Source organism: Polaromonas sp., assembly GCF_030682935.1.
Taxonomy (GTDB): Bacteria; Pseudomonadota; Gammaproteobacteria; order Burkholderiales; family Burkholderiaceae_C; genus Polaromonas.
In genome coordinates this window covers 1-55,052 of sequence record NZ_JAUXNA010000324.1, presented here as the reverse complement: position 1 = coordinate 55,052, position 55,052 = coordinate 1, and the positions used below count along the sequence as shown (strand labels likewise).

Annotated in this window: 55 protein-coding genes and 1 pseudogene (1 of these 56 running past the window's edge); 31 read left to right on the top strand and 25 right to left on the bottom strand. The window is 64.4% G+C overall.

The window, feature by feature from the left end:
* The 4 genes in view from Q8K05_RS15180 to Q8K05_RS15165 are tightly spaced (at most 43 nt apart) and all read right to left on the bottom strand, a layout consistent with a single transcriptional unit that may run on beyond the window.
* A protein-coding gene (locus Q8K05_RS15180; protein WP_305247464.1) for a fumarylacetoacetate hydrolase family protein crosses the window boundary here: on the bottom strand, nt 1-872 show its 5' portion. The gene continues 304 nt to the left of window position 1, outside the view; 872 of the gene's 1,176 nt are visible here — the first part of the coding sequence; the start codon lies at nt 870-872; its stop codon lies off the left edge, out of view.
* Nucleotides 856-978 carry a hypothetical protein gene (locus tag Q8K05_RS15175; protein WP_305247463.1) on the bottom strand — a complete coding sequence of 41 codons (123 nt, stop codon included), beginning with the start codon at nt 976-978 and terminating at the stop codon, nt 856-858. The genes Q8K05_RS15180 and Q8K05_RS15175 overlap by 17 nt, the downstream gene beginning before the upstream one ends.
* A 43-nt stretch (nt 979-1,021) precedes the next feature.
* Nucleotides 1,022-1,864, bottom strand: a complete 843-nt coding sequence (locus Q8K05_RS15170; RefSeq protein ID WP_305247462.1) for an amidohydrolase — start codon at nt 1,862-1,864, stop codon at nt 1,022-1,024.
* Nucleotides 1,861-2,865, bottom strand: a complete 1,005-nt coding sequence (locus tag Q8K05_RS15165; protein WP_305247461.1) for an aldo/keto reductase — start codon at nt 2,863-2,865, stop codon at nt 1,861-1,863. Before Q8K05_RS15165 ends, Q8K05_RS15170 begins: the two co-directional genes overlap by 4 nt.
* Before the next feature lie 139 nt (nt 2,866-3,004).
* Here Q8K05_RS15165 and Q8K05_RS15160 point away from each other — a divergent pair, with 139 nt between their 5' ends.
* From Q8K05_RS15160 to Q8K05_RS15130, 7 genes are all read left to right on the top strand, one after another.
* The gene (locus Q8K05_RS15160; protein ID WP_305247460.1) at nt 3,005-3,451 is read left to right on the top strand and encodes an RbsD/FucU family protein; all 447 of its coding nucleotides are present in this window, start codon (nt 3,005-3,007) and stop codon (nt 3,449-3,451) included.
* Between the two features lie 25 nt (nt 3,452-3,476).
* Nucleotides 3,477-4,184 (top strand): GntR family transcriptional regulator, encoded by a 708-nt coding sequence (locus Q8K05_RS15155; RefSeq protein WP_305247459.1) that lies wholly within the window; start codon nt 3,477-3,479, stop codon nt 4,182-4,184.
* The gene (locus Q8K05_RS15150) at nt 4,181-5,122 is read left to right on the top strand and encodes a dihydrodipicolinate synthase family protein (RefSeq protein WP_305247458.1); all 942 of its coding nucleotides are present in this window, start codon (nt 4,181-4,183) and stop codon (nt 5,120-5,122) included. Before Q8K05_RS15155 ends, Q8K05_RS15150 begins: the two co-directional genes overlap by 4 nt.
* A 68-nt stretch (nt 5,123-5,190) precedes the next feature.
* Nucleotides 5,191-6,198, top strand: coding sequence for a sialic acid TRAP transporter substrate-binding protein SiaP (locus Q8K05_RS15145; RefSeq protein ID WP_305247457.1), 1,008 nt, complete (start codon nt 5,191-5,193; stop codon nt 6,196-6,198).
* Between the two features lie 28 nt (nt 6,199-6,226).
* The gene (locus Q8K05_RS15140; RefSeq protein ID WP_305247456.1) at nt 6,227-6,706 is read left to right on the top strand and encodes a TRAP transporter small permease; all 480 of its coding nucleotides are present in this window, start codon (nt 6,227-6,229) and stop codon (nt 6,704-6,706) included.
* Nucleotides 6,703-8,001 carry a TRAP transporter large permease gene (locus Q8K05_RS15135; protein WP_305247455.1) on the top strand — a complete coding sequence of 433 codons (1,299 nt, stop codon included), beginning with the start codon at nt 6,703-6,705 and terminating at the stop codon, nt 7,999-8,001. The genes Q8K05_RS15140 and Q8K05_RS15135 overlap by 4 nt, the downstream gene beginning before the upstream one ends.
* Nucleotides 8,002-8,943: a ribokinase gene (locus Q8K05_RS15130; RefSeq protein ID WP_305247454.1), complete on the top strand. Its 942-nt coding sequence runs from the start codon at nt 8,002-8,004 to the stop codon at nt 8,941-8,943.
* A gap of 82 nt (nt 8,944-9,025) precedes the next feature.
* On the opposite strand, the gene Q8K05_RS15125 is transcribed toward Q8K05_RS15130, so the two are convergent.
* The 4 genes from Q8K05_RS15125 to Q8K05_RS15110 are packed head-to-tail and all read right to left on the bottom strand — an operon-like array spanning nt 9,026 to nt 12,411.
* Nucleotides 9,026-10,045, bottom strand: a complete 1,020-nt coding sequence (locus tag Q8K05_RS15125) for a TRAP transporter substrate-binding protein (protein ID WP_305247453.1) — start codon at nt 10,043-10,045, stop codon at nt 9,026-9,028.
* Between the two features lie 51 nt (nt 10,046-10,096).
* Nucleotides 10,097-11,389, bottom strand: a complete 1,293-nt coding sequence (locus Q8K05_RS15120; RefSeq protein ID WP_305247452.1) for a TRAP transporter large permease — start codon at nt 11,387-11,389, stop codon at nt 10,097-10,099.
* Between the two features lie 3 nt (nt 11,390-11,392).
* The gene (locus Q8K05_RS15115; protein WP_305247451.1) at nt 11,393-11,905 is read right to left on the bottom strand and encodes a TRAP transporter small permease; all 513 of its coding nucleotides are present in this window, start codon (nt 11,903-11,905) and stop codon (nt 11,393-11,395) included.
* Nucleotides 11,902-12,411, bottom strand: coding sequence for a gluconokinase (locus Q8K05_RS15110; protein WP_305247450.1), 510 nt, complete (start codon nt 12,409-12,411; stop codon nt 11,902-11,904). The genes Q8K05_RS15115 and Q8K05_RS15110 overlap by 4 nt, the downstream gene beginning before the upstream one ends.
* Before the next feature lie 177 nt (nt 12,412-12,588).
* Between Q8K05_RS15110 and Q8K05_RS15105 the strand changes: the two genes are divergently transcribed.
* From Q8K05_RS15105 to Q8K05_RS15070, 8 genes are all read left to right on the top strand, one after another.
* The gene (locus Q8K05_RS15105; protein WP_305247449.1) at nt 12,589-13,614 is read left to right on the top strand and encodes a LacI family DNA-binding transcriptional regulator; all 1,026 of its coding nucleotides are present in this window, start codon (nt 12,589-12,591) and stop codon (nt 13,612-13,614) included.
* Between the two features lie 167 nt (nt 13,615-13,781).
* Nucleotides 13,782-14,258: a 4Fe-4S dicluster domain-containing protein gene (locus Q8K05_RS15100; RefSeq protein WP_305247448.1), complete on the top strand. Its 477-nt coding sequence runs from the start codon at nt 13,782-13,784 to the stop codon at nt 14,256-14,258.
* Nucleotides 14,259-14,270: 12 nt separating this feature from the next.
* Entirely contained in the window at nt 14,271-16,118 is a 1,848-nt protein-coding gene (locus Q8K05_RS15095; protein ID WP_305247447.1) for an aldehyde ferredoxin oxidoreductase family protein, read from the top strand.
* A gap of 77 nt (nt 16,119-16,195) precedes the next feature.
* Entirely contained in the window at nt 16,196-17,485 is a 1,290-nt protein-coding gene (locus Q8K05_RS15090; RefSeq protein ID WP_305247446.1) for an NAD(P)/FAD-dependent oxidoreductase, read from the top strand.
* The gene (locus Q8K05_RS15085) at nt 17,482-17,736 is read left to right on the top strand and encodes a MoaD/ThiS family protein (RefSeq protein WP_305247445.1); all 255 of its coding nucleotides are present in this window, start codon (nt 17,482-17,484) and stop codon (nt 17,734-17,736) included. Before Q8K05_RS15090 ends, Q8K05_RS15085 begins: the two co-directional genes overlap by 4 nt.
* A 3-nt stretch (nt 17,737-17,739) precedes the next feature.
* Entirely contained in the window at nt 17,740-18,039 is a 300-nt protein-coding gene (locus Q8K05_RS15080; protein WP_305247444.1) for a hypothetical protein, read from the top strand.
* A gap of 101 nt (nt 18,040-18,140) precedes the next feature.
* Nucleotides 18,141-19,436 carry an acetyl-CoA hydrolase/transferase family protein gene (locus Q8K05_RS15075; RefSeq protein ID WP_305247443.1) on the top strand — a complete coding sequence of 432 codons (1,296 nt, stop codon included), beginning with the start codon at nt 18,141-18,143 and terminating at the stop codon, nt 19,434-19,436.
* A 97-nt stretch (nt 19,437-19,533) separates the two neighbouring features.
* Nucleotides 19,534-20,712 carry an ATP-binding protein gene (locus Q8K05_RS15070; RefSeq protein ID WP_305247442.1) on the top strand — a complete coding sequence of 393 codons (1,179 nt, stop codon included), beginning with the start codon at nt 19,534-19,536 and terminating at the stop codon, nt 20,710-20,712.
* 268 nt (nt 20,713-20,980) lie between these two features.
* Here Q8K05_RS15070 and bktB read toward each other — a convergent pair whose 3' ends face one another.
* The 4 genes from bktB to Q8K05_RS15050 form a co-directional block, all read right to left on the bottom strand.
* Nucleotides 20,981-22,165 carry a beta-ketothiolase BktB gene (gene bktB / locus Q8K05_RS15065; protein ID WP_305247441.1) on the bottom strand — a complete coding sequence of 395 codons (1,185 nt, stop codon included), beginning with the start codon at nt 22,163-22,165 and terminating at the stop codon, nt 20,981-20,983.
* 179 nt (nt 22,166-22,344) lie between these two features.
* Nucleotides 22,345-25,035 (bottom strand): bifunctional acetate--CoA ligase family protein/GNAT family N-acetyltransferase, encoded by a 2,691-nt coding sequence (locus Q8K05_RS15060; RefSeq protein ID WP_305247440.1) that lies wholly within the window; start codon nt 25,033-25,035, stop codon nt 22,345-22,347.
* Between the two features lie 271 nt (nt 25,036-25,306).
* On the bottom strand, nt 25,307-25,885 hold the full coding sequence (locus Q8K05_RS15055; RefSeq protein WP_305247439.1) for an NADPH-dependent FMN reductase: 579 nt from the start codon (nt 25,883-25,885) through the stop codon (nt 25,307-25,309).
* 34 nt (nt 25,886-25,919) lie between these two features.
* Nucleotides 25,920-26,546 carry a LysE family translocator gene (locus Q8K05_RS15050; RefSeq protein WP_305247438.1) on the bottom strand — a complete coding sequence of 209 codons (627 nt, stop codon included), beginning with the start codon at nt 26,544-26,546 and terminating at the stop codon, nt 25,920-25,922.
* A 292-nt stretch (nt 26,547-26,838) separates the two neighbouring features.
* Here Q8K05_RS15050 and mnmG point away from each other — a divergent pair, with 292 nt between their 5' ends.
* The 6 genes from mnmG (at nt 26,839) to Q8K05_RS15020 (ending at nt 32,681) form a co-directional block, all read left to right on the top strand.
* The gene (gene mnmG / locus Q8K05_RS15045; protein WP_305247437.1) at nt 26,839-28,833 is read left to right on the top strand and encodes a tRNA uridine-5-carboxymethylaminomethyl(34) synthesis enzyme MnmG; all 1,995 of its coding nucleotides are present in this window, start codon (nt 26,839-26,841) and stop codon (nt 28,831-28,833) included.
* Nucleotides 28,833-29,495, top strand: coding sequence for a 16S rRNA (guanine(527)-N(7))-methyltransferase RsmG (gene rsmG, locus Q8K05_RS15040; protein ID WP_305247436.1), 663 nt, complete (start codon nt 28,833-28,835; stop codon nt 29,493-29,495). The genes mnmG and rsmG overlap by 1 nt, the downstream gene beginning before the upstream one ends.
* Before the next feature lie 120 nt (nt 29,496-29,615).
* Complete coding sequence (locus tag Q8K05_RS15035) at nt 29,616-30,251, top strand: LysE family transporter (RefSeq protein ID WP_305247435.1); 636 nt, start codon at nt 29,616-29,618, stop codon at nt 30,249-30,251.
* 56 nt (nt 30,252-30,307) lie between these two features.
* Nucleotides 30,308-31,078 (top strand): ParA family protein, encoded by a 771-nt coding sequence (locus Q8K05_RS15030; RefSeq protein ID WP_305247434.1) that lies wholly within the window; start codon nt 30,308-30,310, stop codon nt 31,076-31,078.
* Nucleotides 31,079-31,166: 88 nt separating this feature from the next.
* Nucleotides 31,167-31,706 carry an alpha/beta hydrolase gene (locus tag Q8K05_RS15025; protein WP_305247433.1) on the top strand — a complete coding sequence of 180 codons (540 nt, stop codon included), beginning with the start codon at nt 31,167-31,169 and terminating at the stop codon, nt 31,704-31,706.
* 39 nt (nt 31,707-31,745) lie between these two features.
* Entirely contained in the window at nt 31,746-32,681 is a 936-nt protein-coding gene (locus tag Q8K05_RS15020; RefSeq protein ID WP_305247432.1) for a ParB/RepB/Spo0J family partition protein, read from the top strand.
* A 103-nt stretch (nt 32,682-32,784) separates the two neighbouring features.
* On the opposite strand, the gene Q8K05_RS15015 is transcribed toward Q8K05_RS15020, so the two are convergent.
* From Q8K05_RS15015 to Q8K05_RS18905, 4 genes are all read right to left on the bottom strand, one after another.
* Nucleotides 32,785-33,768, bottom strand: coding sequence for a Bug family tripartite tricarboxylate transporter substrate binding protein (locus Q8K05_RS15015; RefSeq protein WP_370868871.1), 984 nt, complete (start codon nt 33,766-33,768; stop codon nt 32,785-32,787).
* Between the two features lie 50 nt (nt 33,769-33,818).
* On the bottom strand, nt 33,819-34,691 hold the full coding sequence (locus Q8K05_RS15010) for a fumarylacetoacetate hydrolase family protein (protein ID WP_305247431.1): 873 nt from the start codon (nt 34,689-34,691) through the stop codon (nt 33,819-33,821).
* A 344-nt stretch (nt 34,692-35,035) separates the two neighbouring features.
* Nucleotides 35,036-36,586, bottom strand: a complete 1,551-nt coding sequence (locus Q8K05_RS15005; RefSeq protein ID WP_305247430.1) for an acetyl-CoA hydrolase/transferase family protein — start codon at nt 36,584-36,586, stop codon at nt 35,036-35,038.
* A 175-nt stretch (nt 36,587-36,761) separates the two neighbouring features.
* Complete coding sequence (locus Q8K05_RS18905) at nt 36,762-37,022, bottom strand: hypothetical protein (protein ID WP_370868870.1); 261 nt, start codon at nt 37,020-37,022, stop codon at nt 36,762-36,764.
* A gap of 3 nt (nt 37,023-37,025) precedes the next feature.
* On the opposite strand from Q8K05_RS18905, the gene Q8K05_RS14995 reads away from it, so the two are divergent.
* The 5 genes and pseudogenes from Q8K05_RS14995 to Q8K05_RS14975 all read left to right on the top strand — a co-directional run bounded on the left by Q8K05_RS14995 (nt 37,026) and on the right by Q8K05_RS14975 (nt 41,952).
* Nucleotides 37,026-38,270, top strand: a complete 1,245-nt coding sequence (locus Q8K05_RS14995; protein WP_305247429.1) for an efflux RND transporter periplasmic adaptor subunit — start codon at nt 37,026-37,028, stop codon at nt 38,268-38,270.
* Between the two features lie 19 nt (nt 38,271-38,289).
* The gene (locus Q8K05_RS14990; protein ID WP_305247428.1) at nt 38,290-39,555 is read left to right on the top strand and encodes an ABC transporter permease; all 1,266 of its coding nucleotides are present in this window, start codon (nt 38,290-38,292) and stop codon (nt 39,553-39,555) included.
* A 531-nt stretch (nt 39,556-40,086) separates the two neighbouring features.
* Complete coding sequence (locus Q8K05_RS14985; RefSeq protein ID WP_305247427.1) at nt 40,087-40,428, top strand: RNA-binding protein; 342 nt, start codon at nt 40,087-40,089, stop codon at nt 40,426-40,428.
* A gap of 359 nt (nt 40,429-40,787) precedes the next feature.
* Nucleotides 40,788-41,129 (top strand): annotated as a pseudogene (locus Q8K05_RS14980) (transposase); the annotation flags it as partial.
* A 127-nt stretch (nt 41,130-41,256) separates the two neighbouring features.
* Nucleotides 41,257-41,952, top strand: a complete 696-nt coding sequence (locus Q8K05_RS14975) for an ABC transporter ATP-binding protein (RefSeq protein ID WP_305247426.1) — start codon at nt 41,257-41,259, stop codon at nt 41,950-41,952.
* A gap of 8 nt (nt 41,953-41,960) precedes the next feature.
* On the opposite strand, the gene Q8K05_RS14970 is transcribed toward Q8K05_RS14975, so the two are convergent.
* Nucleotides 41,961-42,356: a hypothetical protein gene (locus tag Q8K05_RS14970; RefSeq protein ID WP_305247425.1), complete on the bottom strand. Its 396-nt coding sequence runs from the start codon at nt 42,354-42,356 to the stop codon at nt 41,961-41,963.
* A gap of 96 nt (nt 42,357-42,452) precedes the next feature.
* Between Q8K05_RS14970 and Q8K05_RS14965 the strand changes: the two genes are divergently transcribed.
* The gene (locus tag Q8K05_RS14965) at nt 42,453-42,749 is read left to right on the top strand and encodes a type II toxin-antitoxin system RelE/ParE family toxin (RefSeq protein ID WP_305247424.1); all 297 of its coding nucleotides are present in this window, start codon (nt 42,453-42,455) and stop codon (nt 42,747-42,749) included.
* A 150-nt stretch (nt 42,750-42,899) separates the two neighbouring features.
* Here Q8K05_RS14965 and Q8K05_RS14960 read toward each other — a convergent pair whose 3' ends face one another.
* From Q8K05_RS14960 to Q8K05_RS14940, 5 genes are read right to left on the bottom strand one after another with little or no spacing between them, the layout of a single operon-like run.
* Nucleotides 42,900-44,168 carry a TRAP transporter large permease gene (locus tag Q8K05_RS14960; protein ID WP_305247423.1) on the bottom strand — a complete coding sequence of 423 codons (1,269 nt, stop codon included), beginning with the start codon at nt 44,166-44,168 and terminating at the stop codon, nt 42,900-42,902.
* Nucleotides 44,169-44,177: 9 nt separating this feature from the next.
* Entirely contained in the window at nt 44,178-44,795 is a 618-nt protein-coding gene (locus Q8K05_RS14955) for a TRAP transporter small permease (protein WP_305247422.1), read from the bottom strand.
* A gap of 12 nt (nt 44,796-44,807) precedes the next feature.
* A complete protein-coding gene (locus tag Q8K05_RS14950) occupies nt 44,808-45,815 on the bottom strand; it encodes a TRAP transporter substrate-binding protein (RefSeq protein WP_305247421.1) in 1,008 nt (335 codons plus the stop codon).
* Nucleotides 45,816-45,852: 37 nt separating this feature from the next.
* The gene (locus tag Q8K05_RS14945) at nt 45,853-47,475 is read right to left on the bottom strand and encodes an acyl-CoA synthetase (RefSeq protein ID WP_370868869.1); all 1,623 of its coding nucleotides are present in this window, start codon (nt 47,473-47,475) and stop codon (nt 45,853-45,855) included.
* Nucleotides 47,472-48,659 carry an acetyl-CoA acetyltransferase gene (locus Q8K05_RS14940; RefSeq protein ID WP_305247420.1) on the bottom strand — a complete coding sequence of 396 codons (1,188 nt, stop codon included), beginning with the start codon at nt 48,657-48,659 and terminating at the stop codon, nt 47,472-47,474. Before Q8K05_RS14940 ends, Q8K05_RS14945 begins: the two co-directional genes overlap by 4 nt.
* Nucleotides 48,660-48,865: 206 nt before the next feature.
* Between Q8K05_RS14940 and Q8K05_RS14935 the strand changes: the two genes are divergently transcribed.
* On the top strand, nt 48,866-49,687 hold the full coding sequence (locus tag Q8K05_RS14935) for an IclR family transcriptional regulator (RefSeq protein WP_305247419.1): 822 nt from the start codon (nt 48,866-48,868) through the stop codon (nt 49,685-49,687).
* An 18-nt stretch (nt 49,688-49,705) separates the two neighbouring features.
* On the opposite strand, the gene Q8K05_RS14930 is transcribed toward Q8K05_RS14935, so the two are convergent.
* Entirely contained in the window at nt 49,706-50,596 is an 891-nt protein-coding gene (locus tag Q8K05_RS14930; RefSeq protein WP_305247418.1) for a LysR family transcriptional regulator, read from the bottom strand.
* Nucleotides 50,597-50,745: 149 nt separating this feature from the next.
* On the opposite strand from Q8K05_RS14930, the gene Q8K05_RS14925 reads away from it, so the two are divergent.
* Genes Q8K05_RS14925 through Q8K05_RS14915 form a run of 3 tightly spaced genes read left to right on the top strand, consistent with a single transcriptional unit; the run spans nt 50,746 to nt 52,529 of the window.
* The gene (locus tag Q8K05_RS14925) at nt 50,746-51,297 is read left to right on the top strand and encodes a PPC domain-containing DNA-binding protein (protein WP_305247417.1); all 552 of its coding nucleotides are present in this window, start codon (nt 50,746-50,748) and stop codon (nt 51,295-51,297) included.
* Complete coding sequence (locus Q8K05_RS14920; RefSeq protein ID WP_305247416.1) at nt 51,290-51,688, top strand: PPC domain-containing DNA-binding protein; 399 nt, start codon at nt 51,290-51,292, stop codon at nt 51,686-51,688. The genes Q8K05_RS14925 and Q8K05_RS14920 overlap by 8 nt, the downstream gene beginning before the upstream one ends.
* A gap of 52 nt (nt 51,689-51,740) precedes the next feature.
* Nucleotides 51,741-52,529, top strand: coding sequence for an SDR family NAD(P)-dependent oxidoreductase (locus Q8K05_RS14915; protein WP_305247415.1), 789 nt, complete (start codon nt 51,741-51,743; stop codon nt 52,527-52,529).
* Between the two features lie 9 nt (nt 52,530-52,538).
* On the opposite strand, the gene Q8K05_RS14910 is transcribed toward Q8K05_RS14915, so the two are convergent.
* Entirely contained in the window at nt 52,539-54,074 is a 1,536-nt protein-coding gene (locus tag Q8K05_RS14910) for a CYTH and CHAD domain-containing protein (RefSeq protein WP_305247414.1), read from the bottom strand.
* Between the two features lie 105 nt (nt 54,075-54,179).
* Nucleotides 54,180-55,052: FAD-binding oxidoreductase (locus tag Q8K05_RS14905; protein WP_305247413.1), on the bottom strand; the 873-nt coding region annotated here is incomplete at its 5' end.

The following is a 55,052-nucleotide window of genomic DNA, read 5'->3' as shown; positions in this document are numbered from 1 at the left end:
ATCGAGCTGCTGCCATGCATCACGAAGCCATCGCTTCCCTCCACCCGCAGGCTGACGGTGCAGTGGCGCACATCGTCGAGGGAATAGCTGGCATCGAACAGCCGGATGAACGGCCCGATGGCGCACGACGCATTGTTGTCCTTGGCCTTGCCCAGCAGCAGCGCGCTGCGGCCCTCGAAATCGCGCAGGTTCACATCATTGCCCAGGCTGGCGCCCACCGTCTCGCCCCGGCTGTTCACGGCCAGGACGATCTCGGGCTCGGGATTGTTCCAGGCCGAGCCCGGATGGATGCCGATCTGGGCGCCGCTGCCGACACTCGATAACACCGGTGCCTTGGTGAACACCTCGGCATCGGGGCCAATGCCGACCTCCAGGTATTGCGACCACAGGCCTTTCTGGATCAGCAGCTCCTTGAGTTGCATGGCCTGCGCCGAACCGGGTTGGATGGCACCCAGGTTGCCGCCCAGCAGTAGGGCGACCTGCTGCCGCACGGTGGCCGCCTGCGCGGCGTCGCCCCGGGCCTGCTCCTCGATGACCCGCTCGATGAGGCTGGCGGCAAAGGTCACGCCGGCGGCCTTGATGACCTGCAGGTCGCAGGGCGCGAGCAGGCGCAATGCGTTGGGGTCGTTCGCCTGCGCGCCGGTGTTTTGCATCAACTGCTCGATACTGCCAACATGGCGTCCGGCCGCAGCCCGCACCCGCGCGACCGGGTCGGCGGCATCAAGCAGATCGCTCATCGTCGCGACATCGTCCGACAGGTCATACACGCCGCCGGAGCGCAGTACAACGACCGAGGGCCCCGGAATCGGGCCGGGAATCCATGCGCGGCCGACCAGGGTTCCGGTCAATCCGTCTTCAGGCAGCCATTGCATGGAACACCTCCGTGGTCAGGCCACTGACTGCTTGCATCAAGGGCGTGACATGCAGGACTCGTTCGACGGGGGGCTGGTTGAACTTCATGGAAGGCCGTTTTTTCATGGGAGTGTCTCCGTTTTTAGCTTGGTTGAGGGGAAGAGAAGATTCACGTCACGGACGCCGGTGGCAGGCGGTAGAGCCGCCGGGCATTGCCGTCCATCACGGCGTCTTGCGCCTGGAGACTCAGGCCGGCGAGCAATTGCCGTGTCTCGGCCCACCACTGCGCGTAACTGCCAGCGAGTTCCAGCACCGGCCAGTCGCTGCCCCACACCAGGCGGTCGGCGCCAAAGCACTCCAGCACATGCCGAGCCCAGGGTTGCACGGCGCCGGGCGCTGGTGTTGGCCCGGCCTCGGTCATCAGGCCGGAGAGTTTGCAATAAGCGCCGGTCTGCGAGGCCAGCCGGGCCATGCCGTCGGCCCACGGTTGCCATTCACCGGCGGCAATATCGGGCTTGCCGGCATGGTCGATGACCAGGCGCAAATCAGGATAACGCCCGGCCAGCGTCAGGATATGCGCAAGATGCACCGGCTTGACCAGCGCATCGAACACCAGGCCGTAATCGGCCATGGTTTGCAGCGCCGGCGCCAGCGCGGGCTGCAAAATCCACCCGGCATCGCCAATGTCCTGAAGCATGGGGCGCAAGCCCTTGAGCCGGGGATGGCGCGCCAGCTTTTCAATGCGCGCAAGCGCGTCGGCAGCTGCCAGATCGACCCAGCCCACCACGCCCAGCACCGCCGGGTTGGCGTCGGCCTGCGCCAGCAAAAAAGCGGTTTCCGCCTCGGTGGGCGCGGCCTGCACCAGCACGCCGCCGGTCACGTGATGCGGCGCCGATTGGCCCTGCCAGTCGCTGACCGCCACATCGCGGTAGATCGGCGCCAGGGCCGGCGTGAGCCAGCCGTAGTCGCCGCGCGCCAGCTGCCAGCAATGGAAATGGGCATCGATGGTCATGGCGTGGGGGCTTCCTCGGGAAGCAGGCGCTGAGCCTTGAGTTCGGCCCAGAAGCCGGGCGGAATGGCGTGCTGCAGCATGGTCTGCGCATCATCCCATTCAGCTGCCTTGCGCGCGCCCAGCATGACGATGTCCACTGCCGGATGCGCCAGCACGAACTGCAAGGCCGCTGCCCGCAAGGCCACGCCGTGGCGCGCGCAGACCGCTTCAATCTGCGCCGTACGGTCCAGCCATTCCCGCGCCGCAGGCGCATAGTTGAATGTGGGCGCGCCGCCTCGCGTGCCCGTGGCCAGGATGCCCGAATTGAACACCCCGCCCAAGGCAATGCGCACGCCACGCGCCGCGCATCGCGGCAGCAGCTCGGGCAGCGCGCTGTGGTCCAGCAGGCTGTAGCGCCCCGCCAGCATCAGCACATCGAGGTCAGCCTCGGCAAGCACCTGCAACACCACCTCGACATCGTTCGTGCCGAGCCCGATGGCGCGCACCAGTCCCTCGCGCTTCAGTTCCTGCAGCGCGGGCAGCGTCTCCCGCAGCACCTGCCGCAACACCTCGGGTGCGCGGGCGCCGTGGGTGGCCGCATCGGGGTCGTGCACATAGGCCGCGTCAAGGCGCGACAGGCCGAGGCGCTGCAGGCTGTCTTCGACGCTGCGGCGAGTTCCGGCGGCACTGAAATCCCAGTCTTGCCGGAACGGCAGGCTATCGACATAGCCGTGCTGGAAACGCGGGGCTGCCGCATCGGGCGTGAGCAGTCGCCCCACCTTGCTCGACAGCACGAATTCATCACGCGGATGGTCGCGCAGCGCAGCGCCCAGCCGCCGCTCGGACAGGCCGTGGCCGTAGTGCGGCGCAGTGTCAAAGCTGCGGCAGCCGCTGGTCCATGCCGCCTCCACCAAGTGCCGGGCTTCGTCATCGCTGACCGCCTCAAACAGGTTGCCCAGCGGCGCACCGCCCAAGCCGAGCCGCAGGCCGCTGCCGTCGCATGGAGGAAAGAAAAAAGTCATTTCAGGGTAAGTCCCAATAAAAGTTTACTCATCCTATAACTAACATGTCAGTCATTGAAACCGGGAAACCCCGTGGTTTTGACAACAAACTTCACGCTCTGACACAACGCAGCCCTAGCCAAGAAACGACGCCTGTTCCATGCTCAAAAACATTCCTTCGCTGCTGACACCCGATGCCCTGCATGCGCTGGCCAGCATGGGCCATGGCGACGATGTGGCGATCGTCGATGCGAATTTTCCAGCGGCCGGCGTGGCCCGGAAAGGCGGCGCACGGCTGGTGCAACTGGCCGGCGCCAACGCAACGCAGGCGCTCAAGGCCGTGCTACAGGTCCTGCCGCTGGACGATTTCGCGCCGGAAGCGGCCTGGACCATGCAGGTGGTGGGCGATGCCGGCGCGGTTCCCGAGCCGGTGGCCGAGTTCGCGGCTGAGCTGCAACAGGCTGGCGAAGCGCCCGCCGCCACGCTGGAGCGGTTTGATTTTTACCAGCGCGCGCAGTCAGCCTTCGTGATCTTGCGCACCGGCGAGTCGCGCAAATACGGCAACATCCTGCTGCGCAAGGGCGTCATCGCCTGCGATGCGCCATGACCACGAGTCCGGGCGATTGTCCAGCATGAGCACCGCACCTTCCGTCGTCACCAGCAGCCTGCGTGCGCAGGCCTATGCGAGCTTTCAGCAGCAGATCGTCGATGCCAACATCCGCCCCGGCCAGTTCATCTCGCAGCGCGAACTGATGCAGTTGCTGGGCATGCCGCTGGGCGCGGTGCGCGAACTGATTCCGCGCCTGGAAGCCGAGGGGCTGCTCAAGACCGTGCCGCAGCGCGGCCTGCAGGTGGCCCATGTCGATCTGAAGCTGATCAATAACGCCTTCCAGTTGCGCCAGCTGCTGGAGCGCGAGGCCGCCACCCGTTTTGTGACCACGGTGTCCGACCGCGACCTGGCCGCCATTGAGCAAAGCCACCTGGACATCGTGCAGCGCGCGCGCAGTGGCAGCATTGACGAAGACCTGCTCAAGGATGCCACCGCAGTGGACTGGGGCCTGCACGACCTGATGATCGACGCGCTGGGCAACGAGCTGATTTCCGAGGTGTACCGTATCAACAGCCTGCGCGTGCGCCTCATCAAGCTCGAAGGCTCCACCCTTTCGCCGCAGGTGCTGATTCCGGCCATGGAAGAACATCTCTGGTTCATAGACGCCCTCAAGCGGCGCGACGCGCAAACCGTGCTGCAGCGCCTGAGCCACCACATTGAAAGTGCGCACCTTCGCGTCCTTGGACTGCCGCGGCCCGCTATGCCGTGGTCTTCGGAGAACCCTGAATGACTACACCCCCTAATCCCGCTCAGGCTGCTGCCTTTCGTGGCATCTGGCCCGCCCTGCTCACGCCGCTGAATGCGGACCTGAGCATCGACCACGCTCGGCTGGCGGCGCACTGCAAGTCGCTGATCGCCCGCGGCTGCCCCGGCGTGACCGCCTTCGGCACCACCGGCGAAGGCCCGTCGTTTTCCATGGCCGAGCGCAAGGAAGCCATCGAGCAGTTGATCTGCAACGGCATTCCGGCCGCGCAGATCATGGTGTCCACCAGTTGCGCCGCCCTGCCTGAAACACTGGAACTGACGCGCCATGCGGTCAGCGCCGGCGTGCACGGCTGCCTGATGCTGCCGCCGTTTTTCCTCAAGGGCGTGTCCGACCAGGGCATCATCGACAGCTACCGCTACGTGATCGACGGCATGGGCGAGGACCTGCCAAAACTCAAGCTCTACCTGTATCACATCCCGCAAGTCACCGGCGTCAGCCTGTCGCACCATGTCATCAGGGCGCTCAAGCACCAGTACCCCGACACCATCCTGGGCATCAAGGACAGCGCCTGCTCGACCGCGCATTCCATCGGACTGGCCGAGGCCTTCATGAAGGACCTGACGGTCTACGTCGGCTTCGAGCCCGACCTGCCTGAAATGGGCCGGCGCGGCAGCACCGGCGCCATCAGCGGCCTGGCCAATTTCATGCCCCGCGTGGTTGACCGCCTGGTGACGCAGCCCGATGCGCCGGCCACGCCGGCCGAACGCGCGCGCGTCATCAAGCTGATCGGCCTGCTGGACGGCTATTCGCTGATGCCGGCGCTCAAGGGCATCATGGCCCTGCTGAGCGGCGAGCCCGCCTGGCTGCGTGTGCGTGCGCCGCTGGTGGCGCTGACCGCCGACGAGTTCACGGCCCTGGAAAAAACCATCCGGGAATTCGGCATCGATCCTGAATCCGACTGAGCCCGACCTGCCGATTGACCAGGTTTTTTTGACAAGTTAGCCAACCGATAAACGACAAGGAGACAACCATGAAACATTCCCTGCTTCGCCGCACCCTGCTGGCCGCCGCCTCTTCCGTCCTGCTGATGGGCGCCTTCCTGCCCGCCGCCCAGGCCCAGAACAAGGTGCTGCTGCGCATCTCGACCCCGGCCGTGCCCGACGACTGGCATGCCAAGATGTGGACGGTGTTCAAGGACAACCTGGAAAAATCCGCACCCGGCGAATTCGACGTGCAGATCAACCTGAATGCCACGCTGTTCAAGCAGGGCACCGAGCCGACCGCCATGGCGCGCGGCAACCTGGAACTGTCGTCGATCTCGGCCTTCGACATGGCCAAGCTGGTGCCCGAATTCTCGATCTTCACCGCCGGCTACATCATTCGCGACCCGGAGCACCAGCAAAAGGTGTTCAACGGCCCCATCGGCGCCGAGATGTTCAAGACCGTGACTGACAAGATGGACGTGACGCCGCTGTCCACGGTCTACCTCGGCACCCGGCAGATCAATCTGCGCGATGTGCGCAACGTCAAGACGCCCGCCGACCTCAAGGGCGTGAAGCTGCGCATGCCTGGCTCGAAGGAATGGCTGTTCCTGGGCGAAGCCCTGGGCGCCACCGCCACGCCACTGGCCTTTGGCGAGGTCTACCTGGGCCTGAAGACCGGCACCATCGACGGCCAGGACAACCCCCTGCCTTCCGTGCGCGCCGCCAAGTTCTACGAAGTGACCAAGCAGATCGTGCTGACCAGCCACCTGGTGGACGGCATCTTCATCGCCATTTCCAACAAGGCCTTGAACGCCATGACGCCGGCACAAAAGCAGAAGGTCACGGCGGCGGCGCAGGCAGCGTCAAGCTACAACAACGAAAACCGCATCAAGGAGGAATCGCACCTGGTGGACTTCTTCAAGCAGCAGGGCCTGCAGGTCATCACGCCGGATGTGGACGCCTTCCGCAAATCGGTGCAGACCACGTACCAGAACTCCGATTATGCAAAAGTCTGGCCCAAGGGACTGCTTGAGCGCATCAACGCGACACGGTAAGTCCCACGGCAACCCTGAATAAAAAGTCATGAGAAGCTGGCTGCAAAAATCCGCCAATGTGATCGGCGGCGGACTCTTCCTGACCCTGTTCATCGTGTTCGTAATCCAGGTCACGGCGCGCTTCGGCTTCAACAAACCGATGGCGTGGACCGATGAAGCCGCCGTGATCCTGTATGTCTGGGTCATTTTGTGGGCTGCGGCTTTCGTGGTGCCCGAGCGCGAGCATGTGGTGTTCGACCTGCTGTGGAACAGCGTCAACCGGCGTGCCCGGCAGGTGATGCAGATCGTCGGCAACCTGATGATCGGTGGCCTCGCCCTGTACGGCATTCCGGCCAGCTGGGACTATGTGCATTTCATGGCTAGAGAGGGAACGCCTGTCCTGGGCGTGTCCTTCATGTGGGTTTTCCTGCCCTTTGTGCTGCTGCTGGCGGCACTGGTGGTTCGCTCTGCGTGGGCCATCTGGAACGCGATTCGGGGTCTTGGTCTTGAAGCGGAGCTGCGCATATGACATCGGGTATTCTGGTTCTCGTCCTTGTTCTGGTGGGCGGCATGGCGCTGCGCATGCCCATCGGCTTTTCAATGCTGGTTTCCGGCATTGCCTACCTGATCGTCAAGCAGCAGGACATCGGCCTGGTGGCCGAGCAGGTCGGCAACGGCCTGTACAACAGTTATGTGCTGCTGGCCGTGCCGCTGTTCGTGTTTGCCGCCAACATCATGAATGCCGGCACGGTCAGCGAGCGGATCTTTGACTTTTGCCGCATCCTGGTCGGGCGCATGCGCGGCGGCCTGGCGCAGGTCGATATCCTGGTCAGCGTGGTGTTCTCGGGCATGAGCGGCAGCGCCATTGCCGACGCCGCCGGCCCGGGCCTGGTCACGATTCGCCAGATGCTGAAAAAACCGGAATACAGCCGGGGTTTTGCCGGCGCCGTGGTGGTCGCCAGTGCCACGCTCGGTCCCATCATTCCGCCGTCGATTCCCATGGTGATTTACGCCATGGTGTCGGGTGCTTCGGTCGGCGCGCTCTTTCTGGGCGGCGTGGTGCCGGGATTCCTGATGGCCGGGCTGATGATGGCCGTGGTGCACTTCATCGCCGTGAAGCGCAACATGCCGCGCGAAGCCAAGATACCGCTCAAGGAATGGCCGGCCATCATCTACCGCGGCGCCTTGCCTCTGTCGATGCCCATCGTGCTGCTGGGCGGTATTTACTCGGGCGCCTTCACGCCGACTGAAGCCGCGGCGGTGGCTGCTTTCCATGCGCTGATCCTGGCGGGGGTGGTGTACCGTGCCCTGACCTGGCGCACCTTCTGGGGCGTGATCATGGAGTCCACACGGGGCAGCGCGGTCATCACCATGATCCTGGCCGGCTCTTTCATCCTGAACTATGCGTTCACGGCCGAAGGCGTGCCGCAGGCCATGGCGCAGTGGGTCGACAGCATGCATTTCTCGAAAATCGGCTTCCTGCTGATGGTCAACCTGATGTTCCTGGTGCTGGGCTGCTTTCTGGATGTGTCGGTGCTGCTGCTGGTGTTCGTGCCCATGCTGCTGCCGGCCGCCAAGCTGCTGGGCGTGGACCTGGTGCATTTCGGCGTGCTGGTGGTGCTCAACATGATGATCGGACTGATCCACCCGCCCTTCGGCATGCTGCTGTTCGTCACCAAGGCGCTGACCGGCATTCCGATTGGCGAGATGATGAAGGAAGGCTGGCCTTTCCTCCTCATGCTGCTGTTGCTGCTGCTCGCCATGACTTTGTTTCCGCAAATCGTGCTGTGGCTGCCGCAGACCATGGGCTATGGAGGCAAGTAAATGACCAGCGATTCAAGCGCGACAAGCCGCGAAACGGCCAACGTGGTCTGCGTCGCCAGCTGGAACGCCGACCTGGTTTCCCATGTCGCCCGGCCGATTGCCCGCGGCGAGACGCTGATGGCCCGCGCTTTCGACATCAGCCCGGGCGGCAAGGGCAGCAATGCCGCCGTGGCCGCAGCCCGTCAGGGTGCCCGCGTGGCGCTGATCGCGCGCATTGGCGACGACGACTTCGGCCGCATGGGCATGGACCTGTGGAACGCCGAAGGCATTGCCACCGCGCATGTGGAGCGTGTCGCCGGCGAGCGCAGCGGCGTGGCCCAGGTCCTGGTGTATGACGACGGCGACAACAGCATTGCGGTTTATCCGGGCGCAGGCGCAGGCCTGGGCGCACGGCATGCACAGGCGGCCACGGAACTGCTGACCCATTGCCGGGTTGTGATGGCCTCGTGCGAAGTGCCGGTCGAGGCCACCCTGCAAGCCTTTCGGCTGGCCCGGCAGGGAAATGCCATCACCGTCCTGAATCCCGCGCCCGCTCGTCCTCTGCCTGAGGAATTGCAGGCGCTGACGGATGTGCTCACGCCCAATGAAAGCGAGCTGTACCAGCTGGCCGGCCCGGCCCATTCAGAATCCATCGACGCTGCCGCGATGCAGCTGCTGGCGCGCGGCACCCGGGCCGTTCTGGTGACGCTGGGCGCGGCGGGCTGCCGGCTCTACCAGCCCGGTTTGCCACCGGTCGAACTGGCGGGCCGGCGCATGCCGGTGGCCGACACCATAGGCGCAGGCGACACGTTTACCGGCACCCTGGCCGCAGCCCTGGCGCGCGGCGAATCGCTGCAGGCTGCCATGCAGTGGGCCAACGCGGCCGCAGCCCTGTCGGTGACGCGGCATGGCGCCGTTTCCGGCATTCCGACCACCGCAGAGGTTGCGGCCCTGCTGGGTTGAACCCGACAGGCCGCAACTTCAGCAGGCTTTCAGCCAGCCCGGGCAAGCAGCGTATCCAGGGAAGCCGCCGCTGCCAGGCAGGTTACTTGGTGCCGCGAATCCGGCCCAGTTCTTTCTGGGTCTCGTTCCACAGGTCCATGCCGACTTCCTTGCCGATGTCGGCGTACACGCCGGTCAGCTTGCTGCGCATGCGCTCGGCTTCGGCGGGCGAGAGTTCGTTGACCAGCATGCCCTTGGACTTGAGGTCGGCCATGGCCTTGGACGCCTCGTCACGCGTGTCCTTGCGCTCGTAGTCGCGGCTGGTCTTGGCTGCGTCCATCAGCACCTTCTGCTCGGCCTTGGACAGCTGGTCCCACCATTTTTTGCTGACCAGCACGATCCACGGGCTGTAGACGTGGTTGGTGACGGTCAGGTACTTCTGCACCTCGTAGAACTTGCTCGACAAAATGGTGTTGTACGGATTTTCCTGGCCGTCCACCGTCTTGGTTTCCAGCGCGCCGAACAGTTCGGAAAAAGCCATGGGCACGGCGTTGGCGCCCAGCGTCTTGAAGCTGTTCAGGAACACGTTGTTCTGCATCACGCGCAGCTTGATGCCGTCCAGGTCCTCGACCTTGGTGACCGGGCGCTTGCTGTTGGTCAGGTTGCGAAAACCGTTTTCCCAGTACACGAGGCCGACCAGGCCTTTTTCCTGCAGCTTGTCCTTGATTTTTTCACCGATGGGGCCGTCGAGCAGGATGTCGGCTTCCTTGGCGTTGCTGATGAGAAACGGCGTGTCCCACAGCGCCATTTCCTTGGTGATGCCGACCAGCGTGGCGGTGGAGCCGACCATCATTTCCTGCGCGCCGCCAATCAGGGCCTGCTGCATTTGTGTGTCGGGGCCGAGCGCGGCGGCGCCGATGGCGCGCACCTTCATCTTGCCGCCCGAGGCTTTTTCAACAGCCTCGGCAAACACCTTGGCGGCGCGGCCCTGGTTGCTCTGCTCGTTCAGGCCGTAGCCGAAACGGATCAGGCGCGGTTTGATGTCCTGCGCCAGCGCGGAAAACGAGGCGCTGAGCACGGCGGCTGTGGCGGCGGCAATAACGGTTCGACGAAGAAAGGTCATTGGGAAGTCTCCTGGAGTTATGGGAAAGCGAGGGGGAAAGTGAACGAGGGCTTAGCGCATCCACGCGACGGGCGCGGTGACGATCTGGGGGAACAGGACAAACAGGAACAGGATCAGCGTGTAGGTGATCAGGAAGGGGTTGACGCCCCGTATCACCTGGTGCAGCGGCATGCGGCCCACGCCGGCCACCACGTTGAGCACCGTGCCGACCGGCGGTGTGATCAGGCCGATGGCGCCGTTGAGCACGAACATCAGGCCGAAATACACCGGGTCAATGCCGGCCTTGACGGCAATCGGCAGCATCACCGGCGCAAAGATCAGGATGGTCGGCGTGAGGTCGAGCGCGGTGCCGACGATGACCAGCGCGATCATCATCACCGCCATCAGCAGGCGCGGGCTGTCCACCAGCGGGCCCAGCCAGCCGGTGAGCGTGCTGGGCAGGTCGGCCAGCGTGATCATGTAGCTGGCGACCTGGGCGCCGGCGCACAAGAACATCACGATGGCCGTCGTCTTGGCGGCGCGCACCAGCACGCCATGTACCTCGGGCAGCTTCATTTCGCGGTGCACGAAGAGGGCGACGAACAGCGCGTAAAACGCGGCCACCACGGCCGTTTCGGTCGGCGTGAAGATGCCGGTCTTCATGCCGCCGATGATGATGATGGGCATCAAGAGCGCCCAGAACGCCTTGGCGGTGGCGCGCAGCCGGGCGGCCATGGACAGCGGCTGGCCCTCGGGCAGGTCGGTGTTGCGCAGCACCAGCTTCCAGGCCACGATCAGGCCCGCGCCCATGATGATGCCCGGCACGATGCCGGCGAGGAACAGCGACGAGATCGAGGTGTTGGTCGTCACGCCGTAGATCACGAAGGGCAGCGACGGCGGAATGATGGGCGCGATGATGCCGCCCGAGGCCACCAGCCCGGCCGAGGTGTGCATCGGGTAGCCCTGCTTGCGCATCATGGGCAGCAGGATGGTGGCCAGCGCGGCGGTGTCGGCCAGCGCCGAGCCGCTCATGCTGGCCATCAGCACCGACGCGCCAATCGCCACATAACCGAGTCCGCCGCGAATGTGGCCGACCCAGGCCTGCGCCATGGCGATGATGCGGCGGCTGATGCCGCCCGAGTTCATGAGTTCGCCGGCCAGGATGAAGAAGGGCACGGCCAGCAGCGGAAAGCTGTCGACGCCGGCGACCAGGTTTTGCGCCAGCAACTGGGTGTCCCAGAAACCCAGCACCCAGGCCATGCCGGCGCCGGTCAGCACCAGCGCCAGGCCCATGTTCATGCCGATGCCCATCAGCAGCAACATGCCGACGGAGAAAACAATGAATGCGAGACCTTCGTTGCTCATTTTTTACTCGACTTCCACGTTGTGACCGAGGTCCAGCGGCGTGCGTTTGATGATCTCGACAAGCGCCATCAGGCCGATGGCCGTGGCGCACAAAAAGGCCGGCAGCGGCAGCAGCGCGGTCGAATAGCCGAGCACCACTGAATGGCTGCCAAAGCCGACCACCACCTGCTGCCAGGCGCCCCAGCCGATCAGCACGCAGGCCAGCAGCACCAGCAGGCGGATGAAAAGAGTCATGGCCAGCATCAGGTGCGGCCGGTATTGAAGCCGGCCCACCAGGCTGGTGAAGGCCATGTGCTCGCCGGCCGGGTAGGCGGCGGTGGCGCCTATGAACACCATCCAGACAAACAGCAGGCGCGACAGTTCCTCGCTGGCCGGCAGGCCGCTGCCAAAGCCGTAGCGCAGCACGATGTTGATGAACACCGCCACGGCCATCACGCCCAGGCAGCTGGCCAGCAGCAGATTGCTGATGCGCTGGAAGCGGCTCTTGGGCGCTTCGATCAGGGGTTCGGTGCTCATGCCTGCTCCTTGTGGGGGTTGAGCCACGTCGTGACTTCGGCCTGCAGCTGTGCCAGCGATTTGAGCGCATCGACGCGCAGCACGCCCGCTTCACCGGTCGGCGCTTCGAGCGTGGCGAACTGGCTGTCGACCAGGCTGGACGAGAAGAAATGCAGTTGGGCGCGCGCTGCGACCCGAGCCTCGGCCTGTTCGCGGCTGATGTCCAGAAACACGAAGCGCAGCCCGGGCGCGGCCTGGCGCAGGCGCTCGCGGTAGGCTTTTTTGAGCGCAGAGCAGGTCAGCACCAGGCCCTCGGGGTGGGCGCGCAGCTGCGCGCTCAGGGTGCTGAGCCAGCCATCGCGGTCCGCATCGGTCAGGGCGATGCCGCGTGCCATCTTGTCCCGGCTGGCGGCGCTGTGGAAGTCGTCGCCTTCCACCAGCCGCAGGCCGGCGGCCTGCGCCAGCACGGCCCCCAGGCTGGATTTTCCGCAACCGGCCACGCCCATGATCACGATGGAATCTGTCATTTCAACCTACTGGATAGCGCTATCTTGATGGGGATAAAGAAAAGCGAGGGCCTGGCTTGGCAACCTGCTGACGCTGAATTTTCAGCGTCTAGGGGTTTTCCGCCGGGTCTTCACTGTCGGATAGCGCTATCCTATGGGAATATCACGCTTTGCCAGATCAGTAGTTTCCCTATATTTATGACTCCACCTCCTGCCCGACCCCGCGCGACTGGTCGCGTCACGCTGGCCGATGTCGCCCAGGCCGCTGGCGTCAGCCCGATGACGGTGTCGCGCGCGCTGCGCGGTGAGCGTGCGGTCGATGCCGGGCTGGTGGCGCGGGTCCGCTCGGCCGCGCTCAAGCTCGGCTATGTGCCCGACCCGGCCGCCCGCGCGCTGGCATCGCGCCACAGCACCCAGGTGGTGGTGCTGATCCCGATGCTGTCGAATGCGCTGTTTGTCGATCTGCTGGAGGCGGTGCAGCGCACCCTGCGCCCGGCCGGCTACCAGATGCTGATGGGCGTGACCCACTACGACCCCAGCGAGGAGGAGCATTTGCTGCGCGAGCAACTGCTGCACCGCCCGGCCGGTCTGCTGGTCACCGGGCTGGAGCGCAATGAAGCCACGCGCGCCCTGATCGCGCAAAGCGGTGTTCCCTGCGTGCACCTGATGGAGGCTTCGGGCGCACCCGGCATTTACAGCGTGGGTTTTTCGCAGGCCGATGCCGGCGCCGAAATGACCCGGCACCTGCTGCAGCGCGGCCGGCGCCGCATCGCCTTTGCCGCCGCCCAGCTCGACCCGCGCACGCTGCAGCGGCTGGCGGGCTGGCGGCGCGAACTCCGCGCGGCGGGCCTGTACGAGCCCACGCTCGAATGGCTCAACCCCGCACCGTCGTCGATGGCGCTGGGCGCCCGCATGTTCGAGCAGATCATGGGTCAACAACCGGCCGTGGATGCCGTGTTTTTCTGCAATGACGACCTGGCGCAGGGGGCCTTGCTGGCCGCCCTGCGTCTGGGCGTGGCGGTCCCTGGCCGGGTCGCGATTGCGGGGTTCAACGACCTCACGGGCAGCGACCAGATGCTGCCGCCGCTGACCACGGTACGCACCCCGCGCGCTGAAATCGGCAGCGCCGCAGCCCGCATGTTGCTGTCGCTGATGAACGGGGAAGCCATTGCATCGCCCTGCGTCGACCTGGGCTACGACGTGCTGGTGCGGGCCAGCACCTGACGGCCAGGGCGCGGCGTTCGGCTGTCGCATATTGAGAATTTCCGGCCTGGCGTGCGCCTACTCAGGGTTTGTCCTAGGTGGGTTTATGGGGCTGACTTCAACAATAGCTTATGCAGCTTCATTCATAGCAAAGCCGTTCAATGGCTGCTACCCAAGGAGAGTTACTCATGCAAAAGGTGTTGCACATCAACCCCGACAAATGCACTGGCTGTTTGCAGTGCGAAATGGCCTGTTCTTTCGAGAACTACGGCGTCTTCGCCCCCGCCAAGTCGCGCATCAAGGTCTTTGACTTTCACGACACGGGCAAGAAAGTGCCCTACACCTGCACCCAGTGCGACGAAGCCTGGTGCCTGCATGCCTGCCCGGTAGAAGCCATTACCGTCGACAAGGCCACCGGCGCCAAGGTCGTCAACGAAACCACCTGCGTCGGCTGCAAGGTCTGCACCATCGCCTGCCCGTTTGGCACCATCAACTACGTGCAGGAAACCGGCAAGGTGCAAAAGTGCGACCTGTGCGGCGGTGAACCCGCCTGCGCCGAGGCCTGCCCGACGCAGGCCATCACCTTCATTGACGCCAACTGGACCGGGCTGGGCAAGATGCAGCAATGGGCTGACAAGCTTGGCAATCAACCTTCCGCAGCTTAAGGAGTAACGAATATGTCTTGGGCTGGAAAAATTCTTCGCGTTGACTTGACCGCTGGAACCGTCAAGTCGGAACCCCTCAACATGGACTGGGCGCAGACCTACCTGGGCTCGCGTGGCCTGGGCAGCAAATACCTGGTGTCCGAAGTGGATCCCAAGGTCGATCCGCTGGCGCCTGGCAACAAAATCATCTGGGCCACCGGTCCGCTGACGGGCACCATGGCGTCCACCGGCGGGCGCTACACCGTCATCACCAAAAGCCCGCTGACGGGCGCCATTGCCTGCTCCAATTCGGGCGGCTACTGGGGCGCCGAGCTCAAGATGGCGGGCTGGGACATGGTCATCTTCGAGGGCAAATCGCCCAAGCCGGTCTACCTCTACATCAATGACGACACGGCCGAGTTGCGCGACGCGGACTGGCTCTGGGGCAAGAGCGTCTGGGAAACCGAGGAGATGCTCAAAAAAGGCCTGCAGGACCCGCTGATGCGTGTCTCCAGCATTGGCAAGGCGGGCGAAAACGGCGTGCTCTACGCGGCCGTGGTCAACGACCTGCACCGCGCCGCCGGCCGTTCGGGCGTGGGCACCGTCATGGGCAGCAAGAACCTCAAGGCGATTGCAGTGCGCGGCACCAAGGGCGTGGGCAATATCCGCGACCCCAAGGCCTTCATGAAGGTGACCTACGAGAAGAAAAAAATCCTGCACGACAACGCCGTCACCGGCCAGGGCCTGCCTACCTACGGCACGCAGGTGCTGATGAACGTGATCAACGAAATCGGCGGGCTGCCCACGCGCAACCACCAGGACGTGCAGTTTGAAGGCGCCAAGGACATTTCCGCCGAAGCCATGGCCACGCCGCGCGACACCGACGGCAAAAAGCAGCTGGTCACCAACCAGGCCTGCTTTGGTTGCACCATTGCCTGCGGCCGCATCAGCAAGATGGACGCCGGCCACTTCACGGTGGCCAACAAGCCGCAGTACTGGGGTGCTTCGGGCGGGCTCGAATACGAAGCGGCCTGGGCCTTGGGTGCCGCCAACGGCGTCAAGGACCTGGAGGCGCTGCAGTACGTCACCATGCTGTGCAACGAGGAAGGCATAGACCCGATCAGCTTTGGCGCCACCCTGGGCGCGGTGATGGAACTGTATGAAATGGGCGTGCTGAGCAAAGAACAGCTCGGCATAGCGGCGCCGTTCGGCTCGGCCGAGGCGCTGGCCTTTTTGGCGGAAGAAACCATTTACAGCCGCGGTTTTGGCAAGGAAATTGGCCAGGGCTCCAAGCGCCTGACCGCCAAGTACGGCCACCCGGACTTGTCCATGACCTCCAAGGGCCAGGAGTTTCCGGCCTACGACGGGCGCGCCATTCAGGGTATTGGCTTGGCCTATGCCACATCCAACCGGGGCGGCTGCCACCTGCGCGGCTACACCATTGCGTCCGAAGTGCTGGGCATTCCGGTCAAGACCGATCCGCTGGAGCACGAAGGCAAGCCCGAACTGGTCAAGGCCTTCCAGGACGCCACCGCCGCGTTTGACTCGTCGGGGCTGTGCGTGTTCACCACCTTTGCCTGGGGCCTGGCCGACCTGGCGCCCCAGTTGCAGGCGGCCTGCGGCGAGCAGTACACGACCGAAGAGCTCGAAAAAATCGGCGAACGCATCTGGAACATGGAACGCGAGTTCAACAACGCGGCCGGTTTTACCAAGGCCGACGACTCGCTGCCCAAGCGCCTGCTGACCGAGCCGGCCAAGACCGGCCCGGCCAAGGGCAAGGTCAACATGCTGGCCGAAATGCTGCCCAAGTACTACGCCGCGCGCGGCTGGGACAGCGAAGGCGTGCCGACAGCCGCAACCCGCGAGCGCCTGAGTCTGTAAACTTTTTCCTCTGACGAGGGCAGGGGGTGGGCGCTGCTTGCAGGTCCACCCCTTTTTTGATTTTGGAGAACCATTTCATGACCCACCATGTCATTCTGGGCGCAGGCCCGGCCGGTGTGATTGCCGCCGAAACCATCCGCAAGCACGCGCCGCTGGACACCATCACGCTGGTCGGCGACGAAGCGGAGCCGCCGTATTCGCGCATGGCGATTCCCTACCTGTTGATGGGCAACATCGACGAGCGCGGCACCTACCTGCGCAAGGGGCCGTCGCACTTTGCAGATTTGAAGATTAATCAGGTCACGGCCCGCGCCAGCCGTGTGGATGCTGCTGCTAAAACCGTAGTGCTCGACAACGGTGAAACGCTGGTTTTTGACAAACTCTTGGTTGCCACCGGCTCCCTTCCCGCGCGCCCGCCCATTCAGGGCATGGACCTCGCAGGCGTTCACCCCTGCTGGACGCTGGAAGACGCCCGCAAGATCATGGCGCTGGCCCAGCCTGGGGCGCGCGTGCTGCAGATGGGCGCGGGCTTCATCGGCTGCATCATCATGGAAGCGCTCATGCAGCGCGGCGTGCAGCTCAGCGTGGTCGAGATGGGCGACCGCATGGTGCCGCGCATGATGGGCCCGATGGCCGGCGGCATGATCCGTGACTGGTGCGAAACCCAGGGCGTGCAGGTGTTCACCGGCACCCGGGTGGAAGCGATCGAGCCCGGCACGCCGCTCAAGGTGCGCCTGTCCGGCGGGCAGACGGTCGAGGCCGACCTGGTCATCAGCGCCACCGGCGTCAAGCCCAACATTGCCTTTCTGGAACACTCCGGCATCATCTGCCTGCAGGGCGTGCTGACCGACGAACATCTGCAGACCAGCGTGCCCGGCATTTATGCGGCAGGCGACTGCGCCGAGGCCTTTGACAAGGTCAGCGGTAAAACCATCGTCAGCGCCATCCAGCCCAACGCCGCCGAGCAGGCCCGGGTCGCCGCGCTCAACATGGTGGGCCAGCGGGCCGAACTCAAGGGCGTGACCCAGATCAACGTGCTCGATACGCTGGGCCTGATTTCCACCAGCTTTGGCAACTGGGAGGGCGTGCCCGGCGGCGAGCAGGTCGAGCTGACCGACCGCCAGGCCAACGGCGGCAAGGGCCGCCACCTGAGCCTGCAGTTCAAGGACGACGTGCTGGTGGGCTGCAACAGCGTGGGCTGGACCGACCATGTGGGCGTGATGCGCGGCCTGGTCGAAGGCGAAGTCCGCCTCGGCCCCTGGAAAGACACGCTGAAGCACGACCCCACCAAACTGATGGAAGCCTATCTGGCCAGCGCCCAGGCGCAGGGCCAGTGGAGCGGAGCAGCCGACGAGCGGCGGCGATGAAAATCACTTTCAAGCTGTTTGCCACGCTGACGGACTACCTGCCTCAGTCTTCGCGCCGCAGCAACATCGTCGAGCTGGAGGTGGCGCCCGACGCCACCATCAGCCAGATCATCGAGCCCTACGGCCTGCCGCCCAAGCTGGTGCACCTGGTGCTGGTCAACGGCCGCTACATAGCGCCCGAGCTGCGCCTGAGCACCACGCTAAGCGAGGGCGACGTGCTGGCGATCTGGCCGCCGATTGCGGGCGGCTAGGGCGTGCAGTCGCATTACCCTGAACAGTTCGAGCGCGACATGGGCTGCACTGAAGCCGAATGGCTGGGCTGGCTGCCGGCGGCCCTCGGTGACAACGCCTGGCAGCGCGATGGGGCTTTCGTGCAGGTGACGATTGACCCGGGCACGCTGCGGATCGACTGGCAACAGGCCGAGCCCCGGGTGCTGGGCCAAGCCCGCATTCCGCGCCTGCTGGTGCGCTTTGCCTTTTCGGGGCTGGATGCGGACCAGCGCTACGTCTTCATGAAGCGCTTTGACCTGTATATGCAGCGCGGCGGCGGCTGATTTGGGCGCAGGTCGGTCTTTGTCAGGTGTTTGGGGCGACGCTTATTTGATAATCAATAATTATCCAAAGTCACCCACGCCACCTGAAACAGAAAGCCGCCATGTCCGCACAGACCCTGTACCAGCAAAAACGCATGTCCGCCGCCGACGCCATTGCGGTCGTCATGAATGGCGACACGATTGTGGTGCCCACGGCGGTAGGCGAGCCGCCCGCCTTGCTGACGGCGCTGTCGGATGCCAGGCTGGCCTACCGCAATGTGCGCATTTCGCAAATTTTGCCGGTCCGCAAGTACGGCTATTTCGACGCCGAGACCACCGAACATGTCCGGCACATTGCCTATTTTTTCAGCGGCATCTCGCGCGCCGGCGGCCAGGAAGGCTGGACCGACTTCATTCCGGCCAATTTTTCCGAGCTGCCCGAGCTGATCACGCGCAAGCTGATTCCGGCCGATGTCGTGTTTTCCATGGCGTCGCCGATGGACGAGCACGGCTTTTTCTCGCTGTCGCTGGCGCCCGACTACACCATGGCCGCGATCGGGCAGGCCCGGGCCGTGGTGCTCGAAGTCAACCCCCATGTGCCGTTTGCCAACGGCAACTGTCACATCCATGTGTCGCAGGTAGCGGCGCTCACCGAAAGTGAGGAACCACTTCTGGAAGTCGGTCTGCCCAGGATCGGGCCGGTGCAGGAAGCCATAGGCCGCTACGTGGCCGACATGATCCCGGACGGCGCGACGCTGCAGATCGGTTATGGCGGCATTCCGGATGCGGTGGTGATGCAGCTGACCGACAAGCATGACCTCGGCATTCACACCGAAATGATTGGCGACGGCATCATGAGTCTGGTCGAGGCCGGCGTGGTCACCAACCGCAAAAAGAACTACCAGAACGGCAAGATGCTGGCCACCTTTGCCCTGGGCTCCAAGAAGCTGTACCAGTTCCTGCACCGCAACCCGGCGGTGGAGATGCACCCGGTCGGTTTCACCAACGATCCCTACCTGGCCGGCCAGAACGACAACCTGCACGCCATCAACGCCACCATGCAGATCGACTTCATGGGCCAGTGCGGCTCGGAAAGCCTGGGCTCTGCGCCTTACTCTGGCACTGGCGGCCAGACCGACTTTGTGCGCGCCGCCAACCGCTCCAACGGCGGCAAGGCCTTCATCGTGCTGCCTTCGACCGCCAAGCACGACACCCTCTCGCGCATCGTGCCCAGCCTGTCCGCCGGCACGCACCAGTCGACCAGCAAAAACGACATCAACTACGTGGTGACCGAGTTCGGCGTGGCCCAGCTGCGCGGCAAAACCGCCCACCAGCGCTGCGAAGCACTGATCAGCATCGCGCACCCCGACTTCCGGGGGGAGCTGCGCGAAGCGGCCAAGAAGATGAAGTTGCTGTGATCTGAGTGTTACACGTGGGTGTGTGCGGGGTGAATTTGAATGCTTCGACATTTATTTAACATTGCAAAAAGTACATCGTGACTCCATAATTGCATTAATGTTTGACAGATTCATTACCCAGAAAATGCAGCAAGCGCTTCGCAGTACGCCCGCCGTGGTGCTGCTGGGTCCTCGCCAGATTGGCAAAACCACGCTGGCGCTGAGCCTGGCGCGACCTGATGGCATGTACCTTGACCTTGCATCCCCCGAGGACCGCAGCAAGCTGAGCAATGTCGAGCAGTATCTGCGTGCCCAGCAAGACCGCTTGGTGGTGCTGGACGAGGTGCAACGCCTGCCCACCTTGTTTGAGCCTCTGCGCGGGCTGATTGACCACGCCCGGCGCAATCCGCACGGTGGCCGTAAAACCGGCCTGTATTTGCTGCTGGGTTCCGCCTCGCTCGACCTGATCCAGCACAGCAGCGAGACGCTGGCGGGCCGTGTGGCGTTCATGGAGTTGAGCGGCCTGCACCGCCTGGAAGTGCCCCCATCGCTTTGGGACGACTTGTGGCTGCGCGGCGGATTTCCTGAATCACTCACGGCCGATACCCTGGCAGACAGCGTGCGCTGGCGGCGCGACTTCACGCGCACCTACCTGGAGCGCGACGTCGCGCAGTTTGCGCCCCGCATCGCTGCCGAGATGTTGCGCCGCTTCTGGACCATGCTGGCGCACCTGCAGGCCAGTACCGTGAACGTCGCGCAACTGGCGCGCAACCTGGGCGTGGACACACGCACCGCTGGCGGTTACCTGGATTTGTTGACCGATTTGCTGCTTGTCCGAAGGCTTGGCCCGTGGCACAGCGACCAGGGCAAGCGTCTGGTGAAGTCGCCGAAAATCTACATCCGCGACAGCGGACTGCTGCACAGCCTGCTGGGCATCACCGACATGGACAGCTTGCTGTCGCATCCCGTCGTCGGCGCCAGCTGGGAAGGCCACGTGGTTGAAAGCCTGCTGGCCGTGGCCCCTTCAGACGTCACACCCAGCTTTTACCGCAGCAGCGCCGGCGCGGAAATTGATTTGCTGCTGACCTGGCCCAACGGCGAGCACTGGGCCATCGAAGTCAAGCGCAGCACCACCCCCAAAGTAGAGCGCGGCTTTTACAGCGCATGCGATGACATCCAGCCGGTTAAAAAATGGGTGATTTACCCCGGCGCTGAGGCCTACCCGCTGCACGACGGCGTAGAGGCGATGCCGCTGCACATTGCGATGAAGGAACTGGCGGACAGACGCGGTAGTTGAGACCGGAAGTTATGTAACTACTCAGGTAGTCCGCCATTCAAGACGAGGTTTCTTAAAACTTCCGTCATGCCCGCGAAGGCGGGCATCCAGCGTGCGGCACTGGCCTGGATGAGCGCCGCAACTGGGTTCCCGTCTACACGGGAACGATGGAAATACCACCCACCTGAATAGTTACTTTTCTTGAACGAAAAACGCCTCCTGCCCTTTTATATCGGGCAGGAGGCGCTATGAATAGCGTAGCGTAGCGTTACGGCGCTAATTTCTTAAATCAGACCCGCTCAAAAATCGCCGCAATACCCTGGCCGCCGCCGATGCACATGGTCACCAGCGCGTAGCGGCCCTGAACGCGTTCGAGCTCGTGCAGGGCTTTCACGGTGATCAGCGCGCCGGTGGCGCCAATCGGGTGGCCGAGCGAAATGCCGGAGCCGTTGGGGTTGACCTTGGCCGGGTCCAGGCCGAGGTCGCGCGTGACGGCGCAGGCCTGAGCAGCGAAGGCTTCGTTGGCTTCGATCACGTCGAGGTCCTTGACCGTCAAACCGGCTTTTTTCAGCGCCAGCTGGGTCGCGGGTACGGGACCAATGCCCATGTACCTGGGGTCGACGCCGGCATGGGCGTAGGCGACCAGGCGGGCCAGCGGTTTGAGGCCACGCGCCTTGGCGGTGCCGGCTTCCATCAGCACCACGGCGGCGGCGGCGTCGTTGATGCCGGAGGCGTTGCCGGCGGTGACGGTGCCGTTTTCCTGGATGAACACGGGCTTGAGCTTGGCCATGTCGGCCAGCGTGCAGTTGGGGCGGTAATGCTCGTCGGTGTCGTAGGCGACCTCGCCTTTGCGGCTTTTCAGCATCACGGGCACGATCTGGTCCTTGAAGTAGCCGGCCTCGATGGCGCGCTGGGCGCGGTTGTGGCTTTCAACGGCCAGCGCGTCCTGGTCTTCGCGGGTAATGCCCCATTTGGCGGCGATGTTCTCTGCCGTCACGCCCATGTGGATGGTGTGAAACGGGTCGTGCAGGGCGCCGACCACCATGTCTATCATCTTGGTGTCGCCCATGCGGGCACCGAAGCGGGTGCTCAGGCTGGCGTAGGGGCCGCGGCTCATGTTTTCAGCGCCGCCGCCAATGGCGATGTCGGCGTCGCCCAGCAAAATGCTCTGGCTGGCCGAAATGATGGCCTGCAGGCCGGAGCCGCACAGGCGGTTGACGTTGAAGGCGGGCGTGCCTTCGGCGCAGCCGCCGTTGATGGCTGCAACGCGCGACAAATACATGTCCTTGGGTTCGGTGTTGACGACATGGCCGAACACGACATGGCCGACGTCCTTGCCGCCGACGTTGGCGCGCGCCAGCGATTCGCGCACCACCAGCGCGGCCAGTTCGGTGGGCGGGCTGTCCTTGAGGCTGCCGCCAAAGGTGCCAATGGCGGTGCGCACACCGCTCACAATTACGACTTCACGGGTCATGGGTCTCTCCTGGTGTTGAAAATGGGTTGCCTGCAGTGTGGCCCGGATTGTCTACAGCGGGCTGACGCCGCAGGGACTGGCCGGTGCTTTTTTCATGATAAAAAGTGCCGTTAGCCCAATAAATACGGGGATTGGTAGCTATTAAATAAAGAGCAAACAGCAAGGTGGGCGACGCGCGCTCACAGCGCGTGCGTCACGAGCTTGAAATCGGGGTCTTCGGCAAACGGCTTGACGCTAAAGCCGAGGCTGCGCATGAGCTTGAGCATGCCGGGGTTGTTGGCCAGCACCAGGCCGTCCATCTCGCTCAGCCCCTTGTCGCGCGCGACGTCCATGATGCTTTGCATCAGGCGCGAACCCAGGCCCTTGCCGTTGAAGTCGTCGGCCACCACCAGCGCGAATTCGCAACTGGCGCGGTCTGGATTGGTGATGTAGCGTGACACGCCGACGATGCGCTCGGTCCCCGAGATCTCGCCGTCCGGCCCGGCGCTGCGCTCCTTGAAGACGGCGACCAGCGCCATTTCGCGGTCGTAGTCGATCAGCGTGAAGCGCGCCAGCATGGCCGGCGGCAGCTCGATCAGCGAGGATACGAAGCGGAAATAGCGGCTCTGGGGCGACAGCTTGTGCACCAGCTCCTGCAGCATCTGGGCGTCGTCCGGGTGAACCGGGCGCACCGTGTATTCGCCGCCGCCGCGCAGCGGCCAGACATGCTCGTAGCGCGCCGGGTAGGGCAGGATGGCCAGGTGGTTGTAGTTGTTGGCGTGACCACTGGCCGCTTGCGGCACGTTGTGGATGACGATGCGGGCATCGACGGCCACCGCGCCCGACTCGTCAACGATGAGGGGGTTGATGTCCATCTCGCGCAGCTGGGGCAGCTCGCACACCATCTCGGACACGCGCAGCAGCACCTGCTCCATCGCCTCCCGGTTGACGGCGCTGGCACCGCGCCACTCGCCCAGTGTTTCGGCCACGCGGGCGCGTTCGATCAGGCGGCGCGCCAGAAACTGGTTGAGCGGCGGCAGTTCCATGGCGCGGTCGTCGATCAGCTCGATCATGGTGCCGCCCGCGCCGAACGCGATCACCGGGCCAAACGGTTCGTCGGTGACCAGGCCGATGTAGATTTCGCGGCCGCGCCGGTGACGCGCCATGTTCTGCACCGTCACGCCGTTGATATGGGCCTTGGGCAGCAGCCGGGTCACGCGCTGCAGCATGTCGCTGTAGCTGTCGCGCACGCTGGCGGCATTCATGACGTTGAGGATCACGCCCTGCACGTCGGACTTGTGGCTGATGTCGGGCGAATCGATCTTGAGCGCCACCGGAAAGCCCAGCTGCGTGGCAATCATCATGGCCTCGTTGGCGCTGCGCGCCAAAATGGTTTTGGTGACCGGGATGTGAAACGCGGCGAGCAGGGTCTTGGACTCCATCTCGGTCAGCACCGTGCGGCGCTCGGCCAGCACGTTTTCAATCACCAGGCGCGCGCCCTCGATGTCGGGCTTGGCCAGCGTGGACAGGGGCGGCGGGGTTTGCTGCAGCAGCAGCTGGTTTTGATAAAACGACGCGATGTTGCCAAAGGCGCCGACGGCGGCCTCGGGCGTGCGAAAGCTGGGAATGGCGGCGTCGTTCAGAATGCCGCGCGCCGCAACGACCGACGAGTCGCCCATCCAGCACGACAGCAGCGGCTTGCCCATGGTGCGCTTGACCTCGGCCAGCGCGCGCGCCACCTCGGCCGGGTCGGCCCCGGCCTTGGGCGAGTAAATCGCCAGCACGCCGTCGATCTCGCGGTCTTTGCCGGCCGCTTCGATGGCCGCCTGGTAGTGGCCGGGGCTGGCCTCTTCGGACAGGTCGATCAGGTCCACCAGCGAAGCGAGTTCGGGCAGCAGTGGCTTCAGGGCGCTGACCGATTTGGGCGAGAGGCGGCCCAGCTGCAGGAAGATTTCATTGACCCAGTCGGCCGCCAGCACGCCGGGCCCGCCGCCGTTGGTGACGATGGCCAGGCGCTTGCCGACCGGACGGTAGCGCGATGCCAGGCATTTGGCCGCCGAGAACAGCTCGACAAACGAGCGCACCCGCACCGCACCGGCGCGGCGCAGGGCGGCGTCAAATACGTCGTCGCTGCCGACGATGGCGCCGCTGTGGGTCTGTGCCGCTTCGTTGCCCGCCGGTTTGCGGCCGGCCTTGAGCACCACCACCGGCTTGGCATTGGCGGCCGAGCGCAGCGCGCTCATGAAGCCGCGCGCGTTGGAGATGCCTTCAAGGTAGACGACGATGCTCTGGGTCTGCGCATCGTTGGCCAGAAAGTCCAGCACCTGGGCAATGTCCACCGAGGTGTTGGGCCCGAGTGACACGACGGACGAAAACCCGACCGCGTTGTTGCTGGCCCAGTCAAGAATCGAGGAGGTCAGCGCACCGGATTGCGACACCAGCGCCAGCGAGCCGGCCCGCGCCAGCGGACCGGCCGCGCTGGCATTGAGTTGCAGTAGCGGGCGCTGCAGCCCCAAGCCGTTGGGGCCCAGCAGATAGACGCCCTCGCGGCGCGCAATTTTTTTGAGTTCGTCGGCCTGGTCCGCGCTGATGCCGCTGGAGATCACCAGTGCCGCGCGGCAGGTCATGCGGCCCGCAATTTCGAGCGCGGCGGCCACATCCTTGGGCGGCAGCGCAATGATGGCCAGATCGGCCCGCGACTGCGCCAGGTCGGCCAGCGTGCCGCTGGTGTGGATGTCCAGAAAGGTCAGGGTGCCGGTGTAGCGCTGGGCCCTTAGCGCCACGTGCAGCGCCCTGGCCTGCGGAGTCTGGCTGGCCGGGTCTTCGGCCTGGCCGGCAAAGACCACGATGGACTCGGGGCAGAAAAGGGGCGTGAGGTAGTGTTTATCCATGAAGGCTTCCTGTCTCCGTCTGGCGCTCAGTCGGCATGGGTGATGCAGGCAGGCAGCAAATCAGTCTCCTTGGTGCCGTTCTCGCGACTCCGGTCAGATACATTGCCAAGTCTATGCCGGGCTGCGCCCGAATGCCTTGATGCAGCGCAATTTTTCCGTGCAAGTGCGGCGCTGGCCATTGATTTTATAAGGTGAAAAGTGCTTCTTGCTCCCTGAATACGGGTGCTTATAGCTATGAAAAAAATAGCAACAAGTCGCCCGGGAATGACGTTTAAACGGCCAGCCGCCGGGCCGCGAACAGCACCTGGTCCAGCACCGCCTGCACGCTCTTGCGGTGGGCGTCCTGGCGCAGCTGGCCGTCGGCATCAAACGCATCGCCCGCGCTGCCCAGCGCAAATGCGGTGGGCGCCACCCAGCACTGCAGGTTGACCAGCAGCGGCACCAGGTGGCTTTGCGAACGCAGGCCGCCCAGCGCGCCGGGAGAGGCGCTGAGCAGACCCACCACCTTGCCGCGGAAGGACTTCAATCCGTCCTGCCAGACCGGGTCGTTCTTGACCGGCCTGGAGGCCCAGTCGATGGTGTTTTTGAGCAGCGCGGTGTAGCTGCCGTTGTATTCGGGCGAGCAGATGAGCCAAGCCGGGTGAGCCTGCATTATTTCTTTAAGCTTCATCACGTCGGGCGGCGTGCCCCGCGCTTCCAGGTCGGCGTTGTACAGGGGAATGTCAAAGTCAGCCAGTTCGAGGTGGGTGACCTCGGCGCCGCTGGCGCGTGCCAGCGTTGCCGCAGCCTGGGCCAGCTGCCGGTTGAAGGAGTTCAGGCGGGTGCTGCCTGCAAAGACCAGAAGTTTCATAGGGCGCTTTAAAAGGAAGGGATGGAAAAAATGGCTAGCGCTCGGACAGGGCCAGGCGGACGGCCAGGCCCAGAAAGACGATGCCGGCCAGCCAGTTCAAGGCCTGCTGCGCCCGCGCTGACCGCTGCAGGGCCTGTCCCAGCGACGCGGCAAACCAGGCGATGGCGCCAAACGTCAGCAGCGTGGCCAGCATGAACACCGCGCCCAGCCAGACAATTTGCAGGCCGATGCGGCCCTGCGCCGGGTCCACGAACTGCGGCAGAAAGGCCAGGAAGAAGATCACCACCTTGGGATTGCTCAGGTTCATGAGCACGCCGCGCCGGTACATCTGCGCGTCGCCCGGGGTCGCTGCCTGCGGGGCGGCCGCGCTGCCCGTGGGCGCGCGAAACGCTTGCCACGCCAGATTAGCGAGGTAGGCTGCGCCGCCCAGTTTCAGCGCCGTGAAGGCGGTGAGCGAGGCGGCAAACACCGCCGCCAGTCCCAGTGCCACGGCGGCGGTGTGCACCAGCAGGCCGGTGCACAGGCCCAGCACCACGAACAGGCCGGCGCGCCGCCCGCGCAGCGCGGACTGCATCAGCACAAACACATTGTCAGGACCGGGCGACAGGCCGAGCAGGACGGAAACGCCAAAAAAGGCGATGAAGGTGTCGGGTGAAGGCATGGCGGTGTTGAATGGGTCGGAACAGGCCTAGCGTAACCCGAAGAAGGCCGGGCGTGCGGACTGTGCCCCTGCTACACAGGGTTTGCTTCAACTCGGTAAAATGGAGAGCTTGCTGCGCGCTGGCACCGGCGCTTGGCGCAGACTCGGCCCCGCAGGGCTGGGCGATGTTGCCGCCTTCATCGGGGTGCTACTCCCCGTGCATTCGACCCCCCGAAAACCTGAAGGCCTGAAAATGGGCACCCAGGCAGGGCCCCGGTCGCCGGTCCGACAACTGAATTGATAGAGGCTTGAAATGTTTTACCCCCAAGAATTTGACGTGATCGTGGTCGGTGGTGGTCACGCGGGCACCGAGGCCGCGCTGGCGGCCGCCCGCATGGGCTGCAAGACGCTGCTGCTGAGCCACAACATCGAGACGCTGGGCCAGATGAGCTGCAACCCGTCGATAGGCGGGATTGGCAAGGGCCACCTGGTGAAAGAAGTGGACGCCATGGGCGGCGCCATGGCGCTGGCCACCGACGAGGGCGGCATCCAGTTCCGTATCTTGAACAGCTCGAAGGGCCCGGCCGTGCGCGCCACCCGGGCGCAGGCCGACCGCATTTTGTACAAGGCCGCGATCAGGCGCATGTTGGAGAACCAGCCCAACCTGTGGCTGTTCCAGCAGGCGGTCGATGACCTGATGGTCGAAGGCGAGCGCGTGGTGGGCGCCGTGACGCAGATCGGCATCAAGTTTCGCGCGCGCACCGTGGTGCTGACGGCCGGGACTTTTCTGGATGGAAAAATTCATGTGGGGCTCAACAACTATGCAGCGGGCAGGGCTGGCGACCCGCCGGCCGTTTCGCTCAGCAGCAGGCTCAAAGAGCTCAAGCTGCCGCAGGGCCGGCTGAAAACCGGCACGCCGCCGCGCCTGGACGGCCGCTCGATTGACTTCAGCAAGTGCACGGTGCAGCCGGGCGACGGCATGCCGGGCGGCACCGCCGGGCCGGTGCCGGTGTTCAGCTTCATGGGCGGCGCCATTCCACATCCGCAGCAGATGCCGTGCTGGATCACCCATACCAACGAACGAACGCACGACATCATCCGTTCCGGCTTTGACCGCAGCCCGATGTTCACCGGCAAGATTGACGGCGTGGGACCGCGCTACTGCCCGAGCGTGGAAGACAAGATCAACCGCTTTGCGGGCAAGGACAGCCACCAGATTTTCCTGGAGCCCGAGGGCCTGACGACCCACGAGATTTACCCCAACGGCATCTCGACCAGCCTGCCGTTTGACATCCAGTACGCGCTGGTGCGCTCGATGGCGGGCATGGAGAATGCCCATATTTTGCGGCCCGGCTATGCGATTGAGTATGACTACTTTGACCCGCGCGCGCTCAAGAGCAGCTTTGAAACCCGGGCCATCAGCGGGCTGTTTTTTGCCGGCCAGATCAACGGCACGACAGGCTACGAAGAGGCCGCAGCCCAGGGCATGTTTGCCGGCATCAACGCCGCGTTGCAGTGCCAGGGCAAGGATGCCTGGCTGCCGCGCCGTGACGAGGCCTATCTGGGTGTGCTGGTGGACGACCTGATCACCAAGGGCGTGACCGAGCCCTACCGCATGTTTACCAGCCGGGCCGAGTTCCGCCTGATGCTGCGCGAAGACAACGCCGACATGCGCCTGACCGAAAAAGGCCGCGAACTGGGCCTGGTCGATGACGCGCGCTGGGACGCCTTCAACCGCAAGCGCGATGCTGTTTCACGTGAAACACAGCGGCTGCGCTCGCTCTGGATCAACCCCAACAACCTGCCGGTGGCCGAAGCCGAGCGCGTGCTGGGCAAGGCCATTGAGCGCGAATACAACCTGGCCGATTTGCTGCGCCGACCCGATGTGAGCTACGCCGGGCTGATGTCGCTGAACGAAGGCCAGTATGCCAACCCCGATATTGCGCTGGAGGAGGGTGATGTTTCACGTGAAACATCCCTTTCTGCAGAGCTGGCCCGGAGCGTGATTGAACAGCTTGAAATCACGGCCAAATACGCCGGCTACATTGACCAGCAGAAAATCGAGGTCGAACGCACCTCGCAGTATGAAAACCTCAAGCTGCCCGCCGACCTCGATTACCTGCAGGTCTCGGCCCTGAGCTTCGAGGCACGGCAGACGCTGGCCAAGCACCGGCCTGAAACGCTGGGGCTGGCTTCGCGCATCCAGGGTGTCACGCCCGCCACCGTGTCGTTGCTGCTGGTGCACCTGAAAAAGAACCTGTGGAAAAACACGACGCCGGTCGTGGCCACCGAACAGGGCCAGGCCTGATGCGCGCCGCATTGTTGGCGGGCCTGCAGGCGCTGCAGCTGGACCTGAGCGAGTACCAGGTCAGCCAGCTGCTGGACTACCAGGCGCTGATTGCCAAGTGGACCAAGGTCTATAACCTGACGGCCGTGCGCGACCCGGCGGAAATGCTGACGCATCATCTGCTCGACAGCCTGGCCGCCATCAGGCCCTTGCAGCGTCATTTGGAGCATGCTGGCCTGGCGCAGGGCAGTCGCCTGCTTGACGTGGGCTCGGGCGCCGGTTTGCCCGGCGTGGTGATTGCGATCTGCTGCCCCGCTGTGGCCGTGACCTGCGTCGATACCGTTGCCAAAAAAGCCGCCTTCATCAAGCAGGCGGCGCTGGCCCTGAAGCTGCCTAACCTCACGGGCCTGCATGCGCGCGTGGAAAGCATCACGCAGCCGTTTGACGTGGTCTGCTCGCGGGCCTTCGCCTCGCTGGCTGACTTCACGCAGTGGTCGGTGGATGCGCTGGCACCGCAGGGCGTCTGGATGGCCATGAAGGGCAAGCACCCGGCCAATGAATTGACCTTGTTGCCGCCCGGCATCGAACTGTTTCACGTGGAACAACTGCAGGTCCCCGGGCTGGACGCGGAACGCTGCATGGTCTGGCTGCGGCGCAAGGCACCGGCCCTGCCTGAAAAGTAAGCGCCAAAACTGGAGCCATGGCCATGCGGCACAGCCGCATGGCCTGCAATAGGCGCAAATACACGGCGTGAGCCGCGCACCCTGTCGTAAACTCAAGCGCTCTAGCTCTTGGGGAATTTCATGCTGGGTCTCTCTGCCAGTGTCGCCGGTGTCGCCGACTACGGCGCCTTTGTCGCCGCCATCATCATTTTTCTGCTGATTCCCGGGCCCGGCAACCTTGCGTTGATCACCTCCACCGGCAAGGGCGGCATTGCGGGCGGCATGGCCGCCACCCTGGGCGTCATTGCCGGCGACCAGGTCTTGCTCTGGTCTGCCGTGGCCGGCGTGTCGGCCGTGATGGCCGCTTACCCGGCTGCCTTTCATGTCGTGCAGTGGATGGGGGCGGCCTACTTGGCCTGGATGGGCTTCAAAATGCTGCTGGCCAAGGCCGGCGATGCGCCCATCCTGCTGATCAGGCCGCGCCACTACGCGCGTCAGGCGCTGCTGATCACGCTGCTCAATCCCAAGGCGATTGTGTTTTACATGGCTTTTTTCCCCTTGTTCGTGGACCCGGCCCGGCACCAGGGCCTGAAAACGTTTGGCGTGATGGCCGCGACCATTGCGGCGCTGACCTTTCTGTATGGCCTGATTGCCGTGCTGCTGACCTACACCCTGGCCGAGCGCATCCGGGCCAGCCCCCGGATTTTGGCCACGCTTGAAAAAACCGCAGGCGTGTTTTTGATCGCCTTTGGCATCAAGCTGGCCATTTCCAGGTAAACCCCTTCCGACTGCCGACTGCCGACTTCCGACTACCCGCAAAGAAAAAGAACCACATGGCCAAAATATTCTGCGTTGCCAACCAAAAGGGCGGGGTCGGCAAAACTACCACCACCGTCAATCTGGCGGCGGGGCTGGCCAAGGTCGGCCAGCGCGTGCTGATGATTGACCTGGACCCGCAGGGCAACGCCACCATGGGCTCGGGCGTGGACAAGCGCAAGCTTGAACTCACGGTCTACGACGTGCTGCTCGAATCGGCCAGCGTCGCGGAGGCCCGCGTGCACAGCGAGAAGTGCGGCTACGACGTGCTGGGCGCCAACCGCGAGCTGACCGGCGCCGAGATTGAACTGGTGCCGCTGGAGCGCCGGGAAAAGCGCCTCAAGCAGGCTTTGCTGGAGGTGGATAAAGACTACGATTTCGTGCTGATTGACTGCCCGCCCTCGCTCTCCATGCTCACGCTCAACGGTCTGTGCTGCGCCAACGGCGTGATTGTGCCGATGCAGTGCGAGTACTTTGCGCTCGAAGGCCTGACCGATCTGGTCAACACCATCAAGCAGGTGCATGCCAACCTCAACAAGGACTTGCAGATCATCGGCTTGCTGCGCGTGATGTTTGACCCCCGCATCACGCTGCAGCAGCAAGTCAGCGAGCAGCTCAAGGATCACTTTGGCAGCAAGGTATTCAACACCATGATCCCGCGTAATGTGCGGTTGGCTGAAGCGCCCAGCTACGGCTTGCCCGGCGTGATTTTTGATCCGTCGTCCAAGGGCGCGCAGGCCTTTATTGTTTTTGCCCACGAAATGGTGGAGCGTATCAAGGGCATGTGACGTCATGTTTTATGAAAATAAGGCCTGTAGCGCTTATGCAGCGGGCACAAGCCGCTATTAAAAACATAGCGTAAATGACCCAAAAACCATGAAATCAAGCAACGTCCTGATACTTCCCGGCTGGCAAGGCAGTGGCCCCGACCACTGGCAAAGCCGCTGGGAGCGCACGCACGGCTACACCCGCGTGGAGCAGCACGACTGGCTGCGGCCGCTGCGTGGCGACTGGATTGCGCGGCTTGAAGACGTGCTGCTGTCGTGCAGTGAGCCTGCCGTGCTGGTGGCGCACAGCCTGGGCTGCGTGCATGTGGCGGCCTGGGCCGCGCACTCCCGCAACACGCAGCGCGTCAAGGGCGCGCTGCTGGTGGCGCCGCCCGATGTGGAGCGGGACGACCTGCGCCAGCAATTGCCGGGCTGGTCGCCGCTTCCCCGGGGCCCGCTGCCGTTTCCCTCGGTGCTGTTTGCCAGCAGCAACGACCCCTTTTGCGCGCCCGAGCGGGCCCGTCAGCTGGCCGCCGACTGGGGCGCTGACTACATCGACGCCGGCCCGTGCGGTCACCTCAATGCCGACAGCGCGCTGGGCGACTGGCCGCTGGCCTACGCGCAGCTGCTGCAGCTGATGCGTGCCTGACGCAGCCCCGATTTGAAAACAGAAAGACAAGACAAGCACATGGTCACCAAAAAACTCAAAGGCCTGGGCCGCGGCCTGGAAGCCTTGCTCGGACCCAAAGTCAGCGAATCGGCTGACGCCGACAACGCGGGCAGCAGCGCCACCAGCCCCGGCCTGCCGGCCACGCTGCGGCTCACCGACCTGGTGGCCGGCCAGTACCAGCCGCGCACCCGCATGGACGAGGGCGCGCTCTACGAACTGGCCGAGTCCATCAAGGCGCAGGGCATCATGCAGCCGATTCTGGTGCGTCGCCTGAACAGTGGCGCCAACGACGGCAAGTACGAAATCATTGCCGGCGAGCGGCGCTTTCGGGCCGCCAGACTGGCCGGCCTGGACAGCCTGCCGGTGCTGATACGCGACGTGCCCGACGAGGCGGCGGCGGCCATGTCGCTGATTGAAAACATCCAGCGCGAAGACCTCAATCCGCTCGAAGAGGCCCAGGGCCTGCAGCGCCTGGTCAAAGAGTTTGGCATGACGCACGAGCTGGCCGCGCAGGCCGTGGGCCGCTCGCGCAGCGCGGCGTCCAACCTGCTGCGCCTCTTGAACCTGGCCGATCCGGTGCAGACCATGCTGATGGCCGGCGACCTGGACATGGGCCATGCCCGCGCGCTGCTCAGCCTGGACCGCGCCGCGCAAATTACCGCCGCCAATCAGATCGCCGCCAGAAAAATGTCGGTGCGCGAGGCCGAAAGCCTGGTCAAAAAAACCAGCGCCGACTTTGCGCCCAGGCCGGAAAAACCCGTTCGGGAAAAGTCACGCGACACCCTGCGCGTCGAAGAAGAACTGGCCGACCTGCTGATGGCCGAGGTCGAAGTCCGTGTCAAAAAACAGGTCAAGCGCCACGGCCGGCGCGAAGACATGGGCGAGGTGGCGATCCAGTTTTCATCCCTGGACGAGCTCAACGGGCTGATCGAGCGGCTGCGCGGGGGCAATTAAAGCGCAACCGCCTGGCCGTTCAGGATGACATTCCTGAGCAGCCAGGCGCCAGTCGATCCCTATGCCGCCAGTCGCATGGGTCTGTGCAGAGGCGGGAAGCTGCTCAGTCCACTTTCCCGATGCGCTGCACCAGCGACGTCATGGCGCGCGCATCGGTCTGCACGAAGCGCTCGAAATCCGGTGCATCCTGAAACTGGAAAGAGGTTCCTGCGGCGGTCAGCGCCTGCACGGCGCGCGGGTCCTGCGCAGCGAACCTGGCGGCCTGGCGCAACTTCTCTACAACCGCAGCCGGCGTCGCCGCCGGGGCGAACATGCCCGCCCATTGGGAGTACACGACCGGCACACCCAACTCCTTGAAACTCGGGACATCAGGCATCACGGCCAGCCTGCCGTCTCCCCAATGCGCCAGCGCTCTGAGCTTGCCAGACTTGATTTGCTGCAAGACGCTGGCGGGTCCGGTGGACAAGGCATCCACCTGTCCGGCCAGCAAAGCAAACACGGCGGGGCCGGCGCCGGTGTAGGGAACGTGCAGCATGTAGCTGGAGGTGGCTGCTTTCAACTGTTCCATGGGGACATGCATGGTGCCGTAATTGCCCGAAGATCCAAACGACACCTTGGCCGGATTGGACTTCACGTAGGCGATGAACTCGGCATAGGTTTTCCAGGGGCTTTCAGCGCGCACCACCAGCACCGTCGGGTCGGCGGTGAAGCGGGCGATCGGCTTGAGCTGGTCGAGCTGGTACATCGGCGTGCGCTTGAGCAGCTTGTCGGCTTCGGGCAGCACCACGAAGGACGACAAGGCCATGAGCAGCGTGTAGCCATCGGCTTTGGCCTTGGCCACCTGGCCCATGCCAATGCCGCCACCGGCACCGCTCTTGTTTTCGACGATGACGGGCTGCTTCAGGTAGCGCCCCATCGCTTCTGCAACGGGGCGTCCGACGGTGTCCGCGACGCCGCCAGGCGGAAACGGAACCACCATGGTGACCGGACGGCTGGGGTAATCTTCCTGCGCCAGGGCGGGCATGGTCATCATGCCCGCAAGCAGGGGCATGCTCAAGGCTTTCAGGACGGTTCGACGTGCATTCATTTTTGTCTCCTTGGTAAACCGGGGTTTTTTATGAAGCCCCTTGGTCGATATTAGATGAAACGGTTCTCGATGGCCCCGATACCGTCGATTTCGACGCGTATGACGTCACCTGTCTTGATGTAGCGAGGGGGCTTGAGTCCCATGCCGACGCCGGCCGGTGTACCCGTGGCAATCACGTCGCCCGGGTACAGGGTGATGCCCCGCGAAATGGTCTCGATCAGGGTCGGGATGTCGAAGATCATGTTGTCGGTCGGCCCGTCCTGGCGCAACTCGCCATTGACCCAGCAGCGCACCCGCGTCTTCGTGCCGTCGAGCTCGTCGGCCGTCACAATCCACGGCCCCATGGGGCAGAAGGTGTCGAAGGACTTGCCCATGTCCCACTGCTGATGGCGCATTTGCACATCGCGGGCGGTGACGTCGTTGACAATCGTGTAGCCGAACACATGGCCCAGCGCGTTCGCGCGGGTGATGTTCTTGCCGCCCTTGCCGATCACCACAGCCAGTTCGGCTTCGTAGTCGATCTGGTCCGAAATACCGGCACCGGGCAGCCGCACATCGTCATGGGGCCCCACCACGCACTCGGGCACCTTGGTGAACACAATCGGCCACGCTTCCGGGTTGCTGTCGTTGTCCTTGAACACCGAGGCGGACAGCTCCCTGGCATGGGCATGGTAATTGCGCCCGACGCACCACAGGTTGCGCCGCGGCATCGGCAGCGGGGCTTCGAGCCTGACCGAGGACACCGCAATAGGGGTGGCGTCCAGGGGAGGCAGCGCGCCTCCCGAAGCGAGCGTCTCGATCAGCGCAAGCGCGCCGCGCTGCGCGGTTTCCGCAGCGACCTTGAAAGGGGTGATCTGCTGACCATCGGCGGACACGACACCGATGTGGCGCGTGCCACCCTGAACATATGTTGCAATCCGCACTGGCTTCTCCTGTAGGCGGGCGTGGTCACGCCCCTGGGTTAAAACGACAATTGGTTGAAATATAAACCAATAAATACCAATATCGCCCAATGTCCGGTAAAAACTGCCCCCATTCAAGAGCAACTTGATCAACTTTTGCGCAAAGCGGACGGCTGAATGCTGTCCATGCCGCCCGGATCGCTGCGCGCGGGATCACGGATTGGTATGAATTTGGTCCGGTTTGGTTGGCGTTGTTTCAACGTGGCTGCCCGGCCCAGCCCCTTGACGATCGGGCAGCGGCTCAACCCGCGAAGCAATTTGCTGAATTTCCAGGCGGCGCGCAGAGCTGCCGGCCTAAAACCCCATCACGCCAGATGCAGCCGCTTTTCCCGGCCCGCGTCAGGCAGCATGTGGCCGGTTTCCACGTAGCGCGCATGCCAGCTTAGCGCCTCGTTCAGCAGGTGCGGCGTGTGCCGGCCCGAGGCGCCCCGCTGGGAGCGTTCAAAGTAGTCGCGCAGGGCCGGGCGGAAGTCCGGGTGGGCGCATTGTTCAATGATCAGGCGTGCGCGCTGCGTGGGCGACAGGCCGCGCAGGTCGGCCAGGCCCTGCTCGGTCACGAGCACTTCCACATCGTGCTCGGTGTGGTCCACATGCGAGACCATGGGCACGATGCAGGAGATGGCGCCATCCTTGGCCACCGAGGGCGTCATGAAGAACGACAGGTAGGCGTTGCGCGCAAAGTCGCCCGAGCCGCCGATGCCGTTCATGATGTTGGAGCCCATGACGTGGGTGGAGTTGACGTTGCCGTAGAGGTCGGCCTCGATCATCGCGTTCATGGCGATCACGCCCAGGCGGCGCACCAGCTCGGGGTGGTTGCTGATTTCCTGCGGGCGCAGCACGATGCGCTGGCGGTAAAAGTCGATGTTGGCGTTGAAGTCGGCCAGCGCCCCGGGGCTGAACGACAGCGCCGTGGCCGAGGCCATGCTCAGCTTGCCCGAGCGCAGCATGTCCAGCATGCCGTCCTGCAGCACCTCGGTGTAGGCCGTCAGGTTGTTGAACGGGCCTTCGTTCAGGCCGGCCAGTACGGCGTTGGCGATGTTGCCCACGCCCGACTGCAGCGGCAGCAAGTCGGCTGGCAGGCGGCCGCGTTTGACCTCGTGCTGCAGGAACTCGATGATGTGGCCCGCAATGCGCTGCGAGGTGTCGTCGGGCGCGGCAAAGGCCGAGTTGCGGTCGGGCTGGTGGGTGTGCACCACGGCGATCACCTTGGCCGGGTCGCAGCGCAGGTAGGTCTCGCCAATCCGGTCGCCGGGGCCCGTCAGCGGAATCGGCAGGCGGTGGGGCGGCAGGCGGGTGCCGTAGTAGATGTCGTGCATGCCCTCCAGGCCGGGGTTTTGCAGGGTGTTGACTTCCAGAATGATCTTGTCGGCCTGGTCCAGCCAGGTGTTGTTGTTGCCGACCGAGGACGAGGGAATCAGCCGGCCGTCCGGCAAAATGCCCGCGACCTCGACCACCGCCACATCGAGGTGGCCCAGAAAGCCGAACCAGGCCAGCTGCGCCACGTGCGAGAGGTGGATGTCGGTGTACTGCATCTGTCCCGTGTTGATCTGCTGGCGCACCACCGGGTCGGACTGGTAGGGCAGGCGCATCTCGATGCCGTGCGCCTTGGCCAGCGCGCCGTCGAGCTCGGGCGCGGTCGAGGCGCCGGTCCAGAGGCCAATCCGGAACGCCTCGCCCGCCGCGTGCAGGCGCTCGATGCGCCGCGCCAGCGCCTGGGGCACGGCCTTGGGGTAGCCCGCGCCGGTGAAGCCGCTCATGCCGACATTGGCGCCGGCGGGAATCAGCTCGGCGGCCGCTTCGGCCGACATGATTTTGGTGTTCAGGGCGGGGTTGCGCACGCGATCGGCAATGGACATGAGAGGCGGGCTCCGGGTGAGGGTAGGGGGCGCGGCAGCGCAAGCCGGGAATTTTAGCAGCGGATACGGCCGACATAGGGTTAACCCTAGGCCCTGCTGCCCTGCCGGGCTTGCCTTGTTGCACGCAGATTGAATGCTATGTTTTTGGTAGTTATTGCTTTCCGCCAGTACTGGGCTATAGGCTTATTTCGTTGATTTTTTTGGCTGCAGTGCCGCGCCGCCGCCGCTGGCCGACCACGCCCTTGAGGTTGAGCGACAGGTCCATCAGCACCTCGCGGTGCGCGGTTTCGGCGTAGGCCATGGCGTGCTGCATGGGGTCTTTGTCGCGGATTTCACCCCTCATGATCACGTCGGGCGCGCCATCGGACACCATCAGCGCAAGGCAGTGGCCGAGGTCGTCGGGTTCAGGGGAGGCAGGACGGTCTGCTACGCTCATGGCATGAAACCTCTTGTCAAATGGGGCGCAGGCGTGCTGGTTTTGCTGGTCGTGGCCGCAGCGCTGGGGCTGGCTCGCCAGCGCGGTACGCCGGTTCAGGTGGTAGCCGTGGCGCGCACGGGCATCGTGCAGTCGGTGGTGGCGACCGGGCGGCTCAATGCGCCGGCGCGGCTGGACATTGGCGCTGAAGTCACCGCGACGGTGCAGGAGGTGCTGGTGCGCGAAGGCGACCGCGTGAAGGCCGGCGCGCTGCTGCTGCGCCTGTCGGACGCCGAAGCCCGCGCGGCGCTGCAGCAGGCGCGCGCCGCCTTGCTGGAGGCGCGCGGCCGCGCCACCCAGCAAGCCACCGTGACGGCGCCGGTGGCCTCGCAGGCCGTGGTGCAGGCCCAGGCTGCGTTCACGGCGGCGGCGCGCGAGCACCAGCGCGCCCGTGAGCTGGTGGCGCAGGGTTTCTTTTCGCAGCAAAAGCTCGACGACGCCCAGCGCGCGCTCGACACCGCGCGCAGCGCCCTCGAGTCGGCCCGCGTGCAGGCGCAGGCCAACCAGGCCAGCGGCGTCGAGCGCACGCTGGCCGCGTCGCGCGTGGAGCAGGCCGTGGCGGCGGTGGCGGTGGCCGAGGCCAAGCTGGCGCGGCTGTCCATCACCAGCCCGCTTGACGCGCTGGTGCTGACGCGCAACGCAGAGCCCGGCAGCATGGCCCAGCCCGGCCGCGTGCTGCTGACGCTGGCGGCCCAGGGCGGCCTGCGCATTGACGCCGGCATCGACGAAAAAAACCTGCGCCTGCTGACGCCCGGCATGGCGGCGCGCGCCGTGGCCGACGCCTATCCGGGCCAGTCGTTTGAAGCGCGGTTGAGCTACATCGCGCCGGCGGTTGACCCGCAGCGCGGCACGGTCGAGGTGCGGCTGGCCGTGCCGCAGGCGCCCGCGTTTTTGCGGCCCGACATGACGGTGTCGGTGGAGCTGGTGGGCGGCACCAAACCAGACGCGCTGGTGCTGCCCTCGGGCGCGGTGCGCGAGGCCGACCGCGAGGCGCCCTGGGTGCTGCTGCTGCAGGCCGGACGCGCCGTGCGCACGCCGGTCCAGCTCGGCCTGCGCGGCGTCGGTGCGGTCGAAATTGCGCAAGGCCTGAAGGAAGGCGACGAGGCGATTCCGCAGACCGAGAAAGCCGTTCCCGGCGACCGTGTGCGACGCGGCCCGGCCGTGGCGGGCAGCAGGGGCATGGAAGTGCCGTCCTTCATTTCGCGCTGACTTTTTTGCTCCGCCCGCCATGTCCTCTACCCGCCACCGCCCCGCCCTCAGTTCCTGGACCCGCTGGATGCCGTTCGAGCTGCTGGTGGCCTTGCGCTTTTTGCGCGAAGGCCGGATGCAGAGCGCGCTGATTCTGGCCGGCGTCACCGGCGGCGTGGCCGTGATCATTTTCCTGACCCAGCTGATCAACCAGCTGCAAGCCACCATCATCGACCGCGTCATGGGCTCGCAGGCGCATGTGGTGATTCGCCCGCTTGAAGAAGTCACGCAGCGCGTGCTCACGCCCAGTGCCGACCGCGCCGTGGCCGCCGTGGTGCAGCCGCGCGATCAGCGTCTGCGCTCGGTCGACCAGTGGGAGCGCATTGCGGCGCTGGCGGCCAGCGCGCCCGGCGTGCTGGCGGTGTCGCCGGTGGTCAGCGGCCCGGCCTTTGCCGCGCGCGGCAACAGCAACAAAAGCGTGGTGCTTCTGGGCGTGCAGCCCGACGCCTACCGGCGCGTGGTCCGCATGGACGACTACATGACGCGTGGCCGCTTCGACGTGACCGGCACCGGCGCGCTGATTGGCACCGACCTGGCGCAGGACCTGGGCGTGACGGTGGGCGACAAGCTGCGCGTCACCAGCGCCAGCGGCCGCAGCGAAACGCTGGACATCACCGGCCTGTTTGACATGGGCAACCGCGACCTGAACCGGCGCTGGGTCTTCGTCACACTCAAGCTCGCGCAAACCCTGCTCGATTTGCCCGGTGGTGTCTCCAATATCGACCTCACGGTCAAAGACCTGTTCAGTGCCAACCAGGTCGCCGACACCCTGCGCGCCCAGACGGGTCTCACGGTAGACAGCTGGATGCAGACCAACTCCGGCCTGCTCAATGCCCTGTCAAATCAAACGGTTTCCAACAACCTGATCCGCAGCTTTGTCGTCATCATCGTGGCGCTCGGTATTTCCAGCGTGCTGGTGGTCAGCGTGGTGCAAAAGCAGCGCGAAATCGGCATCTTGCGCGCCATGGGCGCCGGGCGTCGCCGCATCATGACGGTGTTCTTGCTGCAGGGCGGCCTGGTCGGGCTGGTCGGCTCGGTGCTGGGCTCGGCGCTGGCGTATGCGCTGCTCGTGGTGTTTTCGTTCGTCTTCAAGAGTCCCGACGGCAGCCCGCTGTTTGCCGCCCAGCTCGACCTGCTGCTGGTGCTGATGGCGTCGGGGGTGGCCTGCGTCGTGGGGCTGGCCGCCGCCGCGATTCCGGCCCGCAGTGCGGCGCGCATGGACCCGGTGCAGGCGATTCGGGCGTGAGATTTTGCTGTCAGGTGGGGGGCCTCTATTGATCCGCTGCGGTCATTGAGCCCGGTGTTTTTGAGCGGCAGCAATGCAGCGGCTGCCGTCGTTCACTCTTCTCCCTCGAATGTCGGCTTGCAGTCGAGGGTGTGTGAATACTAAAAAAAACAGGCGCCAGAATTAAAAAATCGGGTTAAAACCATTCTCGACACTACGATCGTCGCTTGTGGGCCGTTTTATGACGTTGATTTTTGCTGCGTGTTTGCAAGCGACATTTCCAAGGACGTTTCCACACGACCCCCAGCGGAAGGGGTCTAAAGCCAACCAAACTCCAGAATGTTGCACAGCCCGTTTTATCCGGTTCGCACGTTGTGGGCAAGGAATGTTATTGCCCCGCGTTTCTTGGCGCATAATCCAAATGTGCGGGTAGTAAAACACTCGCACAGGTTAGGTGATCGGTCAGTTTCGCGCGCTACGGCGGTACTTCTCGGGTTTGTTGTGCTTTCGGGACCCCATCGCTTTTGTTTTATGTGTTTTTGAGGAGTCCCCATGGGCAATAAACTTTACGTCGGCAACCTGCCTTACACGGTGCGTGACGAAGATCTGCAACAGTCTTTTGGCGAATTCGGCGCTATCACCAGCGCAAAAGTCATGATGGAACGCGATACCGGTCGCTCCAAAGGCTTTGGATTCGTCGAAATGGGCAGCGATGCCGAAGCGCAAGCCGCAATTGCCGGCATGAACGGTCAGTCTCTTGGCGGCCGTAGCATCACCGTGAACGAAGCCCGTCCCATGGAGGCACGTCCTCCCCGTACCGGCGGCTACGGCGGCGGTGGAGATCGTTCTGGCGGTGGTGGCTACGGCGGCGGCGGTGGTCGCGGCGGCTACTAAGCCCTGCAAACCCAGTCAACGGCAGAGATGTCGTTGCAAACCAGCTGTCTCAGCCTTGCGCTGAGCAAAGCATAAGAGGCTTCGGAACTTTGGTTTTGAAGCCTTTTTTCTTTGGAGGGACGAAATTGCGGTATCAAAATTGGTCTGCGGGAGGCATAACGCACGCGAGGGGGGGCAGGTCGTGCACCAAGAGGTTCGAGTAAGGCACGAATTCAGCGACGGGAATGCCATGGTCGACGCAACGTTGGTTGGATGCGGTCTCTGTCACTTACCGACTTGGCTGATTGGCGATCACCTTCGGTGCGGTACGCTTGTGCCGGTCCTCGAACAATTCGCGAGTGGCGAGATGCCCATTAGCGCTGACCACAAGGGCTGAGGTGACGGATCGCAAGGGGGCGCTACAGGCTATTGATCGGTGCGCTGCGAACCTGAGCCACGTTCAGAGCGTGCTGGCCGATGGCGGCTACGTCGGGCAGCCTTTTGCCCAAGCGGTCAAGGACAAGCTGGGCGCGACGGTGCAAATCGCCAAACGCAATGAGTTGCACACCTTTGCGGTGATACCCCAGCGCTGGGTCGTGGAGCGCTCGTTTGCCTGGCTGGAGAAATGTCGGCGCCTATGAAAGAACTGTGAGCGAAAGCTCAACACCAGCCTGCAGTTTGTCCATCTCGCTTTCTTGGTCTTGCTGATCAGGAGATATTGAACAGGTTCTCGAGACTTATTGGGCCAATGTCTTATTTGCAGCGATTGCGGTCCCGCAGTACAACTTCTGCATAGTGCAACCCGTTGTCCAGACAGCAAGGCTCATGCGATCACAATATCCAGATCGCATGACCACCCCACCCATCCCCATCCTGCGCCTCGCAGACATCCGCCGCAGCTACAACGTCGGCACGGAGGTTGAAACCGAGGTGCTGCACGGCATCAGTCTGAGCCTGCAGCAGGCCGAGTTCGTCGCGCTCAAGGGGCCGTCGGGTTCGGGCAAAAGCACGCTGCTCAACATCATCGGCCTGCTGGAGCGACCGACTTCCGGCACGCTGGAAATCGCCGGCCAGCCGGCCCAGTCGCTCGACGATGCCGGCTTGACGACACTGCGCGGCGCCACGATTGGCTTCGTGTTCCAGTTCCACCATTTGCTGCCGGCCTTCACCGCGCTGGAGAACGTGCTGCTGCCGTCCATCATTGCCCATGGCACCGCCACGGCCGAGGCTGAAGCCAATGCTAGAGAACTGCTGGCGCGCGTGGGCCTGAAGGGCGCCGAATACAAGCGGCCCGGTGAGTTGTCGCGCGGCATGCAGCAGCGCGTGGCGATTGCGCGGGCGCTGTCGCTGCGGCCGCGCCTGATCCTGGCCGACGAGCCCACCGGCAACCTCGACACCGTGTCGGCCGACGAGGTGTTCAGCCTGCTGTGCGCCTTCAACCACGACCACGGCAGCGCCTGCCTGATCGTCACGCACGACCCGCGCCTGGCTGCGCGCTGCGACCGGATCATTGATCTTGTCGATGGGTGCTTGGTTTCCGGCTGAGCGAGCGCTCACATTGTGCGTTGCGTGTGAGGCTGGGCTGCACCCGGCTGACCCGCAGGCAGCGCCCAGAAGGCGAGCGCCGCGGTGAACTCGCGCGCATGAAACGCCCTGGCGTCCGGCCCCGCCGCATCGCCGGCAAAGCGGCCCAGTTGCGCCGCGCATTCAAAAAACCCCGGTGCAGGCAGGCCGTCGCGCCGCTTGCCGACGACCAGCGCGGCAATCAGGGGCCGGTCGGCGGCCACGTCCTCGGCCATCAGTTGCTCCAGCGCGTTGGTGATCTGGTGAATCGTGTGGGGCGGCAGCAGTTGCAGCGCCTGCGCCGCTTGCTGGTAGGTCACCAGGCCCAGCGCGGCGTGCGCCTCCAGGTGGGTTCTGAGCCGGCTGGCGAGTGTTGTTGTGGTCATGGTGCGGTGCTGGAAAGGTGGAGGGTGTTATTTGCTGCCGCTTGAAGCGGCGGTTCCGGCGTTTGTATTTTTGTAAACCATGGATTACAGTTTTCCATGTTTCAAATCCTGCGAACGGCTGAATTCGATGCCTGGATCAGCGGGCTTCGTGACAAAGTAGGTCAAGGTTCTGGCGCGTCTTGCCCGCCTGTCGCTGGACACTGGGACTGGGGCGATTGCAAGCCGGTTGGCCAGGAAGTCACTGAACTGCGCATTGACTCAGGCCCTGGCTACCGCATCCATTGCCGGAAAGACGGCGCCACGGTCATTGTCGCGCTTGGCGGCGGCGACAAGTCCAGCCAGAACAAAGACATTGCGAAGGCCCAAGGAATGGTCCAACTTTTGAAGGCGTGAACGATGAACCCCAAAGCAGCCGAAAAACTGGGCATCAAACCCTTCGATGCCGCCGACTACCTGCCGTCCGATGAAGACTGCGCCATGTACCTGCAGGCCTGCATCGAAGAGGCGCCTGACGATGCTGCCCTGTTTGCCAAAGCGCTTTGGCTACTTGAAGACGCTCGGCAACCAGAGCGACAGCGCAGGGATGTAGGTCACCAGTGCAAGCGCTCCGATCAGCGCGATGTAGAAAGGCTTCATCTCGCGAATGATGTCCGACAGCTTGGTGCGCGAGACCGAGCCCGCCACGAACAGCAACACGCCCACCGGCGGCGTCAGCTGGCCAATCACCAGGTTGATCAGCAACACAATGCCGAAGTGCGTGAGGTCGATGCCGAACGCGGTCAGCACCGGCAGCAGGATGGGCACCAGGATGATCATGATCGCAATCGATTCCATCACCATGCCCAGCAGCAGCAAGGCGACGTTCAGGACCAGCAACAGCACCCAGGGGTTCGACGTGATGCCCTTGATCGCCTGCACCAGCATTTGAGGCGCCTGCTCGACGGCCAGGATCCAGCTGAAGGGTGCGGCCGCAGCCACGATGACGAGGACAACGGCCGTTTCCATGGCGGTGGTTCGTAGGATCCGCGGCAGTATCTTGAACGACAGTGTTCGGTAAAAGAACGCGCCGACGACGAACGAGTAGGCGGCGGCAACACCTGCGATTTCGGTTGCCGTGAAAACACCGGCGCGAAAGCCGCCGAGTATCAGCACAGGCATCATCAGCGCCCAGAAGGCCTGCTTGAACGTGGTCCACAGGCGCGCGCTGGACATGCCGCCATCTTTTGGAAAGTTCCGCCTGGCCGCAACAATGGCGACCACGATCATCATGCACACGGCCATCACCAGGCCCGGGATGATGCCGGCCCAAAACAGGTCACCGAGCGAGGTGTTGGCCTGCCAGGCGTAGATCACCATCAGGATGGATGGCGGAATGATGGGGCCGAGCGACGACGACGCGGCGCAAAGTGCAGCCGCAAAGCCCTGTCCGCATCCGGCCTTGGTGAGCTGCGGCACAAAAATGCGGGCCGATGCGGCGCAGTCCGCCACCGACGAGCCCGAGATGCCAGAAAGAAACACATTGCTGATCACCACGGACTGTGCCAGCCCGCCGCGGATGTGTCCGACGAAGGCGCGTGTCAGCGCAAAGAGCCGGTCGCTGATCCCCGATTCGTTCATCAGGGCGCCGGCCAGGGTAAACAGCAATACCGCGAGCAGCGGAAACGACTGCACGCCCGCACTGATACGCTGCGCGACCACGCCCAGCGGAATGTCGCCACTGCCGATGACGGCAATCGCCGCGCCGGCCATGGCCAGAAAGATCGGCAGGCCGAGGATGAGCAGGGCGGTGAAGCCCAGAGCCAGAAAAAGCATGGGGGGTTCCTACTGCAGGGATTCAAGTTCGCCCGCGAACACGGCAGCAGCGCCGTGCTCGACCAGGATTCGTGCCATGTGGAGCAGCAGCAGCGCCAGACCTACCGGCAAAGCGCCGTCGAGCACGCCCTGCGACATCTCCAGCATGGGTGTCAGGGCGCCCAGCACTTCGGTGAAGTTGAGCGTGGCCGACCACAGCAGCGCCATCACGGCGAGGGTGCCAATGGCCGCGCTGATCCAGGTGACGAACCTGAACGCCGGGCGCTTGAACAGGCCGCCCACCAGATCGACGCGAATGTGCATCCGGTGGCGGATGGCAGCGGCCGCGCCAACGAAGATCAGCCAGGTGAACAAGGCCACGATGAGCTCCTGATCCCACGTCAAGGGGTTGTTCCAGACGTAGCGGACAAGCACACCCAGAAAGACCAGGCCAGCGATCGCCGCGTGGGCGGCGACCAGGAACCAGTCTTCCAGCGTGCCAACGGCATCATCCAGCCGGATCAGCGCGCGCCCCAGCGGACCGGGACGCCGGCCGGTTTTTGCAGAGACCTGTATGGGGCTGGCTGCCTCCAGGGAGGCAGGGACAAACGGTTTTCCGGACTGCATCGCCACGACCTTGTTGTGCACCCTGGCCTCCCTTTAAGCCAGCTTGCCGGTGTATTTTTCCAGCACGGCCCAAGCCTCGTCGCCAAACTTCTTGTGCCAGTCAGCGTAAAAGCCGGAAGCGCGCAGTTTCGCGCGGAACGGCTCGGCCTCGGCGTTGTTGAAGATCATGCCTTTGCCCTTGAGATCTGCCTGCAAGTTGTCGTTCAGTGTCTTGACGTCCGCTCTTTGATTCAGTCCGGCCGCGTTGACGTTGCGCGTGACGATCGCCTGCAGGTCCGCAGGCAGGCGCTCGAAGGACTTCTTGTTGCCCAGGAACCAGAAGCCATCCCACATGTGGTTGGTCATGGAGCAGTACTTCTGAACCTCGTTGAGCTTGGCCGTTGCAATGATCGCCAGCGGGTTTTCCTGGGCGTCGACGACCTTGGTTTGCAGCGACGAATACACCTCTGCAAAATTGATCGTGGCCGGGGCGGCCTCGAAGGCCTTGAACATGGAGACCCAGAATGGGCTGGGCGGGATGCGGATCTTCATGCCCTTGAGGTCCTCGGGCGTATTGATGGCGCGGATGCTGGAGGTCATTTGGCGGTAGCCGTTGTCCCAGATTTTTTCGAATGCAAACAGGCTCGACGAGCCGGCGATCTGCTTGCGCACATGGGCGCCCAGATCACCATCCATGGCCGCCCACACCTGGGTGTAGTCCTTGAATGCAAAGCCCACGCCGCTGATCTGGGCGGCAGGCACCAGCGTGCCCAGAATCAGCGGTGACAGCGTGAAAAAGTCCAGCGCACCCGAGCGCACCTGCGACAGCATGTCGGTGTCGTTGCCCAGCTGGTTGTTCGGATAAACCTGGAAGTCGAGCCGGCCCTTGGATTCCTCTTTGATTTTGGCAGCCATCTCCGCAGCCCGGATGTTCATCGGGTGCGTGACTGGCAGGTTGTTGCCGTACTTGACGGTGAATTCGGCTTTTTGGGCAAAGGCACTGCCGAACGGAACGGCGAGTGCGCTGGCGCCTGCAAGCAAGTAGCGACGTGTGATGTTCATGAGATGTCTCCTGGTTTTATGGTGAACTGAAAAAGGTTTAGCCGGCCGCCTGCGGGTTGCTTTCAAGGCGGCGCAGATACTCGTCGCGGATGTCTTTCTTGACCAGCTTGCCGTAGGCGCTCTTGGGCAGCGAGGGCCAGAATTCGATGGTGCGCGGCCATTTGTACTTGGCCAGGAGCGGCTGCAGATGCGCCAGTACCTGGTCCGGCGCGAGGGCCGCGGACGGATCGCGCGCTGCCAGCACGGCAACACCCAACTCGCCCCATTGCGGATCCGGCACGCCAAACACCACGGCTTCTGCGATATCGGGCAGGGTCAGCAGCGCCTCCTCGATCTCGCGGGGGTAGACGTTGGACCCGCCGGAAATATACATGTCGGAAGAACGGCCGGTGATGGTGACGAAGCCGCGCGCGTCCATGGTTCCCAGGTCGCCGGTATGAAACCAGCCGCCGCGAAACGCTTGCGCCGTGGCTTCCGGGTTGTTCCAGTAGCCGGCAAACACAGCGGGGCCGCGCGTGCAGATGTCGCCCTGTATTCCCGTGGCGACACGCTGGCACTGCTCGTCCAGCACGGCCACTTCCATGCCGCAGCGGGCTGTGCCGCAAGTGCCGAGCAGCGCGCCGCCGCCCTCAAGATGCTCGTCGGCGCGCAGTACCGTGATGTTGCCCGTGACCTCGCCCAAGCCAAAGTACTGCACGATCACGGGGCCGAGCGCGGCCAGCGCACGTTGCTGGTCAGCCTTGTACATCGGCGCGCCCGCGTAAATCACTTGCTTGAGGCTGGAGTGGTCAAAGCGTGCGGCAGCAGGGTCTTCGGCCAGGCGCTTGAGAATCGTCGGAACCGTGAACAGGTTGGTGATGCGGTGCTTTTCGATGGCCTGGAACGCCGCTGCGCAGTCCAGGCTTTCGCTGGGCAACAACACGCTGGCGGTGCCGCGCGCCACATTGACCAGCGCGTGAATGCCGGCGCCGTGCGACAACGGGGCCACCACCAGCGAGGCCTCATCGTGGCGCAAGCCGGGCAGCAGGTCGGCCAGATGGTTGGTCACGACAAAGGCCATTTGCCCGTGCGTCAGCACAGCGGCCTTGGGCCGTCCGGTCGTGCCCGACGTGAAGAAAAACCACAGCGGATGGTGGTAGGTGACTTCCGCCGCCTCAAAGGGCGTGGTGTGCTCCGACACGATCGCCTGGTACACCCTCTGGTCGGCTCTGAGCACGCGCAGCGAGACCGGTGATTCGGCCTGCGCGGCCGCCACATGGGCATCGAAAGCAGACTGCGTGATCATCAGCTCGGCGCCGCTTGATCTCGCAATGTACGCGACCTCCGCTGGCGTGAGCCGGTAGTTCACCGGGACCCACACAGCCCCCAGCTTGAAGGCGGCCCAGGCTGATTCGAACAGCGGCAGGCCATTGGTCAGCTGAACCAGGATGCGGTCGCCGGGGCCGATGCCCTGCGCCTGGAGGTGGTGGGCCAGCGCATCGACGCGCGCATTGATCTGCGACCAGGTGCGGCTGGTTTCGCCCTGGATAAAGCCGGGACGATCGGGGTATTTATCTGCCGTCTGCGTCAGGAGATGGCCCAGGTTCATGACCTGCGGCAGGCCTTGCGGCATCCCGCACAACGCAGGGCTGGCGGATGCCGCGTAGGTGGCGGCGTTCATGCCGAGCGTTCCAGAATGCTCGCGTAGTTGGCCACGGCCACGCCCCCCATGTTGAACACGCCGGCCAGCCGGGCGCCGGGCAGCTGCATGTCGCCGGCCTCATTGACCAGCTGCATCGCTGCCAGCACATGCTGCGAGACCCCGGTGGCCCCGATCGGATGGCCCTTGGCTTTCAGGCCACCCGATAAATTGATCGGCAGGCGACCGCCGCGTTCAGTCTGGCCCTCGCGAATGATGGCGGGCCCCTGGCCCGGGGCGGCCAGGCCCATGGCTTCGACTTCCAGCAGCTCGGCGATGGTGAAGCAGTCGTGCGTTTCCACCAGCGACAAATCATCCAGCGTGCAGCCAGCCTCGGCGAACGCGCGTTGCCAGGCTTGCTGCGCACCTTCCAGCCGGAGAATGTCGCGGCGTGAGACCGGCAGGTAATCGTTGACGTGCCTGGCGGCCCTGAACTGCACGGCGCGGCGAAAGCTGCCGGCCTTGCGCATTCGATCGCTGCACAGCACCAGGGCGGCTGCGCCGTCGCTGACCATCGAGCAGTCGGTACGGCGCAAGGGGCCCGCCACAATCGGGTTTTTGTCGCTGACGGTGTTGCAGAACTCAAAGCCGAGGTCGCGCTGGACGTGGGCGTAGGGGTTGGACACGCCGTTGCGGTGATTCTTGGCCGCGATGCGCGCCAGGGCATCGCTGGCGTCGCCATAGGTATCGAAATACTTCTGCGCAATGCCGGCAAACACCCCCGCAAAACCGGCGCTGGAGGTTTCTTCCTTGACGTACGCGCACTTGAGCAGCACATCGCCCACTTGCGCCGTGGGCAGCCCATTCATGCGTTCGTAGCCCACCACCAGCACCACGTCGGCATCGCCTGCGCGGATCGCCTGCAGGCCGGTGTAGATCGCCGCCGAGCCGGTGGCGCAGGCGTTCTCCACGCGCAGCGACGGCTTGAAGCGCAGCCCGGGCTGGTCGTTGATGGCCAGCGACGAAGGAAAGTCCTGTTGGACAAAGCCGCCGTTGAAGGTGCCTATGACGACCGAATCGACTTGCGCGGCCTCCAGCCCTGCGTCTGCGAGCGCACCGCGAACCGCATCGGCAATCAGCGTCTCGCTGTCGAGTCCGTCAAATTTTCCAAACTTCGAATGAGACCAGCCGACGATGTGGACCGGTGCTTGGAGGGGTGCTGCCACAAATGCTTTCCGAAGGTTTAGTATATGAACTGTTTGGCGACTTTTGCGGATCGAGTGCTCTGGCTTGAAATGCAACTTTACTTTGGCGCTGCGTTGACCGCGCAGGGAAATGGCATGGGTCGATAAAAACAGGTCCACTATGTGAGTGGCGCGATGCGGGTTTTCCCGGGTCAATAGTTTGCAATATGAACCATCCAGTCCACGGCATGACTCTCGATACACCTCCTCTTCCCCCCCGGAATATTGAAGTAGCGGGCGCCCAGACCTTGCGGCGCGGCCTGTCGGTGCTGCGGCTTCTCACGCGCATCGGTCCCGGCGGGCTGCGCATGGGGGAGATTGGCCGGCGCCTGGAACTGAACAAGGCAACCGCCATCCGGTTGACGCGCACGCTGGTGGACGAGGGCTTTGTGCTGCATGACCGCACCTCCGGCTGTTATCGGCTGGGGCCCGAAGCCTTTGCCGTCGGGCTGGCCGCCGAACCGAGTTATGAATTGCAGCGCCTGTCCGCGCCCATCCTGCGGGGGCTGGCGCTGGAGTCGGGGGACACGGTCTTTTTCACCGTGCTGCACGGCTACGAGAGCATCTGCCTGTCGCGCCACGAAGGCGATTTCCCGATCCGCAACCAGCTCATCAAGCCCGGTGACCGCTGGCCCCTGGGGGTGGGTGCGGGCGCCTGCGCCATCCTGACGGCGCTGTCGGATATCGAGGTCGTGGATGTGCTGTCGCGCAACGCCGCGCTGCGTGCAGAGCGCTTTGCGCGCTGCACGGACGACGCGATCTGGCAGCTGATTCGAGAGGCCCGCGACAAGGGCTACTGCACGCAGCCCGGCCTGGTGATCGAGGGCAGCTGGGCCGTTGGCGTTCCGGTGTTCGATGCCAACAACCGTCCGGTGGCGTCGATCAGCATCGGCGCCATCGAGAGCCGGCTCGGCACGGCCCGGGGCGCGGCGCTGGGCAACCGGCTGATGCAGGCCAGCCGCGAGCTGACGGCGCTGCAGGCCGAGGCGGCACGCGCAAGCGGTGCGTAACGCTGGCGTTTGCCGGGCTTACCGCGCTTTGGCCAGCATCCTGGGCAAATAGCGGATGAACGCGCGCACCGGGGGGGCGTCGTCCTCGGTGCGCCAGGCGACGCCGGTTTCCACCGGTGTGCGGTCACCGCGCAGCGGCCGGTACACCACGCCTTCGCGGTGCAACACCTCGACGCAAGCCGGAACCAGCGCCACCCCGATTCCGCCCGACACCAGGCTCACGATGGTGTGCATTTGCCGCGCCGGGAAGATGCGCGGACTGAAGCCGTGCCGCATGCAGGTGCTCACCACGGTGTCGAACATCATGGGGCCAAAATGCCGCTCGAAAGTCAGAAACTGTTCATCCGCCAGGCGCTCCAGCGGGACACGGGCAAGATGCGCCAGCCGATGGTGCTCCGGCAGCGCAATGATCAGCGGATCCCGATTGGTGGCCCGGTAGGTGAGGGTGGCCGGCAGCAGTGGCGACGCAAAGATGCATCCCACGTCCAGCGTTCCGGACTCCAGGTCGCCCAGCAGCTGGTCCGTGGTGGACTCATGCAAGGAGATGCGCACCTCCGGAAAGTCCGTGGTGAAGCGGCGCAGCACGTCGGGCAGGAAGGAATAGGCCGCGAGGCTGATGAAGCCCACCGACAACGATCCCCCGTGACCGCGCGCCGCGTTGCCCGCATGCTGGCGCATGGACTCGGTTCGCGCCAGCACGGCCCGGGCGTCGCGAAGCGCCTCCTCGCCACCGGGCGTGAGCTGGATATGGCGTGATGTGCGCTCGAACAAGCGCAGGCCGAGCTCGGTTTCAAGCTCTTTGATCGCCAGGCTGACCGGCGGCTGCGACAGGTGCAAGCGCTTGGCCGCGCGGCCAAAGTGAAGTTCTTCGGCAACCGCGACAAAGCAGCGTAGGTGGCGTAGTTCCATTGATAGGAATTCTAAATCAATCGATCTGAAAATAAGACTTTTGCAAATGGTTGGGATTGCCTAGACTGTGCGCCAGACCAACAGGCTGGCCGAGCGATCCTCGGTACAGGCCGGCATTGTTTATCACAAGCAAACAGGAGACAAAGCAGATGAGCCACACCTTGCCGCAGGGCAGCCGCGCGCGCACGCTGGTGCATCCGGGCCCGCTGGATCCGATCCGGATCCGCAGCCTGCATTCACGCCGTGGACGGCACATCCGGCTGATGCTGCAGCCCGGGCTGAGCCTGTTTGATGCCCTGGTGGAGCCGCTGAATGCGATGGGCATCAGGAACGCTTCAACCACCATTCTCTGCGGCGTCTTTTCCCGTCTGCATTACTGCGTGGCACCCCCCGACCCCTCGGGCCAGTCGGTCGTTGCCTACACCGCCCCGATTGACGGCGGACAAGCCTTCATGATTTTTGGCAACGCCACATTGGGCAAGAGCGCGCAAGGCGCACCGCTGGTCCATTGCCATGCCGCGATCCGAACTGCGGCCGGCCGGATCAAGGGCGGCCATATCCTGGCAAGTCAAAGCATCGTCGGCCCCGAGCCCATTGCGGTGCTGGTCACCTCGCTGGACGATTTCGAACTGCGCGCGCGCTACGACCCTGAAACCAATCTCTCCTTGCTGCAACCCCAGCAGGAGATGGTTCATGCATAGCGCGGGCTTTGTCGAGAGCGGCGCCATGGGCCGGGTGGCTTACGCACGCATCGCACCCAACGAGGACCTGATCCAGGGGGTGGAAAAACTCTGCCTGGCGCACGGCTTCAAGAACGCCTTTGTGCGCGGCGCACTCGGCAGCCTGGTCGATGCCTGCCTGGGCCGCCAGGATGGCCGCTGGCAGCAGATCCGGGGTCCGGCGGTTGAGATCGTCAGCCTCGCCGGTGAGATCCGCTCGCAGGCCGACGGATCGCTGCGGGCTTGCCTGTCGGGGGTGGTCGCGGACCCCGAAGGAAACGTTTTTGGCGGGGCCTTTGTGGCGGGCTTGAACCCGATCTGCATGACCTTTGAGGTCACGCTGGAAGAATGGCTGCCGGCCACCGCGCCCTAACCATCAAATCAATCAAATTTTTTACAACCAACCCGCTTTTTAAGGAGCATTCATGACAGTCCCCAACGAAACAACCCCGGTCGCCGTGATCACCGGCGGCGCACGCGGCATCGGCCTGGCCATTGGCCAGTGGTTTTTGGCACACGGTTACCGCGTCGCATTGATCGACATCGATGCCGATACGCTGGGCAAAACCGACGCCTTGCTGAACGACCCCCAACATGTTCTGGCCGTGCACTGCGACGTGTCCAACCCCCAGCAGGTCCAAGCGGCCGTCGAAAAGATTGCCGCCACTTTTGGGCGCATCGACGCGTTGGTGAACAACGCGGGCGTGGCGGTCTTCAAGCCTATCGCCGAGACCAGTTTCGAGGAATGGCGCCACGTGCTGGGGACCAACCTGGACGGCGCGTTTCTCTGTACCCAGGCCTGCGCACCGGTGATGATCAAAAGCGGCGGCGGCAGCATTGTCAATATTGCCTCCATCTCTGGTTTGCGCGCCAGCACGCTGCGGGTCGCGTACGGCACCAGCAAGGCCGCCCTGATTCACCTCACCAAACAGCAGGCGGTTGAACTGGGCAACGTGGGCATTCGCGTGAACGCCATCGCGCCCGGCCCGGTAGAGACCGAGATGGCCAAGCTGGTCCACAGCGTGGCCATCCGCTCTGACTACTACGACGCCATTCCCCTGAACCGCTACGGCACCACCGAGGAGATCGCGTCGGTCGTGGGTTTCCTGTGCAGCCCTGCCGCCAGTTATGTCAACGGCCAATTTCTGGCAGTGGATGGCGGCTTTGACTCGGCCGGCGTGGGCCTGCCCACGCTGCGAAGCCGGGCCGCCTAAGCGCGCGGGTCAACGTGCGTTGGCCGCCGCCGTTGGCAGCAAAGCATCACGCTGCTGCCCCACCGCAACGCCGCGCAGAAAGTCCACCAGCCCCTGGTCGGCGTCCAGGCTGGCGGCCAACACACCCGCTTGCACCATGTCGCGGCTGGCGCCCAGGCCCGTTTGCAGCGTTGTGGCCTGCTGGTACCAGCGCTTGGTCTGCCCCTTGGGCAGCAGCGGGCGCAGCGCTTCCAGGCCGTAGCGCAGGCGCTTGGCCAAGATGCGGGCGCGGTGCTGGCGGTCTGGATGGGCGGCGTCCTTCACGGCCAGCTTCAACTGCGCATGCAGGCGGGCGATGCGGCGCCTGGCCCAGCGCTGCAGCGGCATTTTCTGGCTGCCCTTGACGGCAGCGGGGCCGTTCGGAACGGGCAGGGTTTCCAGCCATTCGGTGGTGGCCAGCAGGGCCGCACCCATCGCCGGTGCTTCGAGCGCGTAGCGCACGGATTTGCGCTGCAGCGCGGCTGCCTGCGCCAGCGCCTGGTCCAGCGCCTGCCACCTGGCGGCGCGCCTGGCGTCGCCTGCCGCGTAGGCGTCAGCCAGCGGCGGCAAGGTGTCGGTACGGGCCACATCAAGGTCCCGCAACTCGCCCATGAAGGACAGCAGCGGCTGCAGCGCTTGCCAGGACGGCGCGGGGTGCGCCGCCAGGGCGGGCCTGAACAGCCGCAGCGCGCTCCTGAAGCGTCGCCAGCCGACGCGGGCCTGGTGCACCACCTCGGGGTCGTCCGAGGTGCGCAGCGTGTCCAGGTTGGTGGTGAACTGGCCAAACATTTCGCGCAGCACGCACTGCGCTGCATCGGTCAATGCCATGCCGGACTTCAGCGGTGGCGGCTGGGCGCGCAGGGGCAGCGCCAGCGTGCCCTGCGCCAGGGCATAGCCGCGCTCGGCCTTGCTGATGTTGGCCGGCAGCACGGCAACGCTGCGCGCAATCTGCCGGGCGACGTCGAACAGCGCGGCCGGCGGGCCCGCCTGCAGTTCAAGTTCCAGTTCAAAAATGGGCGCGCGCTGGTCGCCCAGTTCGATGTGGCCGATGTCCAGCGCCACCTCGACCACGCTGCCGTCACGCTTGCGAACGGTCCAGCGGGTGCGGTCAAAGTGGGTGGCAAAGCATGGCGCCAGCGCCTTGAAAACGCTGCCGTCCGGGTCGAGTCCTGACCACGGCGTGGCCTGCAGCGCCTGCCATGACAGTTCGGCACCGGGCACAGGCGCCTCCCATTCGCCGCGCTGGCTCAAGGCCGAGTCGCTGCGCCCGCCCATCTTGAGGGTTTGCAGCCACTGCGGGCTGGCTGCGCTGCCGACGCGACGCAGCCGCAAGGCCACCCGCGCCTGGTGCAGCAACTGCCCGGGCGTGTCGAAATAGACGTTGTGCAGCTGCAGCTGCGTTGGCTTGCGGCGCGCCAGCACCGGCGCGCGGGCCAGTCGCTGCGCCAGTTCCGCAGGCCTGGACGTGGGCAGCGCGAGCTTGAGTTCAATTTCTTCAGGCGGCTGGGGCGGTGGGGATGTTTTCATGGCGGGCCATCAGGTTGTGTCTCAAGCAGCGTGCAGCCGCTGCGCCCAAAAGTCCAGCGCCCAGGCGGCTCAGCCCTTGACCCGGCGCAAGGAGGCACGCCACGCTCAGAGCGTGAAAATCTTGCCCGGGTTCATGATGTTGTGCGGATCCAGCGCGCGCTTGATGCTGCGCATCATGGCCACCGCGCCGTCGCCGGTCTCGGCCACCAGAAAATCCATCTTTCCCAAGCCGATGCCGTGTTCGCCGGTGCAAGTGCCTTCCAGCCGCAGCGCGCGCTGATCCAGCTGGTGGTTCAGGGCTTCGGCCACTTCGCGCTCTTCGGGCTTGTTGGGGTCGATCAGGTAGCCAAAGTGGAAGTTGCCGTCGCCCACATGGCCGACGAGCAAGTAAGGAATGCCGCTGGCCTCGGCCTCGGCCACCGATTCGAGCAGGCAGTCGGCCAGGCGCGAAATGGGCACGCAGGTGTCGGTGGAAATGGCGCGGCAGCCGTGCTTGCTCTGGATCGCGGCAAAGTAGGCGTTGTGCCGGGCCGTCCACAGACGCGTGCGCTCTTCGGGTGTGCTGGCCCATTCAAAGGCATTGCCGCCGTGGCCGCTGGCCAACTCCTGCACCAGTTCGGCCTGTTCCTTCACGCTGCCGGGTGTGCCATGAAACTCCATCAGCAGCAGCGGTTCTTCGCGCAGGCCGAGCTTGCTGTGCGCGTTGACCATGCGCACGGTGTTGGCGTCAATCAGTTCCACGCGCGCAATCGGAATACCCATCTGGATGATCTGGATGGTGCTGCGCACCGCCGCCTCGATGCTCGGGAACGAGCAGATCGCGGCCGAAATCGCCTCGGGCAGCGGGTAGAGCTTGACCGTGACTTCGGTGATCACGCCCAGCGTGCCTTCGCTGCCCACCATCAGGCGCGTCAGGTCGTAGCCCGCCGATGATTTTTTGGCACGGGTGCCGGTGCGGATCACCTCGCCGCTGGCCGT

Coding starts and splice junctions, on each gene's coding strand:
- Q8K05_RS15130 (WP_305247454.1), top strand. CDS start 8,002: ATGACCAGCGATTCAAGCGCGACAAGCCGCGAAACGGCCAACGTGGTC.
- Q8K05_RS14950 (WP_305247421.1), bottom strand. CDS start 45,815: ATGAACATCACACGTCGCTACTTGCTTGCAGGCGCCAGCGCACTCGCC.
- Q8K05_RS14990 (WP_305247428.1), top strand. CDS start 38,290: ATGTCCTCTACCCGCCACCGCCCCGCCCTCAGTTCCTGGACCCGCTGG.
- Q8K05_RS15085 (WP_305247445.1), top strand. CDS start 17,482: ATGAAAATCACTTTCAAGCTGTTTGCCACGCTGACGGACTACCTGCCT.
- Q8K05_RS15160 (WP_305247460.1), top strand. CDS start 3,005: ATGCTCAAAAACATTCCTTCGCTGCTGACACCCGATGCCCTGCATGCG.
- Q8K05_RS14995 (WP_305247429.1), top strand. CDS start 37,026: ATGAAACCTCTTGTCAAATGGGGCGCAGGCGTGCTGGTTTTGCTGGTC.
- Q8K05_RS15100 (WP_305247448.1), top strand. CDS start 13,782: ATGCAAAAGGTGTTGCACATCAACCCCGACAAATGCACTGGCTGTTTG.
- Q8K05_RS18905 (WP_370868870.1), bottom strand. CDS start 37,022: ATGAGCGTAGCAGACCGTCCTGCCTCCCCTGAACCCGACGACCTCGGC.
- Q8K05_RS14965 (WP_305247424.1), top strand. CDS start 42,453: ATGTTTCAAATCCTGCGAACGGCTGAATTCGATGCCTGGATCAGCGGG.
- Q8K05_RS15165 (WP_305247461.1), bottom strand. CDS start 2,865: ATGACTTTTTTCTTTCCTCCATGCGACGGCAGCGGCCTGCGGCTCGGC.
- mnmG (WP_305247437.1), top strand. CDS start 26,839: ATGTTTTACCCCCAAGAATTTGACGTGATCGTGGTCGGTGGTGGTCAC.
- Q8K05_RS15055 (WP_305247439.1), bottom strand. CDS start 25,885: ATGAAACTTCTGGTCTTTGCAGGCAGCACCCGCCTGAACTCCTTCAAC.
- Q8K05_RS15025 (WP_305247433.1), top strand. CDS start 31,167: ATGAAATCAAGCAACGTCCTGATACTTCCCGGCTGGCAAGGCAGTGGC.
- Q8K05_RS15035 (WP_305247435.1), top strand. CDS start 29,616: ATGCTGGGTCTCTCTGCCAGTGTCGCCGGTGTCGCCGACTACGGCGCC.
- Q8K05_RS15095 (WP_305247447.1), top strand. CDS start 14,271: ATGTCTTGGGCTGGAAAAATTCTTCGCGTTGACTTGACCGCTGGAACC.
- Q8K05_RS15115 (WP_305247451.1), bottom strand. CDS start 11,905: ATGAGCACCGAACCCCTGATCGAAGCGCCCAAGAGCCGCTTCCAGCGC.
- Q8K05_RS15110 (WP_305247450.1), bottom strand. CDS start 12,411: ATGACAGATTCCATCGTGATCATGGGCGTGGCCGGTTGCGGAAAATCC.
- Q8K05_RS15070 (WP_305247442.1), top strand. CDS start 19,534: ATGTTTGACAGATTCATTACCCAGAAAATGCAGCAAGCGCTTCGCAGT.
- bktB (WP_305247441.1), bottom strand. CDS start 22,165: ATGACCCGTGAAGTCGTAATTGTGAGCGGTGTGCGCACCGCCATTGGC.
- Q8K05_RS14915 (WP_305247415.1), top strand. CDS start 51,741: ATGACAGTCCCCAACGAAACAACCCCGGTCGCCGTGATCACCGGCGGC.
- Q8K05_RS15120 (WP_305247452.1), bottom strand. CDS start 11,389: ATGAGCAACGAAGGTCTCGCATTCATTGTTTTCTCCGTCGGCATGTTG.
- Q8K05_RS15005 (WP_305247430.1), bottom strand. CDS start 36,586: ATGTCCATTGCCGATCGCGTGCGCAACCCCGCCCTGAACACCAAAATC.
- Q8K05_RS15015 (WP_370868871.1), bottom strand. CDS start 33,768: ATGAATGCACGTCGAACCGTCCTGAAAGCCTTGAGCATGCCCCTGCTT.
- Q8K05_RS15140 (WP_305247456.1), top strand. CDS start 6,227: ATGAGAAGCTGGCTGCAAAAATCCGCCAATGTGATCGGCGGCGGACTC.
- Q8K05_RS14985 (WP_305247427.1), top strand. CDS start 40,087: ATGGGCAATAAACTTTACGTCGGCAACCTGCCTTACACGGTGCGTGAC.
- Q8K05_RS14925 (WP_305247417.1), top strand. CDS start 50,746: ATGAGCCACACCTTGCCGCAGGGCAGCCGCGCGCGCACGCTGGTGCAT.
- Q8K05_RS14935 (WP_305247419.1), top strand. CDS start 48,866: ATGACTCTCGATACACCTCCTCTTCCCCCCCGGAATATTGAAGTAGCG.
- Q8K05_RS15145 (WP_305247457.1), top strand. CDS start 5,191: ATGAAACATTCCCTGCTTCGCCGCACCCTGCTGGCCGCCGCCTCTTCC.
- Q8K05_RS15030 (WP_305247434.1), top strand. CDS start 30,308: ATGGCCAAAATATTCTGCGTTGCCAACCAAAAGGGCGGGGTCGGCAAA.
- Q8K05_RS14975 (WP_305247426.1), top strand. CDS start 41,257: ATGACCACCCCACCCATCCCCATCCTGCGCCTCGCAGACATCCGCCGC.
- rsmG (WP_305247436.1), top strand. CDS start 28,833: ATGCGCGCCGCATTGTTGGCGGGCCTGCAGGCGCTGCAGCTGGACCTG.
- Q8K05_RS15050 (WP_305247438.1), bottom strand. CDS start 26,546: ATGCCTTCACCCGACACCTTCATCGCCTTTTTTGGCGTTTCCGTCCTG.
- Q8K05_RS15090 (WP_305247446.1), top strand. CDS start 16,196: ATGACCCACCATGTCATTCTGGGCGCAGGCCCGGCCGGTGTGATTGCC.
- Q8K05_RS15060 (WP_305247440.1), bottom strand. CDS start 25,035: ATGGATAAACACTACCTCACGCCCCTTTTCTGCCCCGAGTCCATCGTG.
- Q8K05_RS14920 (WP_305247416.1), top strand. CDS start 51,290: ATGCATAGCGCGGGCTTTGTCGAGAGCGGCGCCATGGGCCGGGTGGCT.
- Q8K05_RS15155 (WP_305247459.1), top strand. CDS start 3,477: ATGAGCACCGCACCTTCCGTCGTCACCAGCAGCCTGCGTGCGCAGGCC.
- Q8K05_RS14910 (WP_305247414.1), bottom strand. CDS start 54,074: ATGAAAACATCCCCACCGCCCCAGCCGCCTGAAGAAATTGAACTCAAG.
- Q8K05_RS15135 (WP_305247455.1), top strand. CDS start 6,703: ATGACATCGGGTATTCTGGTTCTCGTCCTTGTTCTGGTGGGCGGCATG.
- Q8K05_RS15150 (WP_305247458.1), top strand. CDS start 4,181: ATGACTACACCCCCTAATCCCGCTCAGGCTGCTGCCTTTCGTGGCATC.
- Q8K05_RS15075 (WP_305247443.1), top strand. CDS start 18,141: ATGTCCGCACAGACCCTGTACCAGCAAAAACGCATGTCCGCCGCCGAC.
- Q8K05_RS14930 (WP_305247418.1), bottom strand. CDS start 50,596: ATGGAACTACGCCACCTACGCTGCTTTGTCGCGGTTGCCGAAGAACTT.
- Q8K05_RS15020 (WP_305247432.1), top strand. CDS start 31,746: ATGGTCACCAAAAAACTCAAAGGCCTGGGCCGCGGCCTGGAAGCCTTG.
- Q8K05_RS15175 (WP_305247463.1), bottom strand. CDS start 978: ATGAAAAAACGGCCTTCCATGAAGTTCAACCAGCCCCCCGTCGAACGA.
- Q8K05_RS15125 (WP_305247453.1), bottom strand. CDS start 10,045: ATGACCTTTCTTCGTCGAACCGTTATTGCCGCCGCCACAGCCGCCGTG.
- Q8K05_RS15105 (WP_305247449.1), top strand. CDS start 12,589: ATGACTCCACCTCCTGCCCGACCCCGCGCGACTGGTCGCGTCACGCTG.
- Q8K05_RS15170 (WP_305247462.1), bottom strand. CDS start 1,864: ATGACCATCGATGCCCATTTCCATTGCTGGCAGCTGGCGCGCGGCGAC.
- Q8K05_RS14945 (WP_370868869.1), bottom strand. CDS start 47,475: ATGAACGCCGCCACCTACGCGGCATCCGCCAGCCCTGCGTTGTGCGGG.
- Q8K05_RS14970 (WP_305247425.1), bottom strand. CDS start 42,356: ATGACCACAACAACACTCGCCAGCCGGCTCAGAACCCACCTGGAGGCG.
- Q8K05_RS14960 (WP_305247423.1), bottom strand. CDS start 44,168: ATGCTTTTTCTGGCTCTGGGCTTCACCGCCCTGCTCATCCTCGGCCTG.